25 protein-coding genes and 1 pseudogene (2 of these 26 only partly in view) are annotated in these 57,671 nt (G+C 71.9%); 22 read left to right on the top strand and 4 right to left on the bottom strand.

The annotated features are described in order from the left end of the window. From ACWFRU_RS07860 to ACWFRU_RS07815, 10 genes are all read left to right on the top strand, one after another. Positions 1-826 carry the 3' portion of an acyl-CoA dehydrogenase family protein gene (locus tag ACWFRU_RS07860; RefSeq protein WP_453685220.1) on the top strand. It extends 356 nt beyond the left edge of the window, so only the last 826 of its 1,182 coding nucleotides appear in the window; its start codon lies beyond the left edge, outside the window; its stop codon occupies positions 824-826. After that, positions 823-1,950, top strand: coding sequence for an acyl-CoA dehydrogenase family protein (locus ACWFRU_RS07855; protein WP_453685219.1), 1,128 nt, complete (start codon positions 823-825; stop codon positions 1,948-1,950). The genes ACWFRU_RS07860 and ACWFRU_RS07855 overlap by 4 nt, the downstream gene beginning before the upstream one ends. Before the next feature lie 126 nt (positions 1,951-2,076). Continuing rightward, positions 2,077-3,672, top strand: coding sequence for an ABC transporter substrate-binding protein (locus tag ACWFRU_RS07850; protein WP_453685218.1), 1,596 nt, complete (start codon positions 2,077-2,079; stop codon positions 3,670-3,672). 32 nt (positions 3,673-3,704) lie between these two features. Further along, positions 3,705-4,670: an ABC transporter permease gene (locus ACWFRU_RS07845; protein WP_453685291.1), complete on the top strand. Its 966-nt coding sequence runs from the start codon at positions 3,705-3,707 to the stop codon at positions 4,668-4,670. Beyond that, positions 4,663-5,541, top strand: a complete 879-nt coding sequence (locus tag ACWFRU_RS07840) for an ABC transporter permease (protein ID WP_453685217.1) — start codon at positions 4,663-4,665, stop codon at positions 5,539-5,541. Before ACWFRU_RS07845 ends, ACWFRU_RS07840 begins: the two co-directional genes overlap by 8 nt. A 41-nt stretch (positions 5,542-5,582) precedes the next feature. Next, complete coding sequence (locus ACWFRU_RS07835; protein ID WP_453685216.1) at positions 5,583-6,497, top strand: ABC transporter ATP-binding protein; 915 nt, start codon at positions 5,583-5,585, stop codon at positions 6,495-6,497. Next, positions 6,490-7,176 (top strand): ABC transporter ATP-binding protein, encoded by a 687-nt coding sequence (locus ACWFRU_RS07830; RefSeq protein ID WP_453685215.1) that lies wholly within the window; start codon positions 6,490-6,492, stop codon positions 7,174-7,176. Before ACWFRU_RS07835 ends, ACWFRU_RS07830 begins: the two co-directional genes overlap by 8 nt. 127 nt (positions 7,177-7,303) lie before the next feature. After that, on the top strand, positions 7,304-8,161 hold the full coding sequence (locus tag ACWFRU_RS07825; protein ID WP_453685214.1) for a phosphatidylinositol-specific phospholipase C/glycerophosphodiester phosphodiesterase family protein: 858 nt from the start codon (positions 7,304-7,306) through the stop codon (positions 8,159-8,161). A gap of 135 nt (positions 8,162-8,296) precedes the next feature. After that, positions 8,297-8,491 (top strand): hypothetical protein, encoded by a 195-nt coding sequence (locus ACWFRU_RS07820; RefSeq protein ID WP_363206092.1) that lies wholly within the window; start codon positions 8,297-8,299, stop codon positions 8,489-8,491. Positions 8,492-8,575: 84 nt separating this feature from the next. Then, a complete protein-coding gene (locus tag ACWFRU_RS07815) occupies positions 8,576-10,156 on the top strand; it encodes a hypothetical protein (protein ID WP_453685213.1) in 1,581 nt (526 codons plus the stop codon). A 22-nt stretch (positions 10,157-10,178) separates the two neighbouring features. Here ACWFRU_RS07815 and ACWFRU_RS07810 read toward each other — a convergent pair whose 3' ends face one another. From ACWFRU_RS07810 to ACWFRU_RS07800, 3 genes are all read right to left on the bottom strand, one after another. Then, on the bottom strand, positions 10,179-11,396 hold the full coding sequence (locus ACWFRU_RS07810; RefSeq protein ID WP_453685212.1) for a phosphodiester glycosidase family protein: 1,218 nt from the start codon (positions 11,394-11,396) through the stop codon (positions 10,179-10,181). A 162-nt stretch (positions 11,397-11,558) separates the two neighbouring features. Beyond that, positions 11,559-11,915 (bottom strand): DUF779 domain-containing protein, encoded by a 357-nt coding sequence (locus ACWFRU_RS07805; RefSeq protein WP_453685211.1) that lies wholly within the window; start codon positions 11,913-11,915, stop codon positions 11,559-11,561. Positions 11,916-12,051: 136 nt separating this feature from the next. Next, a complete protein-coding gene (locus ACWFRU_RS07800; protein ID WP_453685210.1) occupies positions 12,052-12,468 on the bottom strand; it encodes an ATP-binding protein in 417 nt (138 codons plus the stop codon). A 234-nt stretch (positions 12,469-12,702) separates the two neighbouring features. Here ACWFRU_RS07800 and ACWFRU_RS07795 point away from each other — a divergent pair, with 234 nt between their 5' ends. After that, complete coding sequence (locus ACWFRU_RS07795; RefSeq protein WP_453685209.1) at positions 12,703-13,425, top strand: TetR/AcrR family transcriptional regulator; 723 nt, start codon at positions 12,703-12,705, stop codon at positions 13,423-13,425. 77 nt (positions 13,426-13,502) lie between these two features. Continuing rightward, positions 13,503-14,639 (top strand): FAD-dependent oxidoreductase, encoded by a 1,137-nt coding sequence (locus ACWFRU_RS07790; RefSeq protein WP_453685208.1) that lies wholly within the window; start codon positions 13,503-13,505, stop codon positions 14,637-14,639. An 18-nt stretch (positions 14,640-14,657) separates the two neighbouring features. On the opposite strand, the gene ACWFRU_RS07785 is transcribed toward ACWFRU_RS07790, so the two are convergent. Then, positions 14,658-15,443 (bottom strand): SAM-dependent methyltransferase, encoded by a 786-nt coding sequence (locus tag ACWFRU_RS07785; RefSeq protein ID WP_453685207.1) that lies wholly within the window; start codon positions 15,441-15,443, stop codon positions 14,658-14,660. A gap of 477 nt (positions 15,444-15,920) precedes the next feature. Here ACWFRU_RS07785 and ACWFRU_RS07780 point away from each other — a divergent pair, with 477 nt between their 5' ends. The 10 genes and pseudogenes from ACWFRU_RS07780 to ACWFRU_RS07735 all read left to right on the top strand — a co-directional run. Beyond that, complete coding sequence (locus ACWFRU_RS07780) at positions 15,921-18,836, top strand: helix-turn-helix transcriptional regulator (protein WP_453685206.1); 2,916 nt, start codon at positions 15,921-15,923, stop codon at positions 18,834-18,836. Positions 18,837-19,180: 344 nt separating this feature from the next. Beyond that, a complete protein-coding gene (locus tag ACWFRU_RS07775) occupies positions 19,181-19,834 on the top strand; it encodes a response regulator transcription factor (protein ID WP_453685205.1) in 654 nt (217 codons plus the stop codon). 7 nt (positions 19,835-19,841) lie between these two features. Next, on the top strand, positions 19,842-21,125 hold the full coding sequence (locus tag ACWFRU_RS07770) for a sensor histidine kinase (protein WP_453685204.1): 1,284 nt from the start codon (positions 19,842-19,844) through the stop codon (positions 21,123-21,125). A 107-nt stretch (positions 21,126-21,232) separates the two neighbouring features. Next, entirely contained in the window at positions 21,233-22,288 is a 1,056-nt protein-coding gene (gene aroF, locus ACWFRU_RS07765; RefSeq protein WP_453685203.1) for a 3-deoxy-7-phosphoheptulonate synthase, read from the top strand. A 385-nt stretch (positions 22,289-22,673) separates the two neighbouring features. Beyond that, entirely contained in the window at positions 22,674-23,654 is a 981-nt protein-coding gene (locus ACWFRU_RS07760) for a streptomycin biosynthesis protein (RefSeq protein ID WP_453685202.1), read from the top strand. A 373-nt stretch (positions 23,655-24,027) separates the two neighbouring features. Next, complete coding sequence (locus tag ACWFRU_RS07755) at positions 24,028-25,974, top strand: ABC transporter ATP-binding protein (RefSeq protein WP_453685201.1); 1,947 nt, start codon at positions 24,028-24,030, stop codon at positions 25,972-25,974. A 24-nt stretch (positions 25,975-25,998) separates the two neighbouring features. After that, positions 25,999-32,562 (top strand): annotated as a pseudogene (locus ACWFRU_RS07750) (amino acid adenylation domain-containing protein); the annotation flags it as partial. After that, positions 32,559-37,235 carry an amino acid adenylation domain-containing protein gene (locus tag ACWFRU_RS07745; RefSeq protein ID WP_453685200.1) on the top strand — a complete coding sequence of 1,559 codons (4,677 nt, stop codon included), beginning with the start codon at positions 32,559-32,561 and terminating at the stop codon, positions 37,233-37,235. The pseudogene ACWFRU_RS07750 and the gene ACWFRU_RS07745, both read left to right, overlap by 4 nt. A gap of 146 nt (positions 37,236-37,381) precedes the next feature. Then, on the top strand, positions 37,382-51,481 hold the full coding sequence (locus ACWFRU_RS07740; RefSeq protein ID WP_453685199.1) for an amino acid adenylation domain-containing protein: 14,100 nt from the start codon (positions 37,382-37,384) through the stop codon (positions 51,479-51,481). 32 nt (positions 51,482-51,513) lie between these two features. Continuing rightward, positions 51,514-57,671, top strand: partial view of an amino acid adenylation domain-containing protein gene (locus tag ACWFRU_RS07735; RefSeq protein ID WP_453685198.1) — the 5' portion only. Its footprint extends 424 nt past the window's final position; only the first 6,158 of its 6,582 coding nucleotides appear in the window; it begins with the start codon at positions 51,514-51,516; its stop codon lies off the right edge, out of view.

Raw genomic sequence — 57,671 nt, 5'->3', positions numbered from 1 at the left:
CGGGTCCGACCTCGCCGCCCTGGGGACCCGTGCCGTCCGCGACGGCGACACCTGGGTGGTCAACGGGCAGAAGGTGTGGACGTCCGGCGCGCACGCCGCCCGCTGGGCCATCCTCATCGCCCGCACCGACCCCGAGGTGCCCAAGCACCGCGGCATCACCTACTTCGTCTGCGACATGACCGACCCGGGCGTCGAGGTGCGGCCGCTGCGGCAGATCACCGGCGAGGCCGAGTTCAACGAGGTCTTCCTCACCGACGTACGCATCCCGGACGCGCACCGCCTGGGTGAGATCGGCGACGGCTGGAAGGTCGCGCAGACCACCCTCATGAACGAGCGCGTGTCCATCGGCGGCAGCCGCATCCCGCGGGAGGGCGGCATGATCGGCCCGGTCGTCGAGGCCTGGCGCGAGCGCCCCGAGCTGCGCACGCACGACCTGCACCAGCGCCTCCTCAAGCTGTGGGTCGAGGCCGAGGTCGCCCGGGTCACCGGAGAGCGCCTGCGCCAGCAGCTCGTCGCGGGGCAGCCAGGCCCGGAGGGTTCGGGCATGAAGCTCGGGTTCGCCCGTCTGAACCAGGAGATCAGTGGCCTGGAGGTGGAACTCCTGGGCGAGGAAGGGCTGTTGTACGAGGACTGGACGATGCGGCGGCCCGCGAAGGTCGACTTCGTCGGCCGTGACGCGGGCTACCGCTATCTGCGGGCCAAGGGCAACAGCATCGAGGGCGGCACGAGCGAAGTGCTGCTCAACATCGTCGCCGAGCGCGTGCTCGGACTGCCCTCCGAGCCGCGCACCGACAAGGACGTCGCCTGGAAGGACCTCGCCCGATGAGTACGCAGCCACCACAGATCTCGCAGCCCGCCCAGCGCGACCTGCTGTACTCCGAAGAGGAGGAGGCGCTGCGCTCGGTGGTGCGCGGCCTGCTGGCCGACCACTGCGAGGCAACCGCCGTGCTCGCCCGCACCGAGACCGCCGAGCCGCACGACCGCGAGCTGTGGAAGGCGCTCACGGACGGCATGGGGCTCGCGGGTCTGCTCGTGCCCGAGGACCTCGGCGGTCAGGGCGCCACGCACCGCGAAGCCGCCGTCGTCCTGGAGGAGTTGGGCCGCGCGGTGGCGCCCGTGCCCTATCTGACCAGTGCCGTCATCGCGACCGAGACACTGCTGGCCTGTGACGGCGACGCGGCGCGGGAACTCCTCGGCGCGCTCGCGTCGGGACGCACGGTCGGCGTGCTCGCCGTGCCCCTGACCACTGCTCCCGGCGACGCCCTGCCCGACGTACGTGTGGAGGGTGGCGCCCTGCACGGGAGCGTCACCGGAGTCGCCGACGCCGTGGCCGCCGATGTGTTCCTCGTGCCGACGGGCGCGGGGCTGTACGCGGTGGACGCGGAAGACGCCGGCGTGAGCGTCGCGCCGCGGACCTCGCTCGACCTGACGCGGCCGCTCGCCACGGTCACCTTCGAGGGGGCACGCGCGCGTGCGGTCGCTCCGGAGGCCGAGCCCGCCGTACGGCAAGGGCTGCGGGCGGGGGCCGGACTCCTGGCGTCCGAGCAGCTGGGCCTCGCCGACTGGTGCCTGACCGAGACGGTCCGGCACACGAAGGAGCGGCACCAGTTCAACCGGCCCGTCGGCTCCTTCCAGGCGCTCAAGCACCGCCTGGCGCAGCTCTGGCTTGAGGTGGTCAACCTCCGCGCCGCCGCCCGCAACGCGGCCGACACCCTCGCCGCCAAGGACGAGGACGCCGATGTCGCGGCGGCTCTCGCGCAGGCCTACGCGTCACCGGCCACGGTGCACATCGCCGAGGAGGCGCTCCAGCTGCACGGCGGCATCGGAATGACGTGGGAGCACCCCGTCCACCTCTACCTCAAGCGGGCCAAGGCCGACTCGATCGCGCTCGGCACGGTGGGGCGCCACCGGGAGGAGCTGGCCGCACGCGTGCATCTGCCGGCTCCCTGACCCCGGCCGCCGGCCCCGGACACTGTGATCCACTTGGTACGGCCCGCACGTTTTACCCACCCATTACATGAGGCATAATTGCGACCCGTTCGCAATAACGTTTGATCTTCAGTAGGGGTGTGGAGCATGAGGGCCCGATCGATACGGGGTACGGGCGCGGTAGCGGCGGCCGCCTCACTGGCGGTCGCCGCATCGGCCTGTTCGGCGCCGGGCGACGGCAAGAACGCGGGCGGCGCCAAGGACTCCGCGGTCGTCGGCATCGCGTACGAGCCGGACACCCTGAGCCCGCTCCTCGGCTACGGCAAGGACGGCAACTCCAAGATCTTCGACGGCCTGCTCACGCATGACGCCGACATGAAGCTGAAGCCCGCCCTGGCGGCCGAACTGCCCAAGGTCGGCGACGACGGCAAGAGCTACACCTTCCAGCTGCGCAAGGGCGTCAAGTTCAGCGACGGCAAGCCCTTCACGTCCAAGGACGTCGTCTTCACGTACGAGACGATCCTCGACAAGAAGACCAACAACGCCGCCAAGACCGAGCTCGACGCCGTCAAGAACGTCGAGGCGAAGGGCGACGACACCGTCGTCTTCCACCTCAAGTACCCCTACGCGCCGTTCGCCGAGCGCACCGTCCTGCCGATCGCGCCCGAGCACATAGCCGGCAAGCAGGACGTGAACACCGGTGAGTTCACCACCAAGCCGGTCGGCACGGGCCCGTACAAGCTGGTGAAGTGGTCCAAGGGCGAGAAGCTCACCTTCAAGGCCAACCCCGGCTACTGGGGCGGCGCGCCGAAGGTCAAGAACTTCACCATGGCGATCATCAAGGACGACGACATCCGCGCCACCCGGCTCGACGCCGGTGAGCTCGACGGCGCGATCCTGCCGCCCAACCTCGCCAAGAAGTACGAGAGCGACGGCAACAAGAAGTCCTACGCCGCCAAGACCTTCGACTACCGCGTGGTGACGCTGCCCACCGGCAACAAGGTCACGGGCGACACCGGCATCCGGCGCGCACTCGACACCGGAGTCGACCGCAAGGCCATGGTCGACTCGATCCTGGACGGCGCGGGCAAGGAGGCCTACGGGCCCGTCCCGACCGACAGCCCCTGGTTCACCAAGGGCACCGAGCGGGGGCACGACCTGGCCGCGGCCAAGAAGATCCTCGACAAGGCGGGTTGGAAGCCGGGCAAGGACGGCATCCGCGAGAAGGACGGCGTCCAGGCCAAGTTCCCCCTCTGGTACCTCTCCGGCGACAAGCTCCGCCAGGACCACGCCCTCGCCTACGCCTCCGACGCCAAGAAGATCGGCATCAAGGTGGAGGTCCAGGCAGGTACGTGGGAGGTCATCGAGCCGCGCATGCCCAAGGACGCGGTCCTCGCGGGCGGCGGCTCCCCGGCCGACCCGGACTTCGACCAGTACACCCTCCTGAAGTCCTCGCTCGCGGGTGACGGCTTCAACAACATGGCCCACTACGACAACCCCAAGGTCGACAAGGCGCTCGACGAGGCCCGCGAGAGCGGCGACCACGCCAAGCGGCAGGCCGCGTACGACACCATCCAGCGCGAGCTGGTGAAGAACCCGGGCTACACCTTCCTCACCCACATCGACCACCTCTACGTCGTCGACAAGCGCTTCGGCGACCTGACCACCCAGATCGAGCCGCACGACCACGGCCTCGCGTCCGGACCGTGGTGGAACGTCGAGGACTGGCAGCCGAAGCAGTGATCACCGCGCTCCAGAAGCTCCCCTGGGGGCCGATGGCGCGCATGACGGGACGGCGGGCCCTGTTCGCCGTCCCGGTCCTGCTCGCCGTGACCTTCGGCGTCTTCGCCATCGCCGCCGCGTCCCCCTTCGACCCCGTCAAGGCGTACGCGGGCACGGCCGGGCTCACCGCGTCGCAGGAGAACCTCGACCAGCTGCGCCGCAACCTCGGCGTCGACCAGCCGCTCACACAGCGCTGGTGGGACTGGCTGACGTCGGCCGTGCACGGCGACCTCGGCGATTCGAGCACCCTGCGCCAGCCCGTCTCCGACGTCATCGGAGAGCGCATCGGCTGGTCCGTGCTGCTCGCCGCCACCGCCTTCCTGCTCGCCATCCTCGTCGGCACCACGCTCGGCGTCCTCGCCGCGCGCCGCCCCGGCGGCTGGCTCGACCGTGCCGTGACCTCGCTCGCGTACACCCTCGAAGCCGCCCCGCCGTTCTGGATCGGCCTGCTCGCCGTCTGGCTGTTCGCCCTGAAGCTCGGGGTGCTGCCGTCCGGTGGGCTCACGGACACCGCGAACTCGGCGGTGACCGCCGGGCAGGTCGCGAGCCACCTCGTGCTGCCCGCCGCCGTCCTGGCGATCTCGCAGCTCCCGTGGTTCGTGCTCTACGTACGCCAAGGGGTCAGCGACGCGCTCGGCGACGACCCCGTCCGCGGCGCACGCGCGCGTGGCCTCGCCGAACGGACCGTCCTGCTCGGACACGCGCTGCGCTCGGGCATGCTGCCGGTGCTCACGCTGATCGGCTCCCGCGTGCCCGAACTGATCACCGGGGCGCTCCTGGTGGAGACCGTCTTCAGCTGGCCCGGCATCGCCGCGGCCACCGTGTCCGCCGCGACCGCCGTGGACTTCCCGCTGCTCGCCGCGCTCACCGTCCTCGCCACGGCCGCGGTGCTCCTCGGCAACCTCCTGGCCGACCTGCTGTACGGCCTCGCCGACCCCAGGGTGGGATTCGATGGCTGAGACGACTACTTGGCGCGCCTCCCTCGGGGGCGCCTCCAAGAGCCGCTCCACGCGCGCGTGGCGGGTGCGTTCCTCCGCGGTGATCGTCGCGGCGGTGGTCCTCGCCGTCCTCGTCGTGCCACCGCTGGCCAACCTCGACGAACAGGCCGTGGACCTCGCGTCCAAGCTGCAACCGCCCTCCTGGGAGCACCCCTTCGGTACCGACGACGTGGGACGCGACCTGCTCCTGCGCTGCGTGTACGGGCTGCGGGTCTCGCTCCTCGTGGGCGTGGTGGCGGCCGTCGTCGCGACCGTCATCGGCACCGCCGTGGGCGCGCTCGCCGCCGCGTCGGGCGGCTGGGTCGACCGGATCGTGATGCGGCTCGTGGACGTCTTCTCGTCCGTGCCGCACCTGCTGCTCGGCATCTTCATCGTGGCGATGTTCCGGCCGGGTGTCTGGCCGGTGGTCATCTCGGTGGCGCTCACGCACTGGCTGTCCACGGCCCGCATCGTGCGCGCCGAGGTGCTCTCGCTGCGCTCACGGCCGTACGTCGACGCGGCCATCTCCGGCGGTGCGTCGCGGATGCGCGTGACGGTGCGCCATCTGCTGCCCGGCGTGCTCCCGCAGGCCGGACTCGCCGCCGTCCTGATGGTGCCGCACGCCATCTGGCACGAGTCCGCGCTGTCCTTCCTCGGGCTCGGACTGCCCACCCACCAGGCGAGCCTCGGCACCCTCGTGCAGAGCGCGCGCGGCTCGCTCCTCGCCGGGGACTGGTGGCCGACACTCTTCCCCGGCCTGTTCATCATCGTGCCCACCCTGGCGATCGCGGGCCTCGCGGGCGCCTGGCGGGAACGGATCAACCCCCGGCGCCGATCGGAGCTGATGCTGTGACTCCCGTCCTGTCTGTGCAGGGTCTCTCCGTACGGTTCCGCATGCGCGGCGACACCTTCGTCTCCGCCGTCACCGACGCGCACTTCGACCTCGCGGCGGGGGAGTGCCTCGCCCTCGTCGGCGAGAGCGGCTGCGGCAAGTCCGTGCTCGCATCGGCGCTGCTCGGGCTGCTCCCGCAGAACGCGGAGACGGCCGGGTCCGCGCTCATCGGCGACGTCGACCTGCTGGCCGCCGACGAGCGCACCCTGGCCCGCACGGTCCGCGGGCGGCGCGTCGGACTCGTGCCGCAGAGCCCGGCCGCGCACCTGACGCCGGTCCGCACGGTCCGCGCCCAGCTGGAGGAGACCCTGCGGGAGCTGGCGGACGTGCGCCGACCGGAGCTGCGGAAGGCCGCCGAAGCCGCCGCCGAGCGCGCCGCGTTCCCCGCCGGGCACCTGGACCGCTACCCGCACGAACTCTCCGGGGGGCTCGCCCAGCGTGCCGCCACCGCGCTCGCGCTCATCGGCGACGCACCGCTGCTGCTCGCTGACGAGCCGACCACGGGCCTGGACCGCGACCTCGTCGACCGCACGGTGGACGAGCTGCGCAAGCACGTCGGCGAGGACCGCGCGCTGCTCCTGATCACCCACGACCTGGCCGCCGCCGAGCGCATCGCGGACCGCGTCGCCGTGATGTACGCGAGCCGCATCGTCGAACTCGCCGACGCCCGGGACTTCTTCGGCACCCCAGGACCCCGGCACCCCTACGCCCGCGGCCTCCTGAACGCCCTCCCCGAGCGGGAGTTCACGCCGATCCCCGGCATGCCGCCCGAACTCTCCGCGCTGCCGCGAGGATGCGCGTTCGCCGCGCGCTGCGCCGGGGCGGACGACACCTGCGAAACCGTGCCGCGCGCCGTGGCCGGGGTCGCCTGCCACCACCCCCATACGGCGGCCGTGCTGGAGGCACCCCGTGCTTGAACTCCGCTCCATCACCGCCGGATACGACCGCCGCGCCCCCGTCATGCGCGGCGTGGACCTCACCCTCGCGCCCGGCGCCTCCGTCGGCCTCCTCGGCCCCAGCGGCTGCGGAAAGTCGACCCTGGCCCGGGTCGCCGCGCTGCTGCACAAGCCCGACGCGGGCCGCGTCGTCATCGACGGCGAGCTGGCCCGCGGCTGGCGGCACCGCGCCCCCCGCGCCCAGCGCACCGCCTTCGGCGTCGTCTTCCAGCAGCCCCGCCTCTCCGCCGACCCGCGCCTCACCCTCACCGACCTGATCGCCGAGCCACTGCGCGCGACCGGACGGGGCAGCGAAGCCACCGCGCGCGTACGGGAGTTGGCGGCCACGGTCGGCCTCGGCGAGGACCTCCTGGGCCGCAGGCCGCACGAGGTCAGCGACGGACAGTTGCAGCGCGCCTGCCTGGCCCGCGCCCTCGTGCTCCGCCCGCGCTGGCTGATCTGCGACGAGATGACGGCGATGCTCGACGCCTCGACGACGGCGGCACTCGTGCACGCCGTGGAGGAGTACCGGCGGGAGAACGGCGCCGGACTGCTCGCGGTCGGCCACGACCGGGTGCTTCTCGAGCGCTGGTGCGAGCGGACCGTCCACTGGTCCGAACTGGTGGGGGAGACCTCGGGGGAGACCCCGCGGGACGCGTGAGGCATTGGCCATGAACGAGGGGCGTCGATAGCGCCAACTCCCGTCGCCAAGGGGTTTCTTGACGCGAGCATGGCCTCATACTCACTGAGGCCCGCTCGTCGTCCTCATGCCCTTTCCGGGAGTCTTCGTGGCACTCATCACCCGTCGTAGAGCCCTCACCATCGGTGCCGCACTCGCCGGCACCGCCGCCGTCCCCGCGTACGCCCAGGCAGGCGAGCGAGGACACCACCCCCGCCCTCTCGTCCGCGCCCACGCACACAACGACTACGAGCACCCCCGGCCCCTGTTCGACGCGCTCGACCACCGCTTCGGCAGCGTCGAGGCCGACATCTACCTCGTCGACGGACAGCTCCTGGTCGCGCACGACCCGATCGACCTCGACCCCAGCCGCACCCTCGAGTCGCTCTACCTGGACCCCCTGGCGGCCCGCGTCCGCGCCCACCACGGCTCCGTGTACCGCGGTCACCACCGCACCCCCTTCCAGCTCCTGATCGACATCAAGACCGAGGGCGCGGCGACGTATCTGGAACTCGACCGGCATCTGCGGCGCTACCGGCACCTGTTCACCACGTACTCCCACGGCAAGGTGCGCCGCGGCCCCGTGACCGCGGTGATATCCGGCGACCGGGCCGCCCGCGCGCCCATGGAGGCCCAGCGCGTGCGCCGCGCCTTCTACGACGGCCGCCTCGCCGACCTGGGCAGCGCGGCGCCCGCCTCGCTCATCCCGCTGATCAGCGACAACTGGACGCTCAACTTCAGCTGGCAGGGCGTGGGTCCGATTCCCGCCGCCGAGCGCGACAAGCTGCGCGGCATCGTCGCGACCGCGCACAAGCGTGGCCAGCGCGTCCGCTTCTGGGCGACGCCCGACCTGGCGGGACCGGCGCGCGACGCGGTGTGGGGCGAGCTCCTCGCCGCCGGCGTCGACCACTTGAACACGGACGACCTGGCGGGGCTCGAGGCCTTCCTCGACGCCCACGGACAGTAGGCCGAGGCCCGGCCGAAGCAACCTCCCGGCACATAACACCCGTTCGGAGGACATGCCGGTCGCCCGGACGGTCCCTCCGCTGCGCCACACTCGGCCCAAAGCCGCGATGTTGACGTGGCGGAGGAGGTTGTCCCCATGGCCGTCTCGGTCTCTGTGGTGCTGCTGCTCGTGATCCTGGCAGTGGTCTTTCTGCGCAACGGCGCGCTGAAGTTCTCGCACGCGGTGGTCTGTGCGCTGCTCGGCTTCTATCTGGCGAGTTCGAGCATGGCGCCGACCATCCACAACGGGGTCACGGCCGCGGCGGACATCGTGAGCGGCCTGCAGCCCTGACCGTCCCGCCATGGTCATTGCGTGTTCATGAACAACTGTCACGTTTCCATGGACACTTCAAGGCGCTGCCCCTAGCTTCGGCCCATGCCGCGTCGCAGAACCCTCAGCAGCGCCCTCGCCCTGACCGCTCTCACGGTCTCGGCCGCGTCCTTCGCGCCCGCCGTCCAGGCGGACGACATACCGAAGGCGCCGGGCCACCGGCTCGTCGACCAGTACACCGGGGCACCCGCCGACGCCCGCCCGCTGCCCGGCGAACAGCCGCCCCAGCACCCGTATCTGGCCGCCAACGGCCGCAGCGGGATGCACGCGGACGCGGCGGGCAGCGGAACGTACCCCTGGAACGGGCCCCTGGGGAAGAAGCCCCAGGTCAGCAGCGAGAAGATGGCGGCACTCGGCGGTGAGTGCGCCACCGTCACCTTCGACAAGGCCGGCCGCATCGTCACCGTCTGCGGCACGTTCACCGGCTTCCTGGTCAAGCTGCTCGACCCGGACACGCTGGCCACGCTCGCCGAGTACAAGCTCCCGCAGCGCCCCTCCACCGTCGAGGCCATCACCCGCCTGGACTTCGCCAAGATCTTCAAGGACACCTCGGGCGGCGCCTACTCCTACCTCGACCACGAGGACCGGCTCGTCCTCGCCGACTCCCGGCAGCACATCATCAGGCTCGCCCACGAGCGGACGGCGGACGGCAGTTGGCGTTTCGTCGTCGACAAGGACTGGGACCTGACCGCGCACGTCCCGCACGACTGCGTGACCTGGACGAACCTCTACCCGAGTGGCGAATGTGACCCGGTCACCTCGGTGATGCCCGACTGGGAGGGCCGCATCTGGTGGGTGACCCGGCAGGGCCGCGTCGGCACCGTGGACCCCGCGTCCGGTGCCGTCCGCTCCATCCGCCTCGAAGGCGAGGAGATCCAGAACTCCTTCTCCGTCGCCGAGGACGGCGTGTCGATCGTCTCCGACCACGCGCTCTACAGCTTCCGCGCCGCCGCGGACGGCACCCCGAAGGCCGTCTGGCGCCAGACGTACGACCGAGGGACGGGCAGCAAGCCCGGCTCGGTGAACCAGGGTTCGGGCACCACCCCCGACCTCTTCGGCCAGGGCGACGACGACTACGTGGCGATCACCGACAACGCCGACGACCGCATGAACGTCCTCGTCTACCGCCGGGGCGACGGCATCGCCGACGACAAGCGGCTCGTCTGCAAGGTCCCCGTCTTCCGCTCCGGCGCGTCCACCACCGACAACTCGCTGATCAGCTGGGGCAACAGCCTCGTCGTCGAGAACAACTACGGCTACGAGAACATCACCTCGCTCACCTTCGGGCGCAGCGTCGTCGGCGGCGTCAGCAGGATCGACGTACGCGAGGACGGCAGCGGCTGCGACACGGTGTGGGAGAGCGATGTCCGCGCCCCGTCGAACGTGCCCAAACTGTCCACCGCCAACGGGCTGCTGTACTTCTACACGAAGGAGCCGAACAGCCTCGGCGTCGACGCCTGGTACCTGACGGCCGTCGACTTCCGCACCGGCGAGACCAAGTGGAAGCGCCTGGCCGGCACGGGCATCGCGTACGACAACAACTGGGCGCCGGTGACCCTGGGCCCGGACGGTACGGCGTACGTGGGTGTGTTCAACGGCCTGGTGGCGGTGCGGGACGCCGACTGAACACGCGCAGCCCCGGCACCGGTCAGCCCGAGAAGACGCCGATGCCGTTTGGCACCGGGCGTTCCACGCCGCCGCTGGGGTTGTTGCGTACGGTCACTTCGTCGGCGCCCGGGAGCTTCGCGACCAGGGTGGCGGAGGAGACCAGGGTGGAGGAACCGCCGCCGTCCAGGCTGAAGCCGTCCCGCGCGCCCAATCCCCGCAGGGTGTCCGCGACTTCGGCGACGGTCAGTCCCGTACGGAACTCGGGGGAGCCGTCCAGGGACAGGAGCAGGAGGCGTCGGCCGTCGTCGGAGATCCCGGCGGCCGTCCGCACGGCCGAGGTGGCGGTGTCCAGGCCGGGCAGCGGGAGGCCGTCGCGCAGGACGGGGAAGCCGCCGAGCGCGAAGCGGAACGGGCTGCGTGATTCGGCGGCCACCAGCCGGTGCCTGACGCCGACCCGTTCGCCGACGGAGAGCTTGCGCAGCTCCTGCGCGCCCGCCTCGCGCCCGACGAGGACCGTGGTGCCGTGGGCCACCGGACCGCTGCCGGGTGTCGGCGCGGACGCCACGACGCGGCCGCCGCGCACCGTCACCTCATGGGTGTCCGTGCTGCAGGGAGCGCCTCGGTTGGTGTCGGTGCCGCAGGTGGAGCGCACCCGCGAGGTGCTGCCCCAGTCGCTGGTGAACGCGCCGACGGAACCCACGGGCAGGGCGTACTGGTTGAGCCCGCCGAGCGGCAGCCGGATCTGCTGGGTGCGTACTTCGCCGTCGAGACGGAGGCTGTCCAGGCGGGCCCGCCGGTCGTAGCCCACGCCGAGCACGGCCTGGGTGGTCACACCAGGGGGCATCGCGGGACCGAAGCGCTGCCCGTTCGGCACCGCCGCCTTGAGCGCCCGGCCGCGTGCGATCGCGGGGCCGACGGGCGCTCCGGTGGCCTCGACCCCCGGATGCTGGGTCTCGGAGATGTTGAAGAAGTCGCCGTTGATCCCGCCGACCGCCCCCGCCCCGTCCGCGAGCGCGGAGACGACGGAACGGGCGCCCACCGCGCCCGGATAGAGCAGGCCGACGCTCGTGTTCTTGTTGCTCAGATCGACGTCAAGGACATGCGCGCGAGCCTTGCCGTGCGAGGCCGCGATGTCGAACTGCCGGTACTCGACGCCCGGCGCGATCCGCGAGGCGGACGTCTTTCCGTCCGCCTCCACGCCGCCGGCCGGTGCCGCTCCCATCAGAGCCGCACCGGCCAGCGTGCCGAGTGCCGTCATGGCCGAGAGCGCCGCTCTCGCCGTTCTGAACCGTCCCAAGATGTGCGTGCGCCGTGCTGCCACCCATGCCCCCTGAAATCTCCTGCCGACCAATCGCACCAGTCTGAGGGTCGGTCAGAAAGTGCACCAGAGGGCAGCGCCGGACGGGTGCAGGGGCGGTGGCTAGGTGCCGACCAATCGGGAACGGATGAGGAAACGTACGCCTTCGGGGGCTTCGAGGGAGAAGCCGCTGCCCCGGCCGGGCACGACGTCCACGATCAGCCGGGTGTGGCTCCACACGTCGTACTGACTCCTCGACATCCAGAAGGCGACCGGTTCCGCCACCCCTTCGACGTCCAGCGAGGCCAGGCGCACGTCGGAGCCGCCGGTACGGAACTCACCCTCCGGGTAGCACATGGGCGCACTGCCGTCGCAGCATCCGCCGGACTGATGGAACATCAGCGGACCGTGGAGGTCCCGAAGTCGCCGCACCAGATCGGCGGCGGCAGGGGTCAGCTCCACGCGTGGAGTATCGGTCATGGCTGCCGCTCCTTGGTCACCGTCACCGTCACCGTCACTGCCGCCCAGTCAACTCCGGGCGACGTTGCGAGGACGTTGCGCTCGCGGATGCGGATGCGGATGCGGGCGCGGGCGCGGCCGGCGGCCCTGTGCTGCGTCAGGCGAGAACCGCCCGGACCGCCTTGCCGCGCCTGCCGCTGCCGACGACCTCGAAGCGCGCGGAGAGGTGACGCACCATCGCCAGGCCGCGCCCATGGTCCCGTTCGGTGCTCGGCGCGAGCACGCGCGGGCCGTCGGGGCTCGCGTCGTGCACCTCGACGGTCACATGGTCGTCGGAGACCTCGAGGCGCAGACGGCAGGGACTGCGTCCGTGCTCGGTGGCGTTGGCGACGAGTTCGGACACGATCAGCGTGGCATCGTCCACCCGTTCGGCATCCACTTCCGTCAGCCGCCGGCGGGGCCTGGTGAGGAACGCGGAGGTCAGCCTCCGCGCCCGGCCGGCCGATGCGGCTTCCTGCGGCAATGCGTACTCAACGCGGGCGACGTGCCGATGGGCGCGCTGTTGCGCACGCATGGCGACTCACTCCCCTCCCCTGGGACAACCGGCGTACTCGCGGCGACTTCCGCTCGCCGGGGCCGCGCCCTGTCATGCGCGGCCGGTGCTGTCCACGGTCATGCCCGCCTCCGCTGATCGCCAACCAAGTGCCTGGGAGTGGGGCTGCTACCGGGCCCCATGGGCTGACCGGCTCGGAACGAACCTGTTCGCTCCGAACGTGCTCGTGACGAACATGTTCGTTACACTGGTCATATGACAGCTCATTCCGACGCCCCGCGTCCCGCCCCGCGCAGCCGCCGTGAGCGACCCGCCAAGCCCGCCCTTTCCCGGGCGGGGATCGTGGCCACCGCGGTGGAGATCATGCGCGTCGAGGGCCTGGGCAAGGTGACCATGCGCCGCCTCGCCCAGGAGCTCGACACGGGGCCCGCCTCCCTGTACGTCTACGTCCGCAACACCGCCGAGCTGCACGCGGCGATCCTGGACGAACTCCTCGGGGCGGTCGAGACACCGGCCGGGGGTGACTGGAGGGAGCGCCTGGAGGGGGTCCTCACCTCCTACACCGCGGTGCTCTTCCGCCACCGAGGCCTCGCCAAGGCCGCGCTCGTGGCCCGGCCCCGAGGCGAGCACTACCTGCGCCTCATCGAGACCCTGCTCGCCCTGCTCGACGAGGGTGAGGTCCCGCCCGGCCAGGCCGCCTGGGGCGTCGACCTGCTGCTGCAGTACGCCACCGCGACCGCCGCCGAGCATTCCCCGGCCGAGCATTCTCCGGCCGACCAGGCCGCCGAGGCCCGGGAAGAGTGGGACGCGCTCGCCGGAGCCCTGCGGGACGCGTCGGACCGTACGCACCCGCACGTCGCCCGGCTCTCCGGCGAGCTCGTGTCCGGCCGGCCGGAGGAGCGGATCTCCTGGGGCTTCCGGACGCTGATCAACGGCATCCTCGGCACGCCCGTCCCGGTCGACGGCGCCCGGGGCTGAGCTCGCGCGCGGTCGAAATCCGACAACACGACCGCCACCCGCACCCGCACCACCACGCCGCCCCAAGGAGCATCACCATGACCACACACCACCCCATTGCCATCATCGGCGCGGGCCTCGGAGGCCTCACTCTCGCCCGCGTCCTGCACGTCAACGGCATCGAGGCCGCCCTGTTCGACCTTGAGGAATCACCGGCTGCCCGCGGCCAGGGCGGCATGCTCGACATCCACGAGGAGTCCGGTCAGGCCGCCCTGCGCGCCGCCGGTCTGTACGAGGAGTTCCGCGCGCTCGTCCACCCGGGCGGCGAGGCCATGCGCGTCCTCGACAAGGACGCCGTGGTCCGCATGGAGGTGGCGGACGACGGCGACGGCGGCCGTCCCGAGATCGACCGCGGCCACCTGCGTGACCTGCTGCTCGGCTCGCTGCCCGACGGCGCCGTGCGCTGGGGCGCGAAGATCACCGGGGCGCGTCCGCTCGGTGGCGGCCGCCATGAGGTGACCCTCGCGGACGGCTCCGCCTTCACCACCGACCTGCTGATCGGGGCGGACGGCGCCTGGTCCCGGATCCGGCCACTGGTCTCGGAGGCCGTGCCCGCCTACACCGGCATCTCCTTCGTCGAGGTGGACCTCCTCGACGCCGACGTACGCCACCCGGAAAGCGCCGCGGTCGTCGGCGACGGCATGCTCTTCGCGCTCGCCGAGGACAAAGGCTTGCTCGCCCACCGCGAGTCCGACGGCAGCCTGCACATCTACACCGCGCTCAGGGCCCCCGAGGACTGGATCACGACCATCGACTTCACCGCCGACGACACGGGCCCGGCCAAGGCCGGCGTGCTGGAGCACTTCGCCGACTGGGACAAGAGCCTGCGGGCAATGGTCGCCGACGCAGACGGGGCGCTGATCCCCCGCCGGATCCACGCCCTGCCGATCGGCCACCGCTGGGACCGCGTCCCGGGCGTCACGCTGCTCGGCGACGCGGCGCACCTCATGTCCCCCTTCGCGGGGGAGGGCGCCAACCTCGCCATGCTCGACGGAGCCGAACTCGCGGCGGCCGTCGCGGCACGTCCCGGAGACGTCGAAGCGGCGCTGGCCTCCTACGAAGAGGCGCTGTTCCCGCGCAGCGAGAAGACCGCCGCCGAATCCGCCGACGGTCTCATCCGCTGCTTCTGCCAGGACGCGCCCCAGAGCCTGCTCGACTGGTTCGCCGGCAACTAGCTCCAGTGCTTCCGCCCGTCAGCGGACGCGGGCCACCGCCGCGTAGATCCCGCTGTCCTCGGCCTGCGGCCGTGTGTCTCCCCTGAACCACTCCGTGGCCGTCACCAGGCCGGGCTCGACGAGGTCGAGACCGTCGAAGAAGCGGGCCACCTCGGCCCGGTTGCGGAAGCCGAGCTTGATGCCGCCCTTGGCGTACTCGGCGGTGACCTGCTCGGCCAGTTCCGGGAAGATGTCGGACGAGGCGTGCGAGAGCACCAGGTGGCTGCCGGAGGGCAGGGCGTCCACCAGCGTGCGCACGATGCCGTACGGGTCCTGGTCGTCGGGCAGGAAATGCATGAGCGCGATGAGGGAGAGGGCGATCGGACGGTCGAAGTCGAGAAGACCGCGGGCGTGCCCGAGGATCTCCAGCGGCTCGCGGACGTCCGCCTGGATGTAGTCGGTCATCCCCTCGGGGCTGCTGACCAGCAGGGCCTCCGCATGGGCCAGCACGATGGGGTCGTTGTCGGTGTAGACGACCCGCGCCGAGGGCACCGCCTTCTGCACGATCTGGTGCAGGTTCGGCGCGGTGGGGATGCCGGTGCCGATGTCGAGGAACTGGTCCACTCCCTCGGCGGCGAGCCAGGCGGTCGCACGGTTCATGAACGCGCGGTTCTGCCGCGCGGCGTCCTTCGCCTCGGGGGGCAGCTTCTCGCCGACGGCCTCGTCGACGGGGTAGTTGTCCTTGCCGCCGAGCAACCAGTCGTAGACACGCGCGGGATGCGGCTTGCTGGTGTCGATCGTCGGCTTGGGCGCACCTGCGGTCATGACGTACTCCGTTGCTGCGAGACGCTTGGATCGCCGCAGTCTGCCACAGCAACATCACCTTGAGCATGGGGTGTTGGGGTCGGGCGTGCGAGGGCGATGAATCAGTCACACCCCGTACGGCCGAGCCGTGCCGTTCGCGCCATTCGTCCTCTCGGTTCAGCCGTCACGGACGTTCGCCGCCGCCCCTTCCGTCTCTTTGCGCAGGCCTGGGAGAACCTTCCGAAATTCCATTGGTTTCCGCATCATCGGCAATACCGCGCGCGTTTCCCGGCGATATGGAACAGGGAAGTCCGGTCTTCGGCCAAGTGGCGCGTTCGCGACGGTTATTCGACATCATTGAGTCAAATGACGCTGGTGGTTGATTTTCAGATATGGCAGAGTCTTCAAGCAAGTGGCCGGGCAAGTCGAAAGGTGCGATCCGGCTGACCGTCCGGCCGCTCTAGGATCAGCCGTCAGGCGCGGGGGAGAAGTCGGCACATGAACTTGGTGGACCGTAGGGAAGAATTCACGATCATGGACGGCATGCTCAACGCCTGTTTGGCGGGGCATGGCGGGGTGCTATTGGTGAGCGGCGCGGTGGCCAGCGGGAAAACCGCCCTGCTGCAGGCTTTCGGTGAACGCGCAACTGCTGCCGGGGCGTTGTTTCTGCAGGCCACGGCGTCGGAGGCGGAGAGTGACCTGCCTCTTGGCGTGATGGGGCAGTTGCTGCTCGGCGCGGATCTGCCGGGGGCGGACGCCAGGCGGGCGGCCCGGCTTGTGGACCTGATGGCGGTGGCCGCGCAGATTCGGCGGGCCGAGGGGGTGCTGCCCGCCGTCGTGATGAATGAGGTTCCCAAGCTTTGCGGCATTGTCCTGGAACAGGCCCGGGAAAGGCCGGTGGTACTCAGCATCGACGACGTGCACCACGCCGACGGTCACTCCCTGGAATGCATCCTGTACCTGGCCCGGCGGCTCGACGCCAGCCGCATTCTGGTGGTCCTCGGAGAGAACAGCGGATTTCTGGCCGGAAACCCGCGATTACACGTTGATTTGCTGCGCCTGCCGGGCTGCCGAAATATCCGGCTCGGACCGCTGGAACGGCACGGAGTGGCCGAGATGATCTTCGAATTCGGTGGCGAGGGGTGGGGGACGCGCCGGCTCGTCTCCCAGCTCCACCAAGCGGGCGGCGGAAACCCCCTCCTGACCCGGGCGTTGATCGAGGACCTCCGTGCTTCGCAGGACGACGGGTTCGGCTCCACGGCTCTGGTACCGGGCGAAGCCTTCGCGCAGGCCGTCGCCACCGGCCTGTTCCGCAGTGACGTGTCGACGCGGCACACGGCGTGGGCGCTGGCCGTGGTCGGCCAGGACGTGCCGCTCGCCGAACTGGTGGAAGTCCTGGGAACCAGCCGGGAGTCGGTCCACCGCAGCCTGCGCGCCCTGAACGACGCGGGGCTGCTCGACTCCGGCTGGTTCCGCCACGAAGCGGGCAGGGCCGCGGTCCTGCGGAGCATGGAGCCCGCACATCGCGCCCGCCTCGAGGCCCGCGTCGCCCAAGTGCTGCACGAGCACGGCGAAGCGGCGACCGTGGTGGTCCAGCATCTGATCGCGGCCGAGCCCATCGACGCCCCGTGGGCGCTCGGCATACTCCTGGAGGCCGCCGAGCGGGCACTCGCCGACGACGAGGCCGAACTGGCGCTCACCTGCCTGCGCGTGGCCCGCGACACCTGCACCGACCCCCGCCGGTCCACCGCCGTCAGGGAGGCACTGACCCGGGCAGGCTGGCGGCTCAACCCGGCCGGCGTGGCCCGGCATCTGCCCGAGCTCACCGCCGACGCGCTCGACGGCCGACTCGGCGAGAGGCAGACCGCCGAACTCGTCGGCCACCTCCTGTGGTTCGGTCAGACGGGCCCCGCCCTGGAGATACTCGACGCCGCCGAACGGGACAGCGCGGGCGCCGAGGCCTGCGGGCAGCCGGCTGCGGAAGCCGCGCGCCCCATCGACTGCGTCCGCTCCTGGATGGCGTACGAATATCCGGGACTCCCCGGCTCCGCGCGCGCCCGCGCCCGCCACGGCGACACCGAGCGGTGCGCGCGAACGCCCGCGCGCAGTCCCCATCAGCGCGCGGCCACCTTGATGAGAGCGGTGCTCGACGGGGCGGGCGACGACGTCGTGGTCCGGGCGGAGCAGATCCTGCAGAGCACACGCCTCGACGACAACACGCTGACCGCGCTCGTCGTCGCGCTGAACTCCCTCGTCCTCGCCGACCGGCTGGACACCGCGGCCCTCTGGTGCGAAACCCTGCGCGCAGAAGCCGCGGAACGGCACGCGCCCATGTGGCAGGCCCTGCTCACCGCGACCAAGGCGCGCGTCGAACTCAGGCTCGGCGCTCTCACCGCCGCGGCGCAGTCGGCCCACTCGGCGATCACGATCGTCCCGCCCGAGGGCTGGGGTGTCGCGGTCGCCTCGCCGCTCGCCACCTGGGTGTACGCCAAGACCGCCATGGGCCGTCTCGACGAGGCGGCGGCCCAACTCGGCGTCCCGGTACCGGAGACGGCGTTCCACACCCCCGACGGACTGCTCTACCTGCGGGCACGCGGCCACTACTACCTCGCCGCCGGGCGCCCTTTCGCCGCGCTCGACGACTTCCACATGTGCGGCGACCTCATGACGCGGTGGGGGTTCGACCTGCCCGGGCTGGTTCCGTGGCGTACGGACGCGGCCGAGGCCCATCTGTCGCTCGGCGACGACGACCGGGCGAGGACGCTCGCCCAGGAGCAACTGGACCTGGTCGACGGCGCGAGCGCGGGGCACGCCTGGACCCGCGGTGTCTCGCTGCGGGTCCTCGCGAGCGCGCTGCACCCTGGACGCCGTCTCGTGCTCCTGGGCGAGGCCATCGAGATCCTGCGCGAGCGCGGCCACCGCGTGGAGCTGGCCCGCGCGACGGACGAACTGGCCCGCGCCCACCGCGAGCTCGGCAACAGCGGTCAGGCACGGGCACTGGCCCGCAAGGCGCAGCAGCTGGGACGGGAGTGCGGGGTGCCCGTCCCCCGGGTGCTGCCGATGGCCGACACCGCCGACTCGCTCCCCGCCGACCAGCCGTGGCCGTCCGGCGCCCGCCGCAAGGCCGACGGCCTCAGCGACGCGGAGCTGCGTGTGGCGACGCTCGCGGCCCGCGGCCACACCAACCGGCAGATCGCCGACAAGCTCTACATCACGATCAGCACCGTCGAGCAGCACCTCACGCGCGCCTACCGCAAGCTCGCCGTGCAGCGCCGGGCCGACCTGGCGGCGAAACTCAGCCCCGTTCCCGTTCCCGTACCCGTCGCGGGCCCCGGAAGGCGGGAGGGCAGACGGGAAGGGCGCCGGGAGGGCCAGAGCGACAGCGGGGCCCACAACCGTCTGCGCGTCGTGTAGACGGTGCCGGAGGTGCAGGTCGTCGCGCGGGCTCATGACCACGGCCTGCATCTCCTCTCCCGGACCAGGTGCTCCGCATGCGCTTCATGCGCTTTCCGTTTCTACGCGGCGGCCGGTCACACTGCGGTCCGTGAAGCTGTGACCGGAGCATCCGACACCGCGGCGGTAGGCTTTCGGCAGCAGCAGGTCGGACACGAGAGCGCGTCGACGGGGGGTCGTCGCCGGAGCTGTGACCGGTGCGTGACGTGGGATCGGGCAACGTGGTGCCGCATGATCAGCCTCTGCCGCGGCCTGGCCCGCGATCCCTCCCCTCCGTTCGTGACGCGCCCTGCGAGGGGTGGGCGATGAGGGTACTGGTGGTCGAGGACCACGCCGAGTTGGCGCATTCGGTGGCGCGCGTGCTCCGCCGCGAGGGCATGGCGGTCGACGTCGTCTACGACGGCTCGGACGCGCTCGAACGCACGACGGTCGTCGAGTACGACGTGGTGGTGCTCGACCGGGACCTCCCCGGAGTCCACGGGGACCAGGTCTGCGTCGCGCTGGCCGCCCAGCCGATGCACGCCCGGGTGCTGATGCTCACCGCGTCCGGCACGATCGCCCACCGGGTGGAGGGATTCAGCCTCGGCGCGGACGACTATCTCCCCAAGCCCTTCGCGTACGCCGAACTGGTCGCCCGCATCCGTGCGCTCGCCCGGCGCTCGCAGCCCGCGCTGCCGCCGGTCCTCGTCCAGGGGGACCTGCGGCTGGACCCGGCGCAGCGGATCGCCTCCCGCGCCGGAGTGCGTCTGGCGCTGACTCCCAAGGAATTCGCGGTACTCGAGTACCTGCTCGCCGCCCAGGGCCGAGTGGTGTCGGCGGAGGAACTCCTGGAACGGGTGTGGGACGAGGCGGCCGACCCGTTCACCACGACGGTCAAGGCCACGATCAACCGTCTGCGCCCGAAGCTCGGCGACCCGCCCGTGATCGAGACCGTTCCCCGTGGCGGCTACCGGATTTGAGATGCCCATGCGCCTGCTCACACCCTTCGCCCTGGCACCGGGACTCACCCGCCGACTGCTGCCGCGCCGGGTACGCGTCCGCCTGACGCTCCTGTACGGCGTGCTGTTCGTCGCCTCGGGCGTGGTGCTGCTGGCCATCACCAATCTGCTCGTGGCCCGTTCACCGGCGGACCTCGTCCTCGTCAAGAACCGGGGCGGCGAACCCGTGCTCGAACCGGGCGCCGACGGCCGCCTCTACCTCGGCTACCCCGACGCCAACTCCTCCGTCCAGCTCAACGACATCACCCAGCAACTGCGCGACCAGGCGATCCGGCAGCACGAGATCGAGATGGACCACCTGCTGGTCCAGTCGGGCATCGCGCTGGCCATCATGGCGGTGATCGCGATCGGGCTCGGCTGGGTGGTCGCCGGGCGCGTCCTGCGCCCGCTGCGCACGATGACGGGCTCCCTGCAGCGCATCTCGGCCCGCAACATGCACGAGCGTCTCGCCGTCGTCGGCCCCGCCGACGAACTGAAGGACCTGGCCGACACCGTCGACGGCCTGCTCGGCCGCCTGGAGACGGCCCTCGACTCCCACAAGCGCTTCGTCGCCAACGCCGCGCACGAACTGCGGACCCCGCTCACCCTGGAGCACGCGCTCCTGGAGGAGTCCCTCATCGACCGCGACGCCACCCGTGAGTCGTTCCGCTCCAACTTCGAGCGGCTCCTGGAGATCAGCGAGCAGCAGGCCCGGCTCCTTGAGTCGCTGCTCACCCTGTCCAGCAGCGAGCGGGGCCTGGACCGTCGCGAGCCGCTCGACCTCGCGGCCATCGCCGAGGAGGTCGTGGAGGCCTCGCGCGGGGAGACGGAGCGGCGGGAGCTGCGCGTGGAGACCTCGATGGGGCCCGCCGACGCCTCGGGTGACTCGGCGCTCGTCCAACGCCTGGTGGCCAACCTGATCGACAACGCCACCGACTACAACACCCCCGGCGGCCTCGTGGAGGTCACCACCCGCACCGACGGCGAGCGGGCCGTCTTCGCCGTGGCCAACACCGGGCCCCAGGTTCCACCCGAGCAAGTGGAGCAGCTCTTCGAACCCTTCCAGCGGCTCGGCCGCACCGCCGGCGACGGCCATCACGGGCTCGGCCTCTCCATCGTCCGCGCCATCGCCGTCGCCCACGACGCCGAGATCAGCGCGCGCGCCCGCCCCGGCGGCGGCCTCGTGGTGGAGGTGTCCTTCCCGCCCCGGTCGACGGCCGGTCAACCCGCCCCGGATATTGCGCAGTTGGACGATGCCCCGGCCATCCGTTGAGGGGTGGACCGCGAACTCCTACCGTGGTTGCGGCGCCTGCCGGATCCCCCCGTCCGCATGAGCCGCCGGACATGGCGAAGCCGTCGCAAGCAACGGGAGGAGACCCAATGGTCGTCGTGATGGCCCCCGGGGCCACACAGCAGGACGTGGACACCGTCGTCGAACTGGTGAGGGCGGCGGGCGGTGACGCGTTCGTCAGCCGCGGCGTGACCCGCACCATCGTCGGTCTGGTGGGCGACGTGGAGGCGTTCGACGCCCTCAACCTGTCCGACCGCCGGGGCGTCCTGGACGTCGTACGGATCTCGGTCCCCTACAAGCTGGTCAGCCGCGAGCACCACCCCGACCGGTCCGTGATCCGGGTGGGAGGCGTGCCCATCGGACCGGACACCCTCACGGTGATCGCGGGCCCGTGCGCGGTGGAAAGCCCCGAACAGACCCTGGCCGCCGCGCACCTGGCCAAGGCGGCCGGGGCCGCGCTGCTGCGCGGCGGTGCCTTCAAGCCGCGCACCTCCCCGTACGCCTACCAGGGACTCGGCGAGGAGGGGCTGCGGATACTCGCCGACGTCAGGGACGAGACCGGACTGCCCGTGGTCACCGAGGTCATCGACCCGGCCGGCGTCGAACTGGCCGCCCCCTACGCGGACATGCTGCAGATCGGCACCCGCAACATGCACAACTTCGCGCTCCTCCAGGCGGTCGGCGCGGCCGGCCGGCCCGTTCTGCTCAAGCGCGGCTTCGGTGCCACGGTCGAGGAGTGGCTGATGGCCGCGGAGTACATCGCGCAGCGCGGCAACCTCGACATCGTGCTCTGCGAGCGCGGCATCCGCACCTTCGAGACCGCCACCCGCAACACGCTGGACATCAGCGCGGTGCCGGTCGTCCGGCGCCTCTCCCATCTGCCGGTGATCGTGGACCCCTCACACTCGGGAGGCCGACGCGACCTCGTCGCTCCCCTCACCCGTGCCGCCATCGCCGTCGGAGCCGACGGCGTCATGATCGACGTGCATCCCGACCCCAAAACGGCGCTCTGCGACGGCCAACAGGCCGTCACCCGGGCGGAGATCGGTGAACTCGCGAACATCGCCGCTGTCCTGTCGCCGCTGATGGGCCGCACCCTCACGCAGCCGCCGGCGCGAGCCGGGGTGGGTCCTGGTGCCCGATAGGGGTGAATAGGGGTTTCCCGCCCTAGATCAATTCTGCTAGTGAGGGGTACCAGGCCCATAAGCGCGTTGTTAGGGTGAACGTGGTTCGGCCAGCGGGATTCCCTCCACTGTCAGGGACGGAACGGAATCCCGGCGGAGGGGAAGTGGCGCCACGTGCGGGTGCGGTTCCGCGATTCGACGAGAGATGTGCGGCTCGGGCTCGTCATCGCATGACGGTGACGTATTTCCGCGCACCTCGTTCATCGCCCGGACATCGGGCGAACCAGTCTTCTGAGCGCGCCACACCTTTCACTTCATGGTCGATCTCTCCCGGAAAATGTGCCGCTCCCGACCAGCGGGTGGTCGAGCGGCCCCGGGAGACATCAGATCACTAGGGGGATTTCAGTTGGCAATACCTGGGCATGCGCAGATCGACCAACTCATGGTCGTCGAAGTGGAGATCAACGCACTGTCGACGGCCGACTCACCGCGAATCTCCGGAATAGACCAGGAACACGTGGAGGCGCTGGCAGTGGTGCAGAGCCCGCTGCCGCCCATCACCGTGCACCGCTCGACCATGCGGATCATCGACGGACTGCACCGCGTGCGGGCCGCCGAACTGCGGGGCCAACGCAAGATCGCGGTGCGGTTCTTCGAAGGGGACACGGCCGACGCCTTCGTGCTGGCCGTCGAGTCCAACGTCACGCACGGTCTGCCGCTGACCACGGCGGACCGGAAGCGCGCCGCAGGGCGCATCATCGCCTCCCACCCCCAGTGGTCGGACCGGATGATCGCCTCCGTCAGCGGCATCGCCCCGGGCACCGTGGCGGAGATCCGCAGACGGGCCCCGGCCGACCGGGCCGGTGAAGCGAGCAGGATCGGCCACGACGGGCGGGTGCGCCCGGTCGACGGGACCGAGGGGCGCAGGGTGGCCAGCGAACTCATCGCCGAGAACCCCCAGCTGTCCCTGCGGCAGATCGCACGCGTCGCGTCCATCTCCCCGGAGACGGTCCGCGACGTACGCAACCGGATGATGCGGGGCGAGGACCCGCTGCCGCGGCGCGGGAAACGCGGTGGCGGCGACGGCCTCGCGAGCGCCCCGGTCGGCCAGGGGCCCACCGCCGTGCCCGACCGTGACGCGGCTCAGGACCGCACCGCGGTCCTCAAGCGCCTCAGCGCGGACCCGGCGCTGCGCTTCAGTGAGACCGGCCGCATCCTGCTCCGGCTGCTCAACATCCACACGATCAGCGCGGAGGAGTGGGACGAGATCATCGACAGGACCCCGCCGCACTGCGGCCGGATCATCGCCCATCTGGCCAACGAGTGCGCGGAGATGTGGGCGGAGGTCGCGGTGCGCGTCCAGCGCAAGGTCGCCGAGACCGCGTAGGACAGCCGACGGCTGTGGCGTCCAACCGAGCGGATTGCCCGGTTGGACGCCGGTCTCGCGCCGTCGCGGGCCGTCTCGGGCCGGTGTCATGCCTGCTGTCGTGCCCAATTCCGCGCGCCGTGCCGAAGAAGGCAACGCGCCCAATGCGGTGCCCAATTGCGGGCCTGGATGGCAGGAATCCCGAAAGGTATCGTCCTGCGGGTGAGTGAATCGCGTGCCATATCAGCGGGCTTAATTCCGTAACGCCGATGCAGGAGGATTCCGTCGCGTGTTGATCACCCAAGGACCTGGTGGACCTACCGTCGGAGGGCCGCAATCCGGGGCCCAGAAGCAATCGCTCCGGCCGGGATCAGTACGCCGGGCAATGTCCTACATGAAGCCGCACAAAATCGCGTTCGCCTTTCTTCTGGTGACCACCGTGGTGGATTCCCTCATCATCGTGTCGACGCCCCTGCTGCTCAAGAAGATCATTGACGACGGAATACTCAAGGACGACTCGGGAGTCATTGTCACCGTCGCCCTCGTCGTCGCGGGACTCGCCGTCGTGGACGCGGTGGCGCAACTCGTGCAGAGCTATTTCTCCGGGCGCATCGGACAGGGCATCAGCCACGACCTGCGGGTCGAGGCCTTCAAGCACGTGCAGCGGCAGCCGATGGCCTTCTTCACCCGGACCCAGACGGGGCTGCTCGCCAGCCGCCTCAACGGCGACGTCATGCTCGCCCAGCAGGCCCTCACCACGATGCTGGTCTCCGCGACCAGCGTGCTGACCGTGCTCCTGGTCCTCACCGAGATGTTCTACCTGTCGTGGCTCATCAGCCTGATCGCCGTCGCCATGCTGCCGCTGTTCATCGTGCCCGGCATCTATGTCGGCCGGCGCCTGCAGCACTACTCCCGGGCACAGATGCAGGCCAACGGCGAGCTGGGCGGCATCATCAACGAGCGCTTCAACGTGGGCGGGGCGATGCTCGCCAAGCTCTTCGGGCGCCCCCGCGAGGAAGCCGCCGCGTTCGAGGCCCGGGCGGGCGAGGTGCGCCAGGTCGGTGTCGTCTGGACCGTCTACAGCAGGCTCTCCTTCATCTTCATGGCGCTGATCGCGTCACTGGCGACCGCCCTCGTCTACGGCGTCGGCGGCCGTCTCGTGCTCGACGACGTGTTCCGCATCGGCACGCTGGTCGCCCTGGCCGCGCTCCTCGGCCGGCTCTACGGGCCCATCACGCAACTGTCCGCCCTGCAGTCCAACGCGCTGACCGCGATGATCAGCTTCGACCGGATCTTCGAGGTGCTCGACCTGAAGCCCCTCATCGAGGAGAAGCCGGACGCGGTCGCGCTGCCGGCCCCGGGCAGCGGCCCCGCACCGGAGATCGAGTTCGACCAGGTGTCCTTCCGCTACCCGCGCGCCAGCGACGTGTCCCTGGCCTCGCTCGAGTCCAACGCCCTGTCGGCCGCCGAGCGGGCCAAGGAGACCGCGGAGGTCCTCCACGGGATGACCTTCAGGGTGCCCGCGGGCAAACTCACGGCCCTCGTCGGCCCGTCGGGCGGCGGCAAGACCACCACCACCCATCTGGTGTCCCGGCTCTACGACCCGACGTCGGGCAGTGTCCGCGTCGACGGCCACGACCTCCGCGACGTCAGCCTCGACTCCCTGCGCGACGTCGTCGGAGTGGTCAGCCAGGACGCGCACTTCTACCACGACACGATCCGCGTGAACCTGTCCTACGCACGCCCCGACGCCACCCAGCGCGACCTGCTCCGAGCCTGCGACGCGGCCCAGATCGGCGACTTGATCCGCTCCCTGCCCAGCGGCCTGGACACCGTGGTCGGCGACCGCGGCTACCGGCTCTCCGGCGGCGAGAAACAACGCCTGGCCCTGGCCAGGCTGCTCCTGAAGGCGCCCTCCGTCGTGGTGCTCGACGAGGCCACCGCCCACCTGGACTCCGAGTCCGAGGCGGCCATCCAGCAGGCCCTGACCACCGCGCTGCGCGACAGGACCTCCCTGGTGATCGCCCACCGCCTCTCCACCATCCGCGAGGCGGACCAGATCCTGGTCATCGACGAGGGCGAGGTCCGCGAGAGCGGCACCCACGACGAACTCCTCGCGGCAGGAGGGCTCTACGCCGAGCTCTACCACACGCAGTTCAACCGCCCGAGCACCAATGGAGCGGCCCCGGACCCCCACAAGGAGCCGGTGCTGCACGGACCGGTCCTCGGCGGCGGCCCCGTCCTCGGCGGGAGCGGACCCGTGCTCGGTTCCGGCGGCCCGCCGCCCGCGCTGGGCGCCGAGCACATCCTGCGCCTCGGCGCCGATCCGGACGAGCGCTGAGCGCCTGCCTGAAGGGGGAACGTGGTGGAGTCGTCGGTGGTGGCGGAGCTGATCGCCGCACGGGTGGAGTCGTCGCCCGCCGCGGTGGCGATCGAGGGCGAACGGACGCTCTCGTACGGGGAGTTGTGGGCGCAGTCGGGGCAGTGGGCGGCGTACCTGACCGCGTTGGGTGTCGGCCGCGGTGACCGTGTCGCGGTGGTGATGGACCGGTCACCGGACCTGGTGGCCCTGCTTCTCGGCGTGTGGCGGGCCGGCGCCGCCTACGTCCCTGTCGACGCGGGCTCCCCGGCAGGACGCGTCGCCTTCGTCATCGAGGACGCCGCACCCGCGCTGGTGCTGTGCACGACGGAGAGCCGTCGCGTGCTGCCCGGAGGTATCGCCGTGCGGGTGGTGGACGACCCGCGGGTACGGGTGGAGGTCTGCGCCCGGGGCGGCCGCGACGTCGTCCTCGCCCCGCTGGACGGGCGGGACGTGGCGTACGTGATGTACACGTCGGGCTCGACCGGCACGCCCAAGGGGGTGGCGGTGTCGCACGCGAGCGTGGCGGCTCTGGTGGCTCCCTCGGATTCGACGGGTGAGGACGGCTGGGCGGCCGGCGCGCACGACGCGGTCCTCATGCACGCCCCGCACTCCTTCGACGTCACACTGTTCGAGGTGTGGGTGCCGCTCGCGGCCGGTGGCCGCGTGGTGATCGCGGGGCCGGGCGTCGTGGACGGCCGCCGGGTGCGCGAGCACGTGCGGAACGGAGTGACCGCGCTGCACGTGACAGCCGGTTCGTTCCGCGTCATGGCGGAGGAGACCCCGGACTGCTTCATCGGGCTACGGGAGGTGCTCACCGGCGGGGACGTGGTGCCGCCCGGGTCCGTGGCCCGCGTGCGCGAGGCCTGCCCGGACGTGACCGTCCGCCACCTGTACGGTCCGACCGAGACGACCCTGTGCGCGACCTGGCATGTGCTGAGGCCGGGTGAGAAGGCGGGGCGCGTACTGCCGATCGGCCGCCCGCTCCCCAATCGCAGGGCCTTCGTCCTGGACACCGGTCTCCGGCCGGTGCCGCCCGACACCGTGGGGGAGCTGTACGTGGCGGGGCCGAGCCTGGCGCAAGGCTACTGGAGGCGGTCAGGCCAGACAGCCGAGCGTTTCGTGGCGTGCCCGGATGCGCCCGGGGAGCGGATGTATCGCACCGGAGACCTGGTGCGCGAGACCGCTTCCGGTGAGCTTCTGTTCGTCGGGCGGGCGGACGCCCAGGTGAAGATCCGTGGCTTCCGGGTGGAGCTGGGCGAGGTGGAGGCGGCCCTGGCCACTCACCCCGCCGTCGCGCAGGCTGTCGTCGTCGCCCGTGCGGACCGCCACGGCGAGCGCCACCTGGTCGGTCACGTCGTCGCCGAGGGCCGGCAAACCCTGGACCCCCGCGCTGTACGCGCCCACCTCGCGAACACGCTGCCCGAGTACATGGTCCCCGCCGCCGTACTCACCCTGGACACCCTTCCCATGACCCGCAACGGCAAGGTCGACCGCGACGCCCTGCCCGCGCCCGACTTCGCTGCGAAGGTCACCGGGCGCGCGCCGCGCACCGAGGCCGAAGCGATCCTGTGCGACCTGATGGCCGAACTGCTCGGTCTCGAACGCGTCGGCACGGGCGACAGCTTCTTCGAGCTGGGCGGCGACTCGATCATGTCGATGCAACTGGCCGCGCGGGCCCGCCGAGCCCATCTGTTCTTCAAGGCGGAGGAAGTCTTCGAGCAGAAGACCCCGGCGGCGCTGGCCGCGGCCGCCCGGTTCGGTGAGCCGCACGAGCCGCACGGGCCGCACGAGCCACCCGGGTCGGCGGACGGCGAGCGCTTCGCCGGCTCGCTCGTGGACGACCTCACGCAGGCCGAGGCCGACCGGCTGCGGACCGCGGTGCCCGGCATGGTCGACGTATGGCCGCTGTCGCCGTTGCAGGAAGGGATGCTCTTCCACGCCACCTTCGCCGACGGCGGGCCGGACGTGTACGCGAGCCAGCGGACACTGGCCCTGGACGGCCCCCTCGACGTGGACCGGCTGCGCACGTCGTGGCAGACGCTGCTCGCCCGGCACGCCGTGCTGCGCGCGAGCTTCCACCAGCGCGACTCCGGCAAGACGGTTCAAGTGATCGCGGCCGGGACCGAGTTGCCCTGGCGCGAGGCCGATCTCTCGAAGCTTCCGGAGGGCGACGTGCCCGCGGAGGTGTCGCGCCTCGCCCAGGCCGAGCGTGCCGAGAAGTTCGATCTCCGGGCAGCTCCCTTGCTGCGGCTGCTGCTCGTGCGGCTGGGCGCCGGACGGCACCGCCAGATCGTCACCGTCCACCACTCGCTGGTCGACGGCTGGTCCACCGACGTGCTCTTCGCGGAGCTGTCCGAGGTGTACGCGGCGGGCGGCGACGGCCGGGCGCTGCCCGCCACGACGTCGTACAGCGCGTACCTGTCCTGGCTCGACCGGCAGGACAAGGAAGCGGCCGGTGAAGCGTGGCGCGCCGCGTTCGCCGGGATGGACGAGCCGACGCTGATGGCGCCCCGGGCGCCGGGCGGGGCACAGGTCGTGCCGGAACCGGTGCCTTTCGAGCTGACCGAGGAACTCACGCGCGGCGTGACAAAGTTGGCCCGCTCCCAAGGCGTGACCGTCAACACCGTTGTGCAGGGCGCCTGGGCGCTGCTCCTCGCCCGGCTCGTGGGACGCACCGACGTCGTGTTCGGCACTCCGGTGGCGGGCCGGACCGCGGAGCTGCCGGGGGTCGAGACGGCGGTCGGCCTGTTCCTCAACACCGTGCCCGTACGCGTCAGCCTGGCGGCGGACCAGTCGGTCGCCGGAATGCTCGCGGACCTGCGGGAGCGCCAGGTCTCGCTGATGGCGTGGCAGCACCTCGGACTGCGCGAGATACGTCAACTCGTCGGCGCCGCCGCGGACTTCGACACGCTCGTGGTGTTCGAGAACCTCCCCAGGACGCCGGACGGGACCGGTACCGACTCAGACCTGTCCATCAGCACCCTCGGGGAGCCCGAGGACAGGGGCCACTACCCGATGGCGCTGATCGTGGTCCCCGACACCCGGCTGCGGGGGCTTCTCGTGCACCGCCCGGATGTGGTGGGACGCGACCGGGCCGAGACCGTGATCTCCTCGCTGCGCCGCGTCCTCGGGCAGATGGTGGCGAACCCCACGGTGCCGGTGGGACGGATCGACACCCTTCCCGAGTCCGCCCTCGGCCCCGATCTCCGACCCGCGCCCCAGCGCGAACCCGAACCCGCCCCCGGCGGGACGGCACCGGAGCTCTTCGCCGAGCAGGCCGCGGCCACGCCCGCTTCGGTGGCGCTGGTGGACGGCGAGCGTTCGCTGACGTACGGCGAACTGGCAGCCCAAGCCGACGCTCTGGCACGGCACTTGACGCTGATCGGGGTGAGCGCGGAGACACGGGTGGCCGTCCTGGCGGAACGCTCGGCGGAACTCGTGACCGCGCTCCTCGCGGTGTCCGCCGCGGGCGGTGTCTACGTCCCCGTGGATCCGGGCCTGCCCGCCGCGCGGCTGCGCACGCTGCTCGACGACGTGGCACCGCCGGTCCTGATCTGCCTGCGGGAGAGCCGCACCGCGGTACCGGACGACTACCCCGGTCAACTGGTCGTTCTGGACGACCCGTTGGTCTCCCGTGCTCTGGCCGCGGATGTGGACGGGCCGCCGCAGGGCGCGCGGCGGCGTACACCGCTGACCGCGTCCCACGCGGCGTACGTGATCTACACATCCGGGTCGACGGGCGTCCCGAAAGGCGCGATCGTCCCCCACCGGGGCCTGCGCAACCTCGTCGCCGACCGCATCCAGCGCTACCGGATCGGCGCGGACAGCGCCGTGCTCCAACTCGTCTCGCCCAGCTTCGACGTCTCCATGTCCGACATCTGGCCCGTCCTGTGCGCGGGCGGCCGACTGGTCCTGGCGCCACCCGCCCGGCGCCGCGCGTCCGGCGAAGACCTGGTCCACCTCATGCGCGAGCAGCGCGTGACGCACGTAGCGATGACCCCGACACTCCTGGCCCAACTGCCGCCCGAGGAACTGCCCGCGCTGCGCGTGCTGGTCATCGGCGGCGAACCCGCCTCCGACGAACTGCGCGCCCAGTGGTCGGCGAACCGCGAGATCTACAGCGAGTACGGGGTCACCGAGGCGTCGGTCGCCTCGACGGTGAGCCGCGCTCTGGGCGCGCACGACGAGCCGTCCATCGGCCGCCCGGTCGCCAACACCTCCGCCCACGTCCTCGACGCGTTCCTGCGGCCGGTGCCCGCGGGCACGGTGGGCGAGCTGTATGTGGCGGGTGCGGGTCTCGCGCGCGGATACCTGCGGCGGACGGATCTGACGGCGCGGCGGTTCGTGGCCAGCCCGTTCGCACACGGCGAGCGCATGTACCGGACCGGGGACCTGGTGCGCAGGACCGGCAGCGGCGACCTCGTCTACACGGGACGGGCCGACGCCCAGGTGAAGGTGCGCGGTTTCCGGGTGGAGCTGGGCGAGATCGAGGCGGCGCTCACCGGACACCCCGCCGTCGACCGGGCCGTGGTGACCCTCAAGCAGGACCGACGAGGGGAACGCCGCCTGGTGGGCTACGTGGTGGGCACCGGCTCCCGAGCCGATTCCCGGGCCCGTGGCCAGGCGGTGGACGGGCCATCTGTACGCGAGTACGCGGCCAGGGCGTTGCCGGACTACATGGTGCCCGCGGCGGTACTCACCCTCGACGTGCTGCCGGTCACCCCGAACGGCAAGATCGATGTGCCCGCCCTGCCCGCCCCCGACTTCGCCGACCACGCCGTCGGCCGGGCGCCGCGAGGTGACGCGGAGGAAATCCTGTGCGCCCTGTTCGCCGAGGTCCTCGGCCTGGAGCGGGTCGGCGCCGACGACAACTTCTTCCGGCTCGGCGGGGACTCGATCAGCTCGATGCAGCTCGTGAGCCGAGCTCGCCGGACCGGCGCCTTCTTCAGCGCCCAGGACGTGTTCGAGCACGGGTCGCCGGAGGGTCTCGCCCGGGTGGTCAGGCTCGATGCGGGGCGAGCCTCGGGGCCGGACGCGGGCGAGGGCGAGGTGGCCTGGACGCCCGTGATGCGGGCCCTGGGGGAGCAGGCACTCGGCGGCGCTTTCACCCAGTGGGTGGTGATGGGGACTCCCGCGGGCCTCGGCACCGAAACCCTGGCGGCAGGCCTGGACGCCGTACTGGACACTCACGACATGCTGCGCGCCCACGCCGTGCGCGACGGCGACGCGAGGCCACGCCTGGTGGTCCGCCGGCGCTCCTGCGTGAACGCGGCGGACCTGATCACCCGGATCGACGCGGCGAAGACGGCGACCGACGACCTGGACGCACTCGCGGGACACGCCGCGCGCGACGCGGTCCTGCGTCTTGACCCCTTCACCGGAGTGATGGTTCAAGCCGTGTGGCTGGACGCGGGCCCGGAACGCACCGGCCGCCTGGCCCTGGTGATCCACCACTTGGCGGTGGACGGCGTCTCATGGCGCATCCTGGCCCCTGACCTGCGCGCCGCGTGCGAGGCGGCGGCCACCGGACAGAAGCCGCAGCTCGATCCCGCGGGGACGTCCTTCAGGCGCTGGTCCAGCCTCCTCGTCGAAGAAGCGAACGCGGTCGACCGCACAGCGGAACTCGACGGCTGGATCGCCCTCCTCGGCGACCGTCCGGACCCCCTGCTCGGCGCCCGGCCCCTGGACCCCGCACGGGACACGGCGGCGGGCATGCGCCACCGCACCTGGACAGTGCCGCCCCACCAGGCGGCGACCCTCGCGGGACCGACGCCTGCGCTCTTCCACTGCGGTGTGCACGAGGTGCTCCTCGCCACGCTGGCCGGAGCGGTCGTCCAAGCCCGGCGGGGCACCGACGGCACGCTCCTGATCGACGTCGAGGGACATGGGCGCAAGCCGGTTGGTGACGCGGATCTGCTGCGCACCGTCGGCTGGTTCACCAGCGTGCACCCCATCCGCCTCGACCTGTCCGCCATCGACCTGCCCGGCATCGACCTGCTCGGCATGGACGCGACCAGCGCGGCAGCCGGTGGCCCGGAGGCCGTCGGCTCGCTCCTGAAGGCGGTCAAGGAGCAGGCGCGCGCGGTGCCGGGCGACGGCCTTGGATACGGGCTCCTGCGTCACCTGAACCCCGGGACGCGACCGGTGCTCGCCGCGCTGCCGAGCCCGCAGATCGGCTTCAACTACATGGGCCGCTTTCCCGCGGCCGCAGGGTCGGATGCTGTCGGGCCCTGGCAGCCGGCGGGCGAAGAGGCGATAGGAAGCTCCACCGCCGACGCCATGCCCGCGACGCACACCCTGGAGGCCGGCGCCACCATCCGCGACGCCGCCGAGGGGCCCGAGCTGACCCTCTCCCTGAGCTGGCACGGTGCGCTGCTCGACGACGCGGCAGCAGAACGCGTCGGCGAGCTCTGGCTCGCCCTGCTCGCGGGCCTTGCCGCACACACCAACGACCCGACGGCGGGTGGCCACACCCCGTCCGACTTCCCCCTCGTCGAGCTCGGCCAGGACGAGGTCGAGCAGTTCGAAGCGATGGCAGCAGAGCTCGAAGGAGGGCATTCGCTGTGAAGACTCCCACCCCCGCCACGGGGCACGCGCCCGCCGCCCGCCCGACGGCGCCCCGCGCCAATGGCTCCGCGCTGGCGGAGGTCTGGCCCCTGTCGCCCCTCCAGGAAGGACTCCTGTTCCACGCCGACTTCAACGGCCGGGGCCCCGACGTCTACACCGTGCAGAACATCCTGGCGGTCGACGGCCCTCTGGACGCGGACCGATTCCGTGCCTCCTGGGAGGCGCTGCTGAACCGGCACGCGGCGCTGCGGGCGAGCTTCCAGCGGCGCAGGACGGGCGAGGCCGTACAGCTCATCACCCGCGAGGTCGTCCTGCCCTGGAGCGAGGCCGACGTCTCCCACCTCCCCGAGGCCGCGGCGAAGGCCGAGACGGAACGCCTGGCCGAAGGCGAGCGCGCACACCGGATCGATCCGGCGGCCGCACCGCTGATGCGGCTGCTCCTGATCCGTGCGGGCGAGCGCAGGCACCGCCTGGTGATGACGAGCCACCACATTTTGATGGACGGCTGGTCGGCCCCGGTCCTGCTCAATGAACTCGCCGAGATCTACGCGGCGGGCGGCGACGCCTCGGGCCTCGCGCCCGTCACGTCCTACCGCGAGTATCTGGCCTGGCTCTCCCGCCAGGACAAGGAAGCCGCACGAGCCGCCTGGAAGGCGGAGCTGGCCGGAGCGGAGGAACCGACGCTGGTCGTGGGCCCCACACAGCCGCCCCACGGTGACACTCCTGTGCAGAAACGCTCCTCCCGCCTCACCCGCGAGACGACCGAGGCGCTCGCCGCCCTGGCACGCGCTCACGGCCTGACGGTGAACACCGTGGTGCAGGGCGCGTGGGCGCTGGTCCTCGCCCGGCTCGCCGGCCGCACGGACGTGGTGTTCGGCGCGACGGTGGCGGGACGCCCTCCGGAGCTGCCGGGCGCGGATTCCATGATCGGCCTGTTCATCAACACGCTGCCCGTACGGGTCCGGCTCGACGGTTCGCAGCCGCTGCTCGACATGCTGCATGAGGTGCAGGAGCGCCAGTCCGCGCTCCTCGCCCACCAGCACCTCGGCTTCCCGGAGATCCAGCAACTGGCCGGCCCGGGCGCCGGTTTCGACACTCTGCTCGTGTACGAGAACTACCCTCGGCCGCCCGGAGAGGCCCCCACACCCGACGCGCTCACCCTCGCCACGGTGGAGTCACGCCAGGCGACCCACTACCCGCTGTCGATCGGAGTCGCTCCTGGTGAGCGCCTTCGGGTGGACGTGACCTACCAACTCGGCCTGGTGGACGCGACGGTGGGCGACGCGCTGAGTGGCTTGCTGACGCGCGTACTGGAACGCATGGTGGCGGACCCGTCGGCGACGGTGGGCCGCATCGGCGTGACGAGCGCGCTGCCCGTACGTGGCCCCGGGACCCCCGCGGCGGTTCCTTCTGCGACGGCTCCCGCGCTGGCTCTCCCGGCAGGTGCGTCGGTGCCGCAGTTGATCGCGGACCGGGTGGCGCAAGCGCCGGACGCAGAGGCGGTCCAGGCCGAACGGGCAGTGTCGTACGCGGAGTTATGGGAGCGAGCGGGGCGCTGGGCTGCGCATCTGGAGTCCCGGGGTGTGCGGCGGGGTGACCGAGTCGCCGTGGTGATGGAACGGTCTGCGGAGCTGGTGGCCGTACTCCTGGGCGTATGGCGGGCGGGTGCCGCCTATGTACCGGTGGATCTGAGCTGGCCGAGGGAGCGGGTGGCGTTCGTGCTGACGGACGCGGCTCCGGCGGCGGTGGTGTGCACGTCGGACGGGCGGCGCGTGCTTCCGGCCGCGGGGCGGCTGGTGGTGGCAGATGACCCACAGGTCGCCGAGGCGCTGGCGGCCGTCGAGGAGACGGCGTTCGCCGCGCTGCTGGATGCGCGGGATGTGGCGTACGTGATGTACACGTCGGGTTCGACCGGCGTGCCCAAGGGTGTGGCGGTGCCGCACGGGAGCGTGGCGTCGCTGGTGGGGGAGCGGGAGTGGGGGGTCGGCCCGGGGGACGCGGTGTTGATGCACGCGCCGCACGCCTTCGACGTATCGCTCTTCGAGCTGTGGGTTCCGCTGGCGGCCGGCGGGCGCGTGGTGATCGCCGGACCCGGCGTCGTCGATGCCCAGCGAGTGCGCGAGTACGTCCACGACGGCGTCACGGCGGTGCACCTGACCGCGGGTTCGTTGCGGGTACTCGCGGAGGAGTCCCCGGAATCGTTCGCGGGGTTGCGTGAGGTGCTGACCGGTGGGGACGTGGTCCCGGCCGCGTCGGTGGTGCGGGTGCGTGAGGCCTGTCCGGACGTGACCGTTCGGCACATGTACGGGCCGACGGAGGCGACGCTGTGCGCGACCTGGCACGTACTGCGGCCGGGCGATGCGAGGGACGACGTACTCCCGATCGGAAGGCCGCTGCCTCGGCGTGAGGCATTCGTGCTGGACGCGTTCCTCAAGCCGCTGCCGCCGGGGGTGACCGGGGAACTCTATGTGGCAGGTGCCGGGTTGGCGCAGGGCTACTGGAACCGGTCAGGACAGACTGCCGAGCGGTTTGTGGCGTGCCCGTATGTGCCGGGGGAGCGGATGTACCGTACCGGCGACCTGGTGCGTGAGACATCGGACGGGGAGCTGCTTTTCGTCGGGCGAGCGGATGCCCAGGTCAAAGTACGGGGCTTCCGGGTGGAGTTGGGCGAGGTGGAGGCGGCCCTGGCAGCCCACCCGGACGTCGCCCAAGCCGTGGTCGTCGCGCGTGAGGACGGCTCGGGGGAGGATGGTCCGGGCGAGGACGGCCCGGGTGTGCGACGGCTCGTCGGCTATGTCGTCACGGACGGCCAACCAGTGGACCCCCTGATCATCCGCGAGGAAGTCGCCCGGACGCTGCCCGACTACATGGTGCCCGCCGTCGTGCTCGTCCTGGACGCCCTGCCGGTGACTCGCAACGGCAAGGTCGACCGCGCCGCCCTGCCCGCCCCCGACTTCGCCGAACGCGTCTCGGGCCGCGAGCCGCAGAGTGAGGCGGAGGCGACGCTGTGCGGTTTGTTCGCCGAGGTGCTCGGTCTTGAGCGGGTCGGCGTGGAGGACAGCTTCTTCGAGCTGGGCGGCGACTCGATCATGTCGATGCAGCTCGCCGCGCGGGCCCGCCGCGCCGACCTGCTCTTCAAGGCGCAGGACGTCTTCGAGCACGAAACACCTGCCGGGCTCGCGGCCGTGTGCCTGCTCACGGGCGAGGCACCGCCACCGCCGGACGTGGGTGTGGGCGACGTGCCCTGGACGCCGGTGATGCGGGACCTCGGCGAGCAGGCAGCAAGCCCGAGGTTCGCCCAGTGGGCGATCGTCAGCGCTCCGTCCGGGCTCGACCGACACGTCCTGACCGCCGCGTTGGGCGCCGTCCTGGACACCCATGACGTACTCCGCTCCAGGGTGGTCATGGACGGTCCGGAGCCGCGGCTGCACGTCGACGAGCAGGGTTCGCTGGATGCCGGCGCGCTGATCACCCGCGTGAACGCGACCTACGCGGTGGCAGGCACCCTCGACGACATCGCGGACGAGGCGGCACAAGAGGCCACGGAGCGCCTCGACCCGTCGGCGGGCGTGATGCTGCAGGTGGCTTGGGTGGATGCGGGGCCGGGTCGGGTCGGTCGTCTGGTTCTGGTGGTGCATCACTTGGTGGTGGACGGGGTGTCGTGGCGGGTGTTGTTGCCGGATTTGCGGGTGGCGTGTGAGGCGGTGGCTGGGGGTGGGGTGCCGCGGTTGGATTCGGTGGGGATGTCGTTCAGGCATTGGTCGCGTTTGTTGGTGGAGGAGGCGGCTGGTGAGGCGCGGGTTGCTGAACTCGGCGCGTGGTCAGCCTTGTTAGAGGGCGATGAACCGCTTCTCGGTGGGCGTGAGTTGGACCCGGTTCGTGATACTGCCGGGGCGATGGGTCGTCGTTCATGGACCGTGGGGGCTGAGCATGCGGCGGCCTTGGTGGGTCGGACGCCGGTGGTTTTTCACTGTGGTGTGCATGAGGTGTTGTTGTCGGCTTTGGCTGGTGCGGTGGCTTGTTGGCGGCCGGGGGTGGGCCCCGGGTTGCTGGTGGATGTGGAGGGGCATGGCCGTCGGTCGGACGGTGGGGTGGATTTGTCGCGGACGGTGGGTTGGTTCACGAGTGTGCATCCGGTCCGGCTGGATGTGGGTGGTGTGGATGTGGGTGAGGTGGTGGCCGGTGGGCCGGCTGCGGGGGTGTTGTTGAAGAGGGTCAAGGAGCAGGTTCGGGCGGTGCCGGGTGATGGGCTGGGTTTTGGTCTGTTGCGGCATCTCAATCCCGCTACCGCTCCGGTTCTTGCGGCCTTGCCTCGCCCGCAGATCGGCTTCAACTATCTGGGACGCTTCACCGCCGACGCGGCGGGCACCTCGATCGGCGGCTCGCTCGACCCCGCCATGCCCGCCACCCACACCATCGAGGCGGGCGCGGTCATCGTCGACACGGCCGCGGGGCCCAGGCTGACCCTCACGCTGAGCTGGGCCGCCGCCCTCCTCGACGAGGAGGCGACGGAACGCCTCGGCCGGCTCTGGCTCGACGTGCTCGCCGGTCTGGCCGCCCACACGGCCGATCCCGACTCCGGTGGCCACACGGTTTCCGACTTCCCACTCCTGGACCTCGCGCAGGACGAAGTCGACGAGCTCGAAGCCGGTTTCGCCGACGACATCACGTAACCGTCAAGTCCCGGCCTTTCTCCAGGCCCCCGCCTCTGCCCCCTGCCCCTGCCTCTATCCCCGTCGTCGTCCCCGTCACTGTCTCTGCCCTTGCGCCGGTTTGGTCCTGATTTCGCACGCAGCAACTCGCTCTGAGGAGAGAAGCGATGACCCGATCCCTCGTCGAGGACGTGTGGCCGCTGTCGCCACTGCAGGAAGGGCTGCTCTTCCACGCCGCCTTCGACAGCGACGGGCCCGACGTCTACCAAGGGCAGCGGGTACTCGAACTGGACGGCCCGCTGGACGCGGACCGGCTGCGGACGTCGTGGCAGGCGCTCCTCGCCCGGCACGCCGCCCTGCGGGCGAGTTTCCGCAGGCGCAAGACGGGCGAGGCGGTGCAGGTCATCGCACGTGACGTCGAGCTGCCGTGGCGTACGGCCGATCTCACCGGGCTCGCGGAAGCCGACGCGGCGGCCGAGGCGGACCGGCTCGCGGGCCGGGAGCGGGCCGAGCGCTTCGACCTGACGGCGGCCCCGCTGCTGCGCCTCCTGCTGATCAGGCTCGGCGCGGAGCGGCACCGCCTGGTGGTCACCAGCCACCACGTCCTGATGGACGGCTGGTCCATGCCGGTGCTGCTCGACGAACTCACGGCGATCTACGCGGCGGGTGGCTGCGACACGTCAGGGCTCAAGCCCGTGACCTCCTACCGGGAGTACCTGGCCTGGCTCGGCCGGCAGGACAAGGACGCGGCGCGGGCCGCCTGGCAGGCGGAATTCGCCGGGGCGGACGGGCCGACGCTGGTCGCGCCCGAGGATTCGGGCCGATCGCCGCTGCCCCCGGAAAGCTTGGTCAACGAATTGCCCGCGCCGTTGGCCGAGGGCCTGGTGCAGTTCGCGCGTGGCCATGGTCTGACGGTGAACACCGTGGTGCAGGGCGCGTGGGCGCTGGTCCTCGCGCGGCTCGCCGGGCGTACGGACGTGGTGTTCGGTGCCACCGTGGCCGGGCGGCCGATGGAACTTCCGGGCGTCGAGTCGATGGTCGGCCTGTTCATCAACACGCTTCCGGTACGCGTCCGGCTCGACGCCGGGCAGCCGGTGGCCCACATGCTGGCCGAACTGCAGGACCGCCAGGCGGGCTTGATGGCGCACCAGCACCTGGGCCTGCCCGAGGTGCAGGGGCTCGCGGAGTCCGGTGGCGCGGTCTTCGATACCCTCGTCGTGTACGAGAACTATCCGAGCCCGCCCGCCGAGCACCCGACGCCGGACACCTTCGGCGTACGTCTCGCGGTGGGCCAGGAGACCGCGCACTATCCCCTCACCCTGGTGGTCGCGCCCGACGGCGGACGGATGCTCTGCAAGCTCGACCACCGCCCTGACCTGTTCGACCGCGAGACCGCCGACTCGGTGTACGCGTGGCTGGTGCGGGTACTCGAACAGCTGGTGGCGGACCCCTCGGTCCTCGTGGGACGGATCGGGGTGCTCGCGGCGCCCGAGCTCGGCCTGGTCGTGGAGGGCTGGGGCGGTACGGCGGGCGAGGTGCCGAGCGGCTCGGTCCCGGAGTTGCTGGCCGGGCGCGTGGCGGCGACGCCGGGTGCGCCTGCCGTGGAAGGGGAGGGCGAACGGACGCTCTCGTACGCGGAGTTGTGGGAAGCATCCGGCCGCTGGGCCCGCTATCTCGCGGACCGGGGGGTGCGGCGCGGTGACCGCGTCGCGGTCGTGATGGAACGCTCGGTGGATCTGCTGCCGCTGCTGCTGGGAGTGTGGCGGGCGGGCGCCGCCTATGTGCCGGTCGACGCGGGCTCTCCGCCGGAACGCGTGGGCTTCGTCCTCGCGGACTCGGCTCCGGTCGTCGTGCTGTGCACGGAGAAGACCCGGGCCGTCGTGCCGGACGGCGGTGCCGAGCTGGTCGTGGTCGACGACCCGCGCGTGCGGAGGGCTGCGCTCGCCGTGGAACCCGTAGAAGCTGGGGACGACGCGGACGATGCGCCGGTCCTCGTGGGTGCGGACGACGTGGCGTACGTGATGTACACCTCGGGTTCCACGGGCGTGCCGAAGGGCGTGGCCGTGCCGCACGGCAGTGTCGCGGCGCTGGTGGGGGAGCAAGGCTGGTCGGTCGGCCCGGACGACGCGGTGCTGATGCACGCGCCGCACGCCTTCGACGTATCGCTCTTCGAGGTGTGGGTCCCGCTGGCGGCGGGCGGCCGTGTGGTCGTCGCCGGGCCGGGCGCGGTGGACGCCGAGCAGGTGCGGCAGCACGTGGGCCGCGGGGTCACTTCGGTGCATCTGACCGCGGGTTCGTTCCGCGTCATCGCGGGCGAGTCACCCGAGTGCTTCAGCGGACTGCGCGAGGTCCTGACCGGTGGGGACGTGGTCCCGGTGGGAGCGGTGGCACGGGTGCGCGAGGCGTGCCCCGACGTGGTCGTACGGCACCTGTACGGGCCGACCGAGGTGACCCTGTGCGCCACCTGGCGGCTCTGGGGGCCGCATGACGCCATCGGATCGGTGCTGCCCATCGGCCGGCCCTTGGGCAACCGGCGGGTCTTCGTCCTCGACGCGTTCCTGCAGCCGGTGCCGACGGGCGTGACCGGTGAGCTGTACGTCGCGGGCGAGGGGTTGGCGCAGGGGTACTGGGGCCGCGCGGAGCTGACGGCGGAACGCTTCGTGGCCTGCCCGTTCGTGCCCGCCGGGCGGATGTACCGCACCGGGGACCTGGTGCGCTGGTCCGACACAGGTGAACTGCTCTTCGTCGGGCGTGCGGACGCGCAGGTGAAGGTACGCGGCTTCCGCGTCGAGCTCGGCGAGGTGGAAGCCACGCTCGCTGCTCATCCGGCGGTGGCACAGGCGGTGGTGGTCGCCCGTGAGGGCGGCCCGGGAGAGCGCCGACTGGTCGCCTACGTCGTGCCCCGGACCCCGGACGGTGTGGAACCCTCCGCCATCCGCGCACATGTGGCACGGACACTCCCCGACTACATGGTCCCGGCTGCGGTGCTCCCCTTGACGGAACTCCCCGTCACCCGCAACGGCAAGGTCGACCACAACGCCCTGCCCGCCCCAGATTTCGCGGCACGGGCGACGGGACGCGCACCGAGTACGGAGACCGAGGCGACGCTGTGCGTCTTGTTCGCCGAGGTGCTCGGTCTTGAGCGGGTCGGCGTGGAGGACAGCTTCTTCGAGCTGGGCGGCGACTCGATCATGTCGATGCAGCTGGTCGCGCGGGCCCGCCGCGCCGGCCTGGTGATGACACCTCGGCAGGTCTTCGACGAGAAGACCCCGGAGCGGCTGGCATGCGTGGCGGCGGAGGCCGGGGGCACTGGCGACAGGGCACGCGGCGTCGGATCTTCGCGGGACGCGGCGCTGGGTGACGTGCCCTGGACGCCGGTGATGCGGGAGCTGGGGGACCGCGGCCTGCGCGGTGGGTTCGCGCAGTGGATGATCGTCGGCGCCCCGGCCGGGCTCGGCCTGGAGGTGCTGACGGGCGGCCTGAGTGCCCTTCTCGACGCGCACGACATGCTGCGGGCGCGGGTGGAGTCTGGCGGGGGCGAGCCGAAGTTGTCTGTACGGCAACGGGGTTCGGTCTCCGCCGAGAGGCTGGTCGTTCGAGTCGGCGCGGAGGACATGTCGTCGGCGGACTTGCTGAATGAAGCGGCGGTACGGGCGGCGCGCGAGGCAGTGGAAAGGCTGGACCCGGCCGCAGGTGTGATGGTCCAGGCCGTGTGGGTGGATGCGGGGCCGGGTCGGGTCGGCCGTCTGGTTCTGGTGGTGCATCACTTGGTGGTGGACGGGGTGTCGTGGCGGGTGTTGTTGCCGGATTTGAGGGTGGCGTGTGAGGCGGTGGCTGGGGGTGGGGTGCCGCGGTTGGATTCGGTGGGGATGTCGTTCAGGCATTGGTCGCGTTTGTTGGTGGAGGAGGCGGCTGGTGAGGCGCGGGTTGCTGAACTCGGCGCGTGGTCAGCCTTGTTAGAGGGCGATGAACCGCTTCTCGGTGGGCGGGAGTTGAACCCGGTTCGTGATACTGCCGGGGCGATGGGTCGTCGTTCGTGGACGGTAGGGGCTGACTGCGCGGCGATCTTGGTGGGTCGGACGCCGGTGGTTTTTCACTGTGGTGTGCATGAGGTGTTGTTGTCGGCTTTGGCTGGTGCGGTGGCTTGTTGGCGGCCGGGGGTGGGCCCCGGGTTGCTGGTGGATGTGGAGGGGCATGGCCGTCGGTCGGATGGCGGGGTGGATTTGTCGCGGACGGTGGGTTGGTTCACGAGTGTGCATCCGGTCCGGCTGGATGTGGGTGGTGTGGATGTGGGTGAGGTAGCGGCCGGTGGGTCGGCTGCGGGGGTGTTGTTGAAGAGGGTCAAGGAGCAGGTTCGGGCGGTGCCGGGTGATGGGCTTGGTTTTGGTCTGTTGCGGCATCTCAACCCTGCTACCGCTCCGGTTCTTGCGGCCTTGCCTCGCCCGCAGATCGGCTTCAACTATCTGGGACGCTTCACCGCCGACACGGCGCAGAGCACGGTCGCCCCCTGGCAACCGGCCGGGAGCGAGGCGGTCGGCGGCTCGATCGATCCCGAGACGCCCGCGCTGCACGCCCTGGAAGCAAGCGCCGTCGTACAGGACACCCCTGATGGGCCGGAGCTGACCATCACGTTGAGCTGGCCCTCCGCACTCCTGGACGATGCCGACGCGGCGGAGCTCGGCCGGGCGTGGGAGCAGGTGCTCGGCGGTCTGGCCGCGCACACGGCCGATCCCGACTCGGGTGGACACACCGCCTCCGACTTCCCCCTCCTCGGCCTCGCGCAGCACACCGTGGCGGAACTGGAGGCAGCGGAAACGCAGTTGGAGGACATCTGGCCGCTGTCACCGTTGCAGGAAGGGATGCTCTTCCACGCGACGTTCGACGACGAGGGACCGGACGTCTATCAGAGCCAGCGGCTCATGGCGCTGGACGGCCCGCTGGACGTGGACAGGCTGCGCGCGTCATGGGAGGCGCTCATCGCCCGGCACGCGGCACTGAGGGCGAGCTTCCGCCGGACCGGTTCGGGTGAGGCGGTCCAGGTCGTCGCGCGGCGGGTGGAGCTTCCCTGGCGTGTGGCCGACGTGTCCGGGCTCGCGGACGCCGACGCGCGGGCCGAGGCGGAGCGGCTGGCCGAGCACGAGATGGCGCAACGCTTCGATCTGACGACGGCCCCGCTGCTGCGCCTGCTGCTCATCCGATTCGGCGAGAACAGGCACCGCCTCGCCGTCACCAGCCACCACATCCTGGTGGACGGCTGGTCCATGCCGGTCATCCTGAACGAGGTGTCCGCGCTGTACGCGGCGGGCGACCAGGCCGCAGACAGCGACACCCCCCACCCGAGGCCGATGGAGCTGAAGGCGACGGACCTGAAGCCGACCGCCTCCTACCGCGACTATCTGGCCTGGTTGCGGCAGCAGGACACGGAGGCCGCACGCGCCGCCTGGCAGACGGAGCTGGCCGGTGCGGACGAACCGACGCTGGTGGCATCCGCTGACCCGGGCCGGCCACCGGTGATGCCCGAAGTCAGCACGGCGGAACTCTCCCGGGAGGGGACGCGAGCGCTGACCGAGCTGGCCCGCGCTCAGGGGCTGACGGTGAACACCGTGGTGCAGGGCGCGTGGGCGCTGGTCCTCGCACGCCTCGCCGGGCGTACGGACGTCGTGTTCGGCGGCACCGTGGCCGGGCGGCCTCCGGAGCTGCCCGACGCCGAGTTGATGATCGGTCTCTTCATCAACACCCTTCCCGTGCGCGTGCGGCTCGACGCGGACCAGCCGGTCCTGGAGATGCTCGCCGAGCTGCAGGAGCGCCAGTCCGCACTCATCGCCCACCAGCATGTGGGCTTGTCGGAGATCCAGCAGCTCGCGGGCCCCGGCGCGGTCTTCGACACCATGCTGATGTTCGAGAACTATCCCCGGAACGCAGCCTCGCTCGCCGGACCGGCTGCATCGCCCGGACCGGCTGGACCGCCCGCACCGCCCGGCGGTCCAGTGGACGACGAGGTCACGATCACCCAGCTGCACACCCTGGCCGGGACGCACTACCCGCTGGCGGTCGGGGTCGTCCCCGCCGAACGGCTTCGCGTCCTGGTGACCTACCGGCCGGACCTGATCGGCAGGGAGAACTCCCTCCGCACGGCACGTGAGGTCGTGCGCGTGCTGGAGCAACTGGTGGCGGACCACACCCTCTTGGTGGCTCAGGTGGACGCGTTGAGTTCCCCTGACCGCGCGACGGTCGTGGAGGAGTGGAACGCCACAGGGACGCGGGCCGGCCATGTGTCCGTGCCCGAGTTGATCGCCGGGCGGGTGGCATCGTCGCCGGACGCCGTGGCGGTTGAGGGCGAACGGCAGGTGTCGTACGCGGAGTTGTGGACGGAGTCGGGGCAGTGGGCCGCGTACCTTGCCGGGCTCGGTGTGGGGCGGGGTGACCGGGTGGCGGTGGTGATGGAGCGGTCGCCCGACCTGCCTTCGCTGCTCCTGGGGATCTGGCGGGCCGGTGCCGCGTATGTGCCGATCGACGTCGGATGGCCGGCGGAGCGGACCGCTTTCGTCGTGGGCGACGCGGCACCAGCGGCCCTGGTCTGCACGTCGGACAGCCGAGCAGCCGTGCCGGTCGGAGGTGCCGTGCCCGTCGTGGTCCTCGACGACCCCCGGGTGCGGGCGGCGCGGGCCGAACGCGATGGCGAGCGCGCCGGAGAGTGCGATGGTGAGTGGCCGGTCGTGCCGCTGACGGCGCAGGACATGGCGTACGTGATGTACACATCGGGTTCGACCGGCACGCCCAAGGGCGTGGCCGTGCCGCACGGGAGTGTGGCGGGGCTCGTGGGGGAGCGCGGTTGGGCCGTCAGCCCGGACGACGCGGTGCTGATGCACGCCCCGCACGCCTTCGACGTATCGCTGTACGAGCTGTGGGTGCCGCTGGCTGCCGGTGGCCGCGTGGTCATGGCCGAGCGCGGTGTGGTCGATGCCCGGCGGCTGCGCGAGCTCGTGCGGCGCGGGGTGACGTCGGTCCATGCCACGGCGGGCCAGTTCCGCGCGCTGGCCGAGGAGACACCTGACTGCTTCTCCGGCCTGCGAGAGGTGCTGACCGGCGGTGACGTGGTCCCCGCCGGATCAGTGGCCCGGCTGAGGGAGGCGTGCCCCGACGTGACCGTCCGCCACATGTACGGGCCGACCGAGGTGACCCTCTGTGCGACCTGGCATGTGCTGAGGCCGGGCGACGCGATGGGTTCGGCGCTGCCGATCGGGCGCCCGATGAGCGCACGGCGTACCTACGTCCTGGACGCGTTCCTCAAGCCTCTGCCGCCAGGCGTGACCGGCGAGCTGTACGTGACCGGGGATGGGGAAGGGGCCGGGTTGGCGCAGGGCTACTGGAGCCGCCCCGGCCTGACCGCCGAGCGGTTCGTGGCCTGCCCGTACCTGCCCGGTGAGCGGATGTACCGTACCGGCGACCTGGTGCGCTGGACCGAGGGCGGGGAGCTGCTCTTCGTCGGGCGGGCGGACGCGCAGGTGAAGATCCGGGGCTTCCGCGTGGAGCTGGGCGAGGTGGAAGCGGCCCTGGCCGCGTACCCCGACGTCGCCCAGGCGGTCGTCGTCGCCCGCGAGGACCGGCAGGCGGAGCGCCGCCTGGTCGGCTACGTCGTGCCGGAGGGCGGAAGTACGGCGCCGGACCCCGAGCTCGTGCGCGCCCACGTCGCCAAGACGCTGCCCGAGTACATGGTCCCCACGGCCGTGCTCACCCTGGACGCCCTCCCGGTGACCCGCAACGGCAAGGTCGACCGCGACGCCCTGCCCGCCCCGGACTTCGCGGGGAAGGCCACCGGGCGCGAGCCGCGCACGGAGACCGAGGCGGTCCTGTGCGCCCTGACGGCCGAGCTGCTCGGCCTGGAACGGGTCGGGCCGGACGACAGCTTCTTCGAGCTGGGCGGCGACTCGATCATGTCGATGCAGTTGGTGGCCCGCGCACGCCGGGCGAACCTGCTGCTCACGGCGCAGGACGTCTTCGAGCACGAGACGCCCGCGGGCCTCGCGGCCGTGGCCCGGCGCGAGGGCGTACGGACGGAGAGCGCGGAATCGGGCATCGGTGAGGTGCCCTTGACGCCCGTGATGCGGGCGCTGGGCGAGCGAGGGGTGCGCGGCAGGTTCGCGCAGTGGACGATCGTCGGTGCCCCGGCGGAACTCGGCCGGGAAGTGCTGATCGGTGGCGTGGCGGCCCTTCTCGACACGCACGACATGCTGCGGGCCCGTGCCATGACGGGCGCGGCCGGTGAGCCCGGTGGGCCCGGTGAGCAGGGGCTCAAGCTGACTGTGGGGCCGCGTGGCTCGGTCGACGCGGCAGCCCTGGTCACGCGCGTCGATGCGTCGGACACGCCGGACGACATGCCGGACGGCGCGCTGGACGCCGCGCTGGACGGCATCGCGGACGACGCGGCCCGTGCGGCCACCGAGGACCTTGATCCTTCGGCGGGGGTGCTGCTGCGGGCTGTCTGGGTGGACGCGGGGCCGGGGCGGACCGGTCGGCTGGCCCTGATCGTCCACCACTTGGTGATCGACGGGCTGTCGTGGCGCATCCTCCTCCCCGATCTGCGGGCCGCGTGCGAGGCACTGACAGCCGGACAGCCGCCGGAACTGGACGCGGTGGGAACCTCGTTCAAGCAATGGGCGGAGGCCCTGGGCGAGCAGGCCACCGGCGAGGGCAGGACCGCCGAGCTCGCGGAGTGGGCGTCTCTGCTGGGCCCGGATCGTCCCGAACCCCCGCTCGGCAAGCGGGAACTGGACCCCGCGCTGGACACCGCAGCCACCATGCGGCGCCGGTCGTGGACTGTGCCGCCGCAGCTCGCGGACACGCTGGCGGGTCAGGTGCCGACGCTGTTCCACTGCGGGGTGCACGAGGTGCTCCTGGCGACGCTCGCGGGCGCGGTCACGCACTGGCGCGGCGAGGACGGACACGAGGGCGGACACGTCCTGCTCGATGTGGAGGGTCACGGCAGGGAGCCGCTCGCGGGCGCCGAACTGTCGCGTACGGTCGGCTGGTTCACCGCCACCCACCCCGTTCGCCTGGACGCGAGCGGGATCGACCTGGACGAAGCACGGACCGGCGGCCCGGCGGCGGGAGCCCTTCTGAAGACCGTCAAGGAGCAGGCGCGGGCGATACCCGGAGACGGGCTCGGCTTCGGACTGCTGCGCCACATGAATCCCGAGACCGCGCCGACCCTCGCGGCTCTGCCGGCGCCGCGGATCGGCTTCAACTATCTGGGCCGGTTCAGGGCCGAGGCGCCGACGGGTCCGGTCGCCCCCTGGCAGTCGGCGGGCGGCGAGGCGATCGGCGGTTCGGTCGACCCGGACATGCCCGCCCTGCACGCCCTGGAGGCGGGCGCCGCGGTGCGGGACACGCCCGAAGGGCCGGAACTGACGGTCACGCTGACCTGGCCCACCGGTGTTCTGGAGGACGCGGAGGCGGAGCGGCTCGCCGGGACCTGGCTCGACCTGCTCGCCGGCCTGGCGGCGCACACCGCCGACGCCGCGCCCAGCCCCACCACCGGCTCCGCTGTTGGCGGACACACTCCTTCCGACTTCCCCCTCGTCGACCTCGGTCAGCACGAGGTCGACGAACTCGAAGCGTCCGTCCCCGGGTTGGTGGACGTATGGCCCCTTTCGCCCTTGCAGGAAGGGCTGCTGTTCCACGCGGGATTCGACGAGCAGGGACCGGACCTCTACGAAGGCCTTCGTGTACTGGACCTGGACGGCCCTCTGGACGTGGACCGGCTGCGGGCCTCGTGGGAGGCCATCCTCGCCCGGCACCCGATCCTGCGGGCGAGCTTCCACCGGCGCGCGTCGGGTCAGGCCGTGCAGGCGATCGCCACGGAGGTGCAACTCCCGTGGCGCGAGGTCGACTTGTCCACACTGCCGACCGCTGAGGCATGCGCCGAACTCGACCGGATCGTAGAGGATGAGCGTGCCCGCCGACTGGACGTGACGGCGGCTCCGCTGCTGCGCCTGCTGCTGATCCGCCTCGGCGAGAACCGTCATGCCCAGGTGGTCGTCAACCACCACATCGTCACGGACGGCTGGTCGCTGCCGGTCCTCATCGCAGAGTTGTCCGCGATCTACGCCGCGGGCGGCGACGGGCACACCCTGCCCCCCGCGACCTCGTACCGCGAGTACCTGGCATGGCTGGCACGCCAGGACAAGGAGGCGGCGCGCGAGGCCTGGCGCACGGAGTTCGCGGGCGCGGACGAACCCACCCTGGCGGCGCCGGACGACCCGTCAGCCGCGTCGACCGTGCCGGAACGACTGCCCTTCGAGTTCGGCGAGGAACTCACCCGGGGCGTCGTCGAACTGGCACGTGGGCACGGCCTGACGGTGAACACCGTCGTGCAGGGCGCCTGGGCGCTGCTCCTCGCCCGGATCGTCGGGCGTACGGACGTCGTGTTCGGGGCGACGGCGGCCGGACGTCCCGCTGAGCTGCCCCGCGTGGAGTCGATGGTCGGCCTGTTCATCAACACGCTTCCCGTACGGGTCGATCTGCGGGGGGAGCAGTCGGTCGCCGCGATGCTGACAGGCCTCCAGGAGCGGCAGGTGTCGCTGATGTCCCACCAGCACATCGGCCTCTCCGAGATCCGCGGCCTGGCCGGACCCGGCGCGGCCTTCGACACCCTCGTGGTGTACGAGAACTACCCGCGCCCGCCGCTGCGGGAGCCCTCACCCGACACCCTGTCCATCCGCCCCGGCGGCACACCGGAGGACACGGGCCACTACCCGCTGACGCTGATCGCGGTGCCCGGCGAGCGCCTGCACGGCGAGTTCATCTACCGGCCCGGCGTGTTCGACCGCGCCTGGGCCGAGGAGATGGTGGCGTCACTGGGATGTGTGCTCGAAGGAATGGCCGCCGATCCGTCGGTGCCCGTGGCCCGGGTGGGTGTCCTGGACGGGGCGCGCCGCGAGCGCGTCGTGGGCGAGTGGAACCGTACGCGGGTCCCGGTGGCCGCCGAGACGTTGCCCGAGCTGTTCCGGCGCCAGGTGGAGCGGTCGCCGGATGCCGCCGCCCTGGTGTCGGGCGAGCGGACGCTGACGTACGGAGAGCTGGCGGCCGAGGCCGGGCGCTGGGCCCGCTGCCTGATCGCGGCGGGTGTGGGGCCCGAGCGCCGGGTGGCCGTCCTTGCCCCGGCGTCGGCGGTGACCACGATCTCTCTCCTCGCGGTGTCCATGGCGGGCGGGGTCTTCGTACCGGTGGACCCGGGGTATCCGCCGGAGCGGGTGGCGTTCGTGCTCGCGGACGCGGACCCGGCGGTGGTGCTGTGCACGCGGGAGACGCGCGCCTTGGTGCCGGAAGAGTTCACCGGCCGCCTGATCGTCCTCGACGCCCCGGAGGTCGTCGCGGACGTCGCCGCGCGGGCGGCCGGACCCGTGGACCCGGGGGAACGGACCGGGCCGCTCGGCGCGGACAACGCGGCCTACGTGATCTACACCTCGGGGTCGACCGGGACGCCGAAGGGCGTGGTCGTCCCGCATGCGGGGCTCGCGAACCTGGCGCGGGCGCAGATCGAGCGCTTCGCGGTGGGACCGGACGCGCGGGTCCTCCAATTCGCGTCACCGAGCTTCGACGCGGCGGTGTCCGAACTGTGCATGGCACTGCTCTCGGGAGGCGCGCTCGTGGTGCCGGGCGCGGACGCCCTGCCGCCGCAGGTACCGCTCGGACAAGCGCTCGCCAACTGGAACGCGACCCATGTGACAGTGCCCCCCAGCGTGCTCGCGGTGGAGGACGAACTACCGGCGCAACTGGCCACATTGGTGGTTGCCGGAGAGTCCTGCCCGCCGGCACTCGTGGACCGCTGGTCCGCCGGGCGGCGCATGGTGAACGCGTACGGGCCCACCGAGCTGACGGTGTGCGCGGCCATGAGCGCGCCCCTGTCGGCGGACGAGGGAACACACCGGGACGCGGTGCCGATCGGCCGCCCGATGGCCAACGTCCAGGTGTTCGTGCTGGACCGCTTCCTCCAGCCCGTCCCGCCGGGAACGCCGGGCGAGTTGTACGTCACGGGCGCGGGCGTGGCCCGCGGGTACTGGGCGCGGCCCGGTCTGACCGCCGAGCGGTTCGTGGCGTGCCCGTACGCGGCCGGCGAGCGGATGTACCGGACCGGTGACCTGGTGCGCTGGACCGAGGGCGGTGAACTCGTCTTCATCGGGCGCGCGGACGCGCAGGTGAAGGTCCGGGGCCACCGGATCGAGCCGGGCGAGGTCGAAGCGGCCCTCGCGGCGCATCCCGGGGTCGCCCAGGTCGTGGTCGTGGCGCGTGACGACCGGCGGGCGGGCGAGCACCGACTGGTGGCGTATGTCGTCACCGACGCCTCCGAGACGCGTCCGGACGATCAACTCCTCGCCGCACTTGGCGACTTCGCCGCCGAGAGGCTTCCCTCATCCATGCTTCCCTCGGCGTTCGTACCGCTGGAGCGCCTGCCCCTGACCCCGAACGGGAAGGTGGACCGGCGTGCGCTGCCCGCCCCCGACTTCGCGGGGAAGGTCTCGGGACGGGAGCCGCGGACGGAGACCGAGGCATTGCTCTGCGGTCTGTTCGCCGAAGTGCTCGGCCTGGAACGTGTCGGCGTCACGGACGGCTTCTTCGAGCTGGGCGGCGACTCGATCTCCTCGATGCAACTGGCTTCCCGTGCCCGCCGTTCCGGCCTCGTGGTGACGCCCCGGCAGATCTTCGAGGAGAAGACTCCCGAGCGCCTCGCGACAGTGGCGGAGGCGGCCGACGGCGGCGGGCACGACGCCGTCGAGGACATCGGCGTGGGGGAGGTGCCCTGGACTCCGGTGATGCGCGAGCTGGGCGAGCCCGCACGCCGGCCGCGGTTCGCGCAGTGGGCCGTCGTCGGCGCCCCGGCGGGCCTCGCGCACGACGTACTCCTGACCGGTGTGGCCGCCGTACTCGACACCCACGACATGCTGCGCGCACGCGTGGTCGCAGCGGACGACGAGCGCTCCGAACCACTGCTCGTCGTCGGCGAGCGGGGGACCGTGGACCCCACGGCCCTGGTCACCCGCGTGGCCGCCGAACACGCGGCAGCCGAAGCACTGGACGAGATCGCGGGACGCGCGGCGAAAGAGGCTGTCGCGCGCCTCGATCCAGCGGCGGGGGCGATGTTCCAGGCAGTGTGGGTGGACGCGGGCCCGGAGCGTGTCGGCCGGCTGGTCCTGATGGTCCACCACCTGGCCGTGGACGGCATGTCCTGGCGGATTCTCCTGCCCGACCTGGCTCTCGCCTGCGAGGCCGCGGCGGCGGGGCAGGAGCCCGTGCTCGACCCCGTGGGGACCTCCTTCAGGCGCTGGGCGAACCTCCTTGCGACACAGGCGAAGGGACCGGACCGGGTGGCGGAGCTCGCCGCGTGGACGGCGCTCTTGGACGGCACGGAACCACTCCTCGGCCGACGCGCGCTCGACCCGGCCGTGGACACCGCCGAGACGACGCGCCGCGCGTCCTGGCAGGTCCCACGGGAGGAGGCGGCCACGCTGGCGGGCCGGACCCCCGCGCTGTTCCACTGCGGGGTCCACGAGGTGCTCCTGGCGACGCTCGCGGGCGCGCTCACGCACTGGCGCGGTGAGGACGGGCCCGTACTCCTGGACGTGGAGGGCCACGGCCGCGAACCGGTCGACGGCGTCGAACTCTCGCGCACCATGGGCTGGTTCACCAGCACGCACCCCCTTCGTCTGGCCGTCGCCGACGTTGATCTGACCGAGGCGGCACAGGGCGGACCGGCGGCCGGAGCACTCCTGAAGGCGGTCAAGGAACAGGCACGGGCGGTGCCCGGCGACGGCCTCGGATATGGCTTGCTGCGCCACCTGAACCCCGAGACGGCCCCCGTCCTCGCCGCCTTGCCGAGGCCGCAGATCGGCTTCAACTACCTGGGCCGGTTCACCGCCGGGGACCCGGCCGACGGCCGCACGGCCGCTGCCTGGCAGATGGCCGGCGACACGGCGATCGGTGGCTCCGCCGACCCGGACATGCCGTCCATGCACGCCCTGGAAGCGGGCGCGGCCATCGTGGACACTGCTGACGGGCCCGAGCTGACCGTCTCGCTCAGCTGGGCGGGCCACGCGGTCGACAGCGCCGACGCGGAACGCGTCGGACGGCTCTGGCTGGACATGCTCCGCGGCCTCGCCGCCCACACCACCGATCCCGCGGCCGGTGGCCACACACCCTCCGACTTCCCCCTGCTCGGCCTGGCGCAGAGCCAGATCGAGGAGCTCGAAGCCGGGTTCGGCCCGCTCTGACACGAAGTTCCGAGGCTCCGAGGAGAGAAGAGATGACCCGATCACCGGTCGAGGACGTGTGGCCGCTGTCGCCCCTCCAGGAAGGACTGCTCTTCCACGCCGCCTTCGACGACCAGGGTCCGGACGTGTACACCGTGCAGTCCGCGCTCGACATCGACGGTCCCGTGGACGCGGGCCGGTTACGGGCATCGTGGGAGGCGCTCATCGCCCGGCACGCCGCACTGCGGGCCTGCTTCCGCCAGGTGAGCGGCGCGCAAATGGTGCAGGTCATCGCACGCGAGGTGGCACTGCCCTGGCGTACGGAAGACGTGTCGCACCTCGCTGGACCGGAGCGGCCCGCCGCGCTGGAGCGCCTGGCGGAGAGCGAGCGGGCGGAGCCCTTCGACCTGGGGGCGCCCCCCTTGCTGCGCCTCCTCCTGGTCCGCGTCGACGAGGAACGGCACCGCCTGGTGATCACCAGCCATCACATCCTGATGGACGGCTGGTCGGCACCGGTCCTCATCGGCGAACTCTCCGCCATCTACGCGGCGGGCGGCGACGCCTCCCGCCTTCCCCGTACGACCTCCTACGGCGCGTACCTGAAGTGGCTCGGACGTCAGGACCGGGAAGCCGCGCAGGAAGCATGGCGGGCGGAGTTCACGGGCACGGACGAACCGACCCTGGTGGCACCGGCCGTCCCGGACCGGCTCCCCGTCTTTCCCGCGAACGTCAGCCAAGACCTCCCCGAGGAGGTCACGCGAGGTGTGGTGGAGCTGGCCCGTGCCAACGGCCTGACGGTGAACACCGTGGTGCAGGGCGCGTGGGCGATGGTCCTCGCGCGGCTCGCCGGCCGCACGGACGTGGTGTTCGGCGCGACGGTGGCGGGGCGTCCCCCCGAGTTGCCGGGCGTGGAGTCGATGGTGGGGCTGCTCATCAACACGCTGCCGGTACGCGTCCAACTCCGCGGCGCGCAGCCGGTGCTGGAGATGTTCCGCGCCTTGCAGGAGCGTCAGTCCGCCCTGATGGCGCATCACCACCTCGGTCTCTCGAGGATCCAGAAGGCCGCGGGCGCCGGAGCGGGCTTCGACACACTCCTGGTTTTCGAAAGCTTTCCCCAGCCCCCGGCCTCTTCCTCCCCCTCCGCTGCTGAGGTCGGCAGCGAGAGCCTCTCGCTCAGGCCGGCGGGGTTCACCCGCGAGGCGGCGCACTATCCGCTGACCCTGGTGGTCGGCCCCGGCGACCGCATGCACCTGAAGCTGGAGTACCGGCCGGACCTGTTCGGCCGAGATGTCGCCGTGGCGGCGCTCGCCTCGCTGGTGGGGGTCCTTGAGCAGGTGGTCGCCGATCCCACGACGGTGGTGGGAGGCCTCGGGGCGATGGCGCAGGCCGGACATGCGGCAACGGTCCGACCTCCGCGCGAGGTGGTGCCGGAGCTGATCGCCGGACGCGTGGTGTCGTCGCCGGGTGCGGTGGCCGTGCAGGGCGAACGGGAGCTTTCGTACGGGGAATTGTGGGCGGAGTCCGGTCGCTGGGCCCACTACTTGACCGGCATGGGTGTGCGGCGGGGTGACCGTGTCGCGGTGGTGATGGAACGCTCACCGGAGCTGGTGGCGCTGCTCCTGGGAATCTGGCGCGCGGGTGCCGCCTATGTGCCGGTGGACGCGGGCTGGCCGAAGGAGCGGGTGGCGTTCGTGCTGGCGGACGCGGCTCCGGTGCGTGTGGTGTGCGCGCCGGAGTGCCGGGACCTGGTGCCGGAGCGGGACGCGGCGCGCCTGGTGGTCCTCGACGACCCCCAGGTGCGCGCGTCGCTGGCTGCGTGCGGAACCGAGAAGCCGCCGACCGTTCCCGTGGACGCGCGGGATGTGGCGTACGTGATGTACACGTCGGGCTCGACCGGCGTGCCCAAGGGTGTGGCGGTGCCGCACGGGAGCGTGGCGTCGCTGGTGGGGGAGCGGGAGTGGGCGGTCGGCCCGGAGGACGCGGTGCTGATGCACGCGCCGCACGCCTTTGACGCCTCGCTCTTCGAGCTGTGGGTTCCGCTGGTCGCGGGTGCCCGTGTGGTGGTCGCCGAGCCCGGCGTCGTCGATGCCCAACAGGTGCGTGAGCATGTGAAGGGCGGTGTCACGGCGGTGCACCTGACCGCCGGGTCGTTCCGGGTCCTGGCCGAGGAGTGGCCCGACTGCTTCGCGGGGTTGCGTGAGGTGCTGACCGGCGGGGATGTCGTCCCGGCCGCGTCGGTGGCCCGGGTGCGCGAGGCCTGCCCGGACGTGACTGTCCGGCACATGTACGGGCCGACGGAGACGACGCTCTGCGCCACCTGGCACGTACTGCGGCCGGGCGATGCGATGGCCGACGTACTCCCGATCGGAAGGCCGCTGCCGCACCGCCGGGCATTCGTCCTGGACGCGTTCCTCAAGCCGCTGCCACCGGGTGTGACCGGTGAACTCTACGTGGCAGGAGCCGGGTTGGCGCAGGGCTACTGGGGCGGTTCCGGCGCCACTGCTGAGCGGTTTGTGGCGTGCCCGTATGTGCCGGGGGAGCGGATGTACCGTACCGGCGACCTGGTGCGTGAGACATCGGACGGGGAGCTGCTCTTCGTCGGCCGCGCGGACGACCAGGTGAAGATCCGTGGCTTCCGGGTGGAGTTGGGTGAGGTGGAGGCGGCCCTGGCCGCCCATCCCGACGTCGCTCAAGCCGTGGTAGTCGCGCGTGAGGACGGCCCGGGGGAGCGGCGGCTCGTCGGCTACGTCGTACCCGAGGGGACGGCCGCCATCGACCCCCAACTCGTCCGTGCCCACGCCGCCGAGACCCTGCCCGGCTACATGGTCCCGGCCGCCGTACTGGCCCTGGGCGCCCTGCCCGTGACCCGTAACGGCAAGGTCGACCGCAAGGCCCTGCCCGCCCCCGACTTCGCCGAACGCGTCTCCGGCGGCAAACCCCGGACAGCCGCCGAGGAGACGCTGTGCCGTCTGTTCGCCGAGGTGCTCGACCTGGAGCGGGTCGGGCCCGACGACAGCTTCTTCGACCTGGGCGGCGACTCGGGGCTCGCGATGCGCCTCGCCGGACGGGTCCGCGAGGAGTTCGACGCCGAGCTCGGCATCCGGCAGTTCTTCGGCTCGCCGACGCCCGTGGGGGTGGCCCGGCTGCTCGCCACCAAGGCGCGGCCCGCACTCCAGCCGGTCGGTCAGCGTGACGAAGTCCGGGTCACCGCAGGGCAGTTGCGTACCTGGCTGATGTCCCGACTCGACGACGAGGCAGGGGCCGACCGCATCCCGGTGGCGCTGCGGCTCAGCGGCGAGCTGGACCAGGAGGCGCTGCGGGCGGCCCTCGGTGATGTGGCCGCGCGGCACGAGATCCTGCGCACCACGTTCGACGGCGCACGCGGTGGCGCCCTGTGGCAGCGCGTCCTCGACGCCGCCACGTCCCGCCCGGTGCCGGCCGTGGTGCGAACGACCGAGGAAGAGCTGCCGGAGCTGCTGGCCACCCGGGCGCGGCACGCGTTCGATCTGGGCCAGGAGGTGTCGTGGACGCAGACGCTGTTCCGCCTCTCGGACTCCGAACACGTGCTGCTCCTGGTGGTGCACCGGATCGCCGCAGACGAGGCCTCGCTGGACGTCCTGGTCCGTGACCTGGCGACCGCGTACGGCGCGCGCCGCGAGGGCCGGGTGCCGGAACGGGCGCCCCTGCCCCTCCAGTTCGCCGACTACGCGCTCTGGGAGCGGCAGCTTCTCCAGGGCGAACAAGAACCCGAGAGCCTGGTCAACGATCAACTCGCCTACTGGAAGGACACCTTGGCGGACCTCGACGTCGAGATCGAACTTCCCGCCGACCGGAAGCGGCCGTCCATCGCCTCGCACCGGGCGGGGAGCGTGCCACTGGACCTGGACGTCGAGACGCACGGCCGTATCGCCGACCTCACCGAGGACGAGGGGACGACCACGTTCATGGTGGTGCAGGCGGCCCTGGTGATGCTGCTCGCCCGGCTCGGCGCGGGCACCGACGTCACGATCGGCACCCGCATCCCGCGACGGGACGAGCCCGGTCTCGAAACGCTGGTGGGGCCCTTCGCCGGGGCGCTCGCCCTGCGGACGGACGCGTCGGGCGACCCCACCTTCCGCGAACTGCTCGGCCGGGTCCTCGCGGCGAACCAGGAAGCACGCGAACACCGGGACGTGCCCTTCGAACGCCTCGTGGACGCCCTGGAGCTGCCGCCCTCGCTCGCGCGTCACCCGGTGTTCCAGGTGCTCCTGGAGGTCGACGACACTGTCGCCGAGCCGTGGGACCCCTGGGAGCTGCCCGGTCTGCGGACCGCCCGCCTGGATGCCGGCGCGCACGCCACCGAGCTCGACCTGGAGTTCAGCCTCACCGAACGGTACGAACCCGACGGCGACCTCGGCGGCATCCAGGGCCGACTCAGTTATGCCACCGACCTGTTCGACCACGAGACGGCGCAGACGCTCGCGCGGCGGTTCGTGCACGTGCTCGACCAGGTGACGGCCGATCCGGAGCGGCGCCTGAGCGCGGTGGACGTGCTGCTCGACGCCGACGAGGCCCGTCGCCTCGTGGCGGGCGTGACCGGCACGGCGGCGGGGCGCCCGACGCTCTCCGTGGTGGAGATGCTGGCCGAGCAGACGGCACGTACGCCCCACGCGGTCGCCGTCACGGACACCCATGGCTCGCTGACGTACGAGGCGTTGGACGCCGCGGCGGAACGGCTCGCGCGGCGGCTGACCGCGCGCGGAGCGGGCCCGGAGGACGTGGTCGTGGTGGCCCGGCCGCCCGGCAACGCGTCGGTCGTCGCGCTGCTCGGGGTGCTGAAATCGGGAGCGGCGGTGTCCTTCGTGGAAGCACTCGAAGGCTCCGCCCGACCGATGCCGGTGGAGCGTGACGGCCTCGCGGCCGGAAGGATGCTGGTCTGCTCGGCGTCGTTCGCCGCGTCGCTGCCCGCTGACACGACGGTTCCGGTCGTGGTGCTCGATGCCGGGGCCGACGAGGCAGCGCAGAGGGGAGCTCGCCGGCCCGCCCTCCCGGGGCACTCGGCGCTCGTCATCGCGGGCGCCGTCGTGGAACACCGCACGCTCGCCTCCCACACGACGCACCGCATGCATGCCTCCCCGGCGTTGGGAGCGGCCCCGCTGCTGGATGCCAGGGCACCGTTCGCGGCGCTCGTGACGCCGCTGCTCGCGGCACTCTGTGCGGGAGGGAGCGTGCGGCTCGGCCTGCCCGGCCGGGACCCGGAAGCGGGGGAGACCGGAGCCCTGGTGGTCACCACCCCCGAGCTGTTCGAGTCCGCACCAAAGGCTCTGCTCGTGGACCTGGCGAGCGAGCCGCGTGCCTTGGACCGGTTGCGCGACCGGTTCGAGCGGGGCCCCTCGACCCCGCCGACGTGCGGTTACGGGGTGCCAGAGACCGCAGGGGTCTGGCTGGAACACCGGGCGGGGACTGGGGCCGCCGACGGCTGGGAGCCCCGCACCGGCGATCCGCTGCCGGGCACCCGGGCTCTCGTGCTCGACGAACGCCTGCGCCCGGTCCCGCCGGGCGTCACGGGCGCCCTCTACCTGGCGGGCCCCACGCTGGCCCGCGGCTATGCGGGCGACTCGCGACGCACCGGTGAACGGTTCGTCGCGTGCCCCTTCGGCTCCGCGGGCGAGCGGATGTTCCGTACCGGGGAACGGGCGAAGCGGACGAACGCGGGCCGTGTCGCCGTACAGCCCGAGGACCGGGGGCGGACGCGGGGAGCCGGCGTGGGGCGGCGGCTGGGCAGGAGGCGCGGCGACTTGAACGTCCTGCTGCCCCTGCGTCTGGAAGGCAACCGCCTTCCGCTGTTCTGCCTGCACACCGGCATGGGCCTGAGCTGGACCTACGCCGCTCTCCTGCCGCACCTTCCGCAGGATCTTCCGGTGTACGGCGTCCAGGCGCGCGGCATCGCCCGGACCGAGCAACTGCCGGGCAGCATCGAGGAGATGGCGGCCGACTACGCGGAGGAGATCCGCACCGTCCAGCCCGTCGGCCCCTACCACCTCCTGGGCTGGTCCATCGGCGGGACCATCGCCCAGGCCGTCGCCGCGCGCCTGGAGGAACTGGGCGAGGAGGTGGCGCTCCTGGCACTGCTCGACGCCTATCCCGGCAGTGGCGCGGCGAAGTCGCGGTTCCGCGGCGAGGAGGGGCAGGAGTCCGAGGGCTACGGCGTGCTGCGGCAGGGGGAGGGGCA

It is taken from the genome of Streptomyces sp. NPDC055099 (assembly GCF_053607685.1).
Note: the sequence above shows the minus strand (reverse complement) of the source record. Positions and strands in the feature narration are given on the sequence as shown.

Bases quoted from the DNA above. Each gene is read 5' to 3' on its own strand.
- ACWFRU_RS07850 (WP_453685218.1), top strand. From the start codon at position 2,077: ATGAGGGCCCGATCGATACGGGGTACGGGCGCGGTAGCGGCGGCCGCC.
- ACWFRU_RS07755 (WP_453685201.1), top strand. From the start codon at position 24,028: ATGAAGCCGCACAAAATCGCGTTCGCCTTTCTTCTGGTGACCACCGTG.
- ACWFRU_RS07785 (WP_453685207.1), bottom strand. From the start codon at position 15,443: ATGACCGCAGGTGCGCCCAAGCCGACGATCGACACCAGCAAGCCGCAT.
- ACWFRU_RS07790 (WP_453685208.1), top strand. From the start codon at position 13,503: ATGACCACACACCACCCCATTGCCATCATCGGCGCGGGCCTCGGAGGC.
- ACWFRU_RS07815 (WP_453685213.1), top strand. From the start codon at position 8,576: ATGCCGCGTCGCAGAACCCTCAGCAGCGCCCTCGCCCTGACCGCTCTC.
- aroF (WP_453685203.1), top strand. From the start codon at position 21,233: ATGGTCGTCGTGATGGCCCCCGGGGCCACACAGCAGGACGTGGACACC.
- ACWFRU_RS07780 (WP_453685206.1), top strand. From the start codon at position 15,921: ATGAACTTGGTGGACCGTAGGGAAGAATTCACGATCATGGACGGCATG.
- ACWFRU_RS07835 (WP_453685216.1), top strand. From the start codon at position 5,583: ATGCGCGGCGACACCTTCGTCTCCGCCGTCACCGACGCGCACTTCGAC.
- ACWFRU_RS07795 (WP_453685209.1), top strand. From the start codon at position 12,703: ATGACAGCTCATTCCGACGCCCCGCGTCCCGCCCCGCGCAGCCGCCGT.
- ACWFRU_RS07840 (WP_453685217.1), top strand. From the start codon at position 4,663: ATGGCTGAGACGACTACTTGGCGCGCCTCCCTCGGGGGCGCCTCCAAG.
- ACWFRU_RS07805 (WP_453685211.1), bottom strand. From the start codon at position 11,915: ATGACCGATACTCCACGCGTGGAGCTGACCCCTGCCGCCGCCGATCTG.
- ACWFRU_RS07810 (WP_453685212.1), bottom strand. From the start codon at position 11,396: ATGACGGCACTCGGCACGCTGGCCGGTGCGGCTCTGATGGGAGCGGCA.
- ACWFRU_RS07770 (WP_453685204.1), top strand. From the start codon at position 19,842: ATGCGCCTGCTCACACCCTTCGCCCTGGCACCGGGACTCACCCGCCGA.
- ACWFRU_RS07820 (WP_363206092.1), top strand. From the start codon at position 8,297: ATGGCCGTCTCGGTCTCTGTGGTGCTGCTGCTCGTGATCCTGGCAGTG.
- ACWFRU_RS07800 (WP_453685210.1), bottom strand. From the start codon at position 12,468: ATGCGTGCGCAACAGCGCGCCCATCGGCACGTCGCCCGCGTTGAGTAC.
- ACWFRU_RS07845 (WP_453685291.1), top strand. From the start codon at position 3,705: ATGGCGCGCATGACGGGACGGCGGGCCCTGTTCGCCGTCCCGGTCCTG.
- ACWFRU_RS07855 (WP_453685219.1), top strand. From the start codon at position 823: ATGAGTACGCAGCCACCACAGATCTCGCAGCCCGCCCAGCGCGACCTG.
- ACWFRU_RS07775 (WP_453685205.1), top strand. From the start codon at position 19,181: ATGAGGGTACTGGTGGTCGAGGACCACGCCGAGTTGGCGCATTCGGTG.
- ACWFRU_RS07740 (WP_453685199.1), top strand. From the start codon at position 37,382: ATGACCCGATCCCTCGTCGAGGACGTGTGGCCGCTGTCGCCACTGCAG.